51 protein-coding genes (1 of these 51 running past the window's edge) are annotated in these 56273 nt (G+C 61.5%); 16 read left to right on the forward strand and 35 right to left on the reverse strand.

Annotated elements, in window-relative coordinates; translation table 11 throughout:
• The first annotated feature begins 257 nt into the window (after nt 1-257).
• Complete coding sequence (locus ACTD9P_RS09430; RefSeq protein WP_438867514.1) at nt 258-3785, forward strand: hypothetical protein; 3528 nt, start codon at nt 258-260, stop codon at nt 3783-3785.
• Between the two features lie 136 nt (nt 3786-3921).
• Here the strand turns inward: ACTD9P_RS09430 and ACTD9P_RS09435 are convergent, their stop codons facing one another.
• From ACTD9P_RS09435 to ACTD9P_RS09495, 13 genes are all read right to left on the reverse strand, one after another.
• A complete protein-coding gene (locus ACTD9P_RS09435; RefSeq protein ID WP_438867515.1) occupies nt 3922-4968 on the reverse strand; it encodes an EscU/YscU/HrcU family type III secretion system export apparatus switch protein in 1047 nt (348 codons plus the stop codon).
• A 3-nt stretch (nt 4969-4971) separates the two neighbouring features.
• Entirely contained in the window at nt 4972-5784 is an 813-nt protein-coding gene (gene sctT / locus ACTD9P_RS09440; RefSeq protein ID WP_438867516.1) for a type III secretion system export apparatus subunit SctT, read from the reverse strand.
• Between the two features lie 6 nt (nt 5785-5790).
• Nucleotides 5791-6060 (reverse strand): EscS/YscS/HrcS family type III secretion system export apparatus protein, encoded by a 270-nt coding sequence (locus ACTD9P_RS09445; protein WP_016969171.1) that lies wholly within the window; start codon nt 6058-6060, stop codon nt 5791-5793.
• A gap of 10 nt (nt 6061-6070) precedes the next feature.
• Nucleotides 6071-6724, reverse strand: a complete 654-nt coding sequence (sctR, locus tag ACTD9P_RS09450; RefSeq protein ID WP_017137580.1) for a type III secretion system export apparatus subunit SctR — start codon at nt 6722-6724, stop codon at nt 6071-6073.
• Nucleotides 6721-7722: a type III secretion system cytoplasmic ring protein SctQ gene (gene sctQ, locus ACTD9P_RS09455; RefSeq protein WP_438867517.1), complete on the reverse strand. Its 1002-nt coding sequence runs from the start codon at nt 7720-7722 to the stop codon at nt 6721-6723. The genes sctR and sctQ overlap by 4 nt, the downstream gene beginning before the upstream one ends.
• On the reverse strand, nt 7719-8165 hold the full coding sequence (locus ACTD9P_RS09460) for a hypothetical protein (RefSeq protein WP_438867518.1): 447 nt from the start codon (nt 8163-8165) through the stop codon (nt 7719-7721). The genes sctQ and ACTD9P_RS09460 overlap by 4 nt, the downstream gene beginning before the upstream one ends.
• A 175-nt stretch (nt 8166-8340) precedes the next feature.
• Nucleotides 8341-9663: a FliI/YscN family ATPase gene (locus ACTD9P_RS09465; protein WP_438867519.1), complete on the reverse strand. Its 1323-nt coding sequence runs from the start codon at nt 9661-9663 to the stop codon at nt 8341-8343.
• Nucleotides 9660-10244 carry a type III secretion system stator protein SctL gene (sctL, locus tag ACTD9P_RS09470; RefSeq protein WP_438867520.1) on the reverse strand — a complete coding sequence of 195 codons (585 nt, stop codon included), beginning with the start codon at nt 10242-10244 and terminating at the stop codon, nt 9660-9662. The genes ACTD9P_RS09465 and sctL overlap by 4 nt, the downstream gene beginning before the upstream one ends.
• Nucleotides 10241-10855, reverse strand: coding sequence for a type III secretion protein (locus tag ACTD9P_RS09475; RefSeq protein WP_438867521.1), 615 nt, complete (start codon nt 10853-10855; stop codon nt 10241-10243). The genes sctL and ACTD9P_RS09475 overlap by 4 nt, the downstream gene beginning before the upstream one ends.
• Nucleotides 10852-11634 (reverse strand): type III secretion system inner membrane ring lipoprotein SctJ, encoded by a 783-nt coding sequence (sctJ, locus tag ACTD9P_RS09480; RefSeq protein ID WP_138814913.1) that lies wholly within the window; start codon nt 11632-11634, stop codon nt 10852-10854. Before sctJ ends, ACTD9P_RS09475 begins: the two co-directional genes overlap by 4 nt.
• A 4-nt stretch (nt 11635-11638) precedes the next feature.
• Nucleotides 11639-12073: a hypothetical protein gene (locus ACTD9P_RS09485; protein WP_438867522.1), complete on the reverse strand. Its 435-nt coding sequence runs from the start codon at nt 12071-12073 to the stop codon at nt 11639-11641.
• Between the two features lie 9 nt (nt 12074-12082).
• On the reverse strand, nt 12083-12325 hold the full coding sequence (locus ACTD9P_RS09490) for a hypothetical protein (RefSeq protein ID WP_017137572.1): 243 nt from the start codon (nt 12323-12325) through the stop codon (nt 12083-12085).
• Nucleotides 12326-12337: 12 nt separating this feature from the next.
• Nucleotides 12338-12901, reverse strand: a complete 564-nt coding sequence (locus ACTD9P_RS09495) for a type III secretion protein (protein WP_438867523.1) — start codon at nt 12899-12901, stop codon at nt 12338-12340.
• Between the two features lie 48 nt (nt 12902-12949).
• On the opposite strand from ACTD9P_RS09495, the gene ACTD9P_RS09500 reads away from it, so the two are divergent.
• The gene (locus tag ACTD9P_RS09500; protein WP_438867524.1) at nt 12950-13714 is read left to right on the forward strand and encodes a tetratricopeptide repeat protein; all 765 of its coding nucleotides are present in this window, start codon (nt 12950-12952) and stop codon (nt 13712-13714) included.
• 437 nt (nt 13715-14151) lie between these two features.
• Here the strand turns inward: ACTD9P_RS09500 and ACTD9P_RS09505 are convergent, their stop codons facing one another.
• The 7 genes from ACTD9P_RS09505 to ACTD9P_RS09535 form a co-directional block, all read right to left on the reverse strand.
• Nucleotides 14152-14532, reverse strand: coding sequence for a hypothetical protein (locus ACTD9P_RS09505; RefSeq protein WP_200434286.1), 381 nt, complete (start codon nt 14530-14532; stop codon nt 14152-14154).
• 14 nt (nt 14533-14546) lie between these two features.
• Nucleotides 14547-15827 (reverse strand): type II and III secretion system protein family protein, encoded by a 1281-nt coding sequence (locus ACTD9P_RS09510; protein ID WP_438867525.1) that lies wholly within the window; start codon nt 15825-15827, stop codon nt 14547-14549.
• On the reverse strand, nt 15824-17962 hold the full coding sequence (sctV, locus tag ACTD9P_RS09515) for a type III secretion system export apparatus subunit SctV (RefSeq protein WP_438867526.1): 2139 nt from the start codon (nt 17960-17962) through the stop codon (nt 15824-15826). Before sctV ends, ACTD9P_RS09510 begins: the two co-directional genes overlap by 4 nt.
• A complete protein-coding gene (locus ACTD9P_RS09520) occupies nt 17959-18294 on the reverse strand; it encodes a tetratricopeptide repeat protein (RefSeq protein WP_438867527.1) in 336 nt (111 codons plus the stop codon). Before ACTD9P_RS09520 ends, sctV begins: the two co-directional genes overlap by 4 nt.
• Nucleotides 18294-18650, reverse strand: a complete 357-nt coding sequence (locus tag ACTD9P_RS09525; protein ID WP_438867528.1) for a hypothetical protein — start codon at nt 18648-18650, stop codon at nt 18294-18296. Before ACTD9P_RS09525 ends, ACTD9P_RS09520 begins: the two co-directional genes overlap by 1 nt.
• Nucleotides 18651-18822: 172 nt before the next feature.
• Nucleotides 18823-19707 (reverse strand): FHA domain-containing protein, encoded by an 885-nt coding sequence (locus tag ACTD9P_RS09530; RefSeq protein ID WP_438867529.1) that lies wholly within the window; start codon nt 19705-19707, stop codon nt 18823-18825.
• 85 nt (nt 19708-19792) lie between these two features.
• Nucleotides 19793-19954 carry a hypothetical protein gene (locus ACTD9P_RS09535; RefSeq protein ID WP_016969018.1) on the reverse strand — a complete coding sequence of 54 codons (162 nt, stop codon included), beginning with the start codon at nt 19952-19954 and terminating at the stop codon, nt 19793-19795.
• 609 nt (nt 19955-20563) lie between these two features.
• Between ACTD9P_RS09535 and ACTD9P_RS09540 the strand changes: the two genes are divergently transcribed.
• From ACTD9P_RS09540 to sodC, 3 genes are all read left to right on the forward strand, one after another.
• Nucleotides 20564-23779: a type III effector HrpK domain-containing protein gene (locus tag ACTD9P_RS09540; protein ID WP_438867531.1), complete on the forward strand. Its 3216-nt coding sequence runs from the start codon at nt 20564-20566 to the stop codon at nt 23777-23779.
• Between the two features lie 71 nt (nt 23780-23850).
• Nucleotides 23851-24312, forward strand: a complete 462-nt coding sequence (locus ACTD9P_RS09545; protein WP_438867532.1) for a winged helix-turn-helix domain-containing protein — start codon at nt 23851-23853, stop codon at nt 24310-24312.
• A 116-nt stretch (nt 24313-24428) separates the two neighbouring features.
• Complete coding sequence (gene sodC, locus ACTD9P_RS09550) at nt 24429-24950, forward strand: superoxide dismutase [Cu-Zn] SodC (RefSeq protein ID WP_438867533.1); 522 nt, start codon at nt 24429-24431, stop codon at nt 24948-24950.
• Between the two features lie 158 nt (nt 24951-25108).
• Here the strand turns inward: sodC and ACTD9P_RS09555 are convergent, their stop codons facing one another.
• Together ACTD9P_RS09555 and ACTD9P_RS09560 are read right to left on the reverse strand one after the other, a co-directional pair.
• Nucleotides 25109-25969: a Dyp-type peroxidase gene (locus ACTD9P_RS09555; RefSeq protein WP_438867534.1), complete on the reverse strand. Its 861-nt coding sequence runs from the start codon at nt 25967-25969 to the stop codon at nt 25109-25111.
• Nucleotides 25970-25997: 28 nt separating this feature from the next.
• A complete protein-coding gene (locus tag ACTD9P_RS09560; protein WP_438867535.1) occupies nt 25998-26162 on the reverse strand; it encodes an ArsR family transcriptional regulator in 165 nt (54 codons plus the stop codon).
• On the opposite strand from ACTD9P_RS09560, the gene ACTD9P_RS09565 reads away from it, so the two are divergent.
• From ACTD9P_RS09565 to ACTD9P_RS09575, 3 genes are all read left to right on the forward strand, one after another.
• Nucleotides 26157-26390 carry a PucC family protein gene (locus ACTD9P_RS09565; RefSeq protein ID WP_438867536.1) on the forward strand — a complete coding sequence of 78 codons (234 nt, stop codon included), beginning with the start codon at nt 26157-26159 and terminating at the stop codon, nt 26388-26390. The two genes, ACTD9P_RS09560 and ACTD9P_RS09565, sit on opposite strands and share 6 nt — an antisense overlap.
• Nucleotides 26391-26468: 78 nt before the next feature.
• The gene (locus ACTD9P_RS09570; protein ID WP_438867537.1) at nt 26469-28085 is read left to right on the forward strand and encodes an NADP-dependent glyceraldehyde-3-phosphate dehydrogenase; all 1617 of its coding nucleotides are present in this window, start codon (nt 26469-26471) and stop codon (nt 28083-28085) included.
• A 151-nt stretch (nt 28086-28236) separates the two neighbouring features.
• Nucleotides 28237-29298, forward strand: a complete 1062-nt coding sequence (locus tag ACTD9P_RS09575; protein WP_438867538.1) for an FUSC family protein — start codon at nt 28237-28239, stop codon at nt 29296-29298.
• 69 nt (nt 29299-29367) lie between these two features.
• Here the strand turns inward: ACTD9P_RS09575 and ACTD9P_RS09580 are convergent, their stop codons facing one another.
• Nucleotides 29368-33027 carry a hypothetical protein gene (locus tag ACTD9P_RS09580; RefSeq protein ID WP_438867539.1) on the reverse strand — a complete coding sequence of 1220 codons (3660 nt, stop codon included), beginning with the start codon at nt 33025-33027 and terminating at the stop codon, nt 29368-29370.
• A 298-nt stretch (nt 33028-33325) separates the two neighbouring features.
• Entirely contained in the window at nt 33326-34078 is a 753-nt protein-coding gene (locus ACTD9P_RS09585; RefSeq protein WP_438867540.1) for a TetR/AcrR family transcriptional regulator, read from the reverse strand.
• Nucleotides 34079-34437: 359 nt separating this feature from the next.
• On the opposite strand from ACTD9P_RS09585, the gene ACTD9P_RS09590 reads away from it, so the two are divergent.
• Genes ACTD9P_RS09590 through ACTD9P_RS09605 form a run of 4 tightly spaced genes read left to right on the forward strand, consistent with a single transcriptional unit; the run spans nt 34438 to nt 39052 of the window.
• Nucleotides 34438-35145: an ABC transporter ATP-binding protein gene (locus ACTD9P_RS09590; protein WP_438867541.1), complete on the forward strand. Its 708-nt coding sequence runs from the start codon at nt 34438-34440 to the stop codon at nt 35143-35145.
• Nucleotides 35142-36341 carry an ABC transporter permease gene (locus tag ACTD9P_RS09595; protein ID WP_438867542.1) on the forward strand — a complete coding sequence of 400 codons (1200 nt, stop codon included), beginning with the start codon at nt 35142-35144 and terminating at the stop codon, nt 36339-36341. The genes ACTD9P_RS09590 and ACTD9P_RS09595 overlap by 4 nt, the downstream gene beginning before the upstream one ends.
• A complete protein-coding gene (locus ACTD9P_RS09600; protein WP_438867543.1) occupies nt 36334-37815 on the forward strand; it encodes a TolC family protein in 1482 nt (493 codons plus the stop codon). The genes ACTD9P_RS09595 and ACTD9P_RS09600 overlap by 8 nt, the downstream gene beginning before the upstream one ends.
• On the forward strand, nt 37805-39052 hold the full coding sequence (locus ACTD9P_RS09605) for an efflux RND transporter periplasmic adaptor subunit (protein WP_438867544.1): 1248 nt from the start codon (nt 37805-37807) through the stop codon (nt 39050-39052). The genes ACTD9P_RS09600 and ACTD9P_RS09605 overlap by 11 nt, the downstream gene beginning before the upstream one ends.
• A gap of 124 nt (nt 39053-39176) precedes the next feature.
• Here ACTD9P_RS09605 and ACTD9P_RS09610 read toward each other — a convergent pair whose 3' ends face one another.
• The 11 genes from ACTD9P_RS09610 to ACTD9P_RS09660 all read right to left on the reverse strand — a co-directional run bounded on the left by ACTD9P_RS09610 (nt 39177) and on the right by ACTD9P_RS09660 (nt 50130).
• Nucleotides 39177-40568 (reverse strand): FAD/NAD(P)-binding protein, encoded by a 1392-nt coding sequence (locus tag ACTD9P_RS09610; RefSeq protein WP_438867545.1) that lies wholly within the window; start codon nt 40566-40568, stop codon nt 39177-39179.
• Between the two features lie 12 nt (nt 40569-40580).
• The gene (locus ACTD9P_RS09615; RefSeq protein WP_438867546.1) at nt 40581-41348 is read right to left on the reverse strand and encodes an ABC transporter ATP-binding protein; all 768 of its coding nucleotides are present in this window, start codon (nt 41346-41348) and stop codon (nt 40581-40583) included.
• A 3-nt stretch (nt 41349-41351) separates the two neighbouring features.
• Nucleotides 41352-42692, reverse strand: a complete 1341-nt coding sequence (locus ACTD9P_RS09620) for an ABC transporter substrate-binding protein (RefSeq protein ID WP_438867547.1) — start codon at nt 42690-42692, stop codon at nt 41352-41354.
• 22 nt (nt 42693-42714) lie between these two features.
• Nucleotides 42715-43764, reverse strand: a complete 1050-nt coding sequence (locus tag ACTD9P_RS09625; protein ID WP_438867548.1) for a branched-chain amino acid ABC transporter permease — start codon at nt 43762-43764, stop codon at nt 42715-42717.
• 4 nt (nt 43765-43768) lie between these two features.
• A complete protein-coding gene (locus ACTD9P_RS09630) occupies nt 43769-44650 on the reverse strand; it encodes a branched-chain amino acid ABC transporter permease (protein ID WP_200434822.1) in 882 nt (293 codons plus the stop codon).
• A complete protein-coding gene (locus ACTD9P_RS09635) occupies nt 44647-45420 on the reverse strand; it encodes an ABC transporter ATP-binding protein (protein WP_438867550.1) in 774 nt (257 codons plus the stop codon). Before ACTD9P_RS09635 ends, ACTD9P_RS09630 begins: the two co-directional genes overlap by 4 nt.
• Complete coding sequence (locus ACTD9P_RS09640; RefSeq protein ID WP_438867551.1) at nt 45417-46328, reverse strand: acyl-CoA synthetase family protein; 912 nt, start codon at nt 46326-46328, stop codon at nt 45417-45419. The genes ACTD9P_RS09635 and ACTD9P_RS09640 overlap by 4 nt, the downstream gene beginning before the upstream one ends.
• Nucleotides 46329-46461: 133 nt before the next feature.
• Nucleotides 46462-47877 (reverse strand): LLM class flavin-dependent oxidoreductase, encoded by a 1416-nt coding sequence (locus tag ACTD9P_RS09645; RefSeq protein WP_138814886.1) that lies wholly within the window; start codon nt 47875-47877, stop codon nt 46462-46464.
• Complete coding sequence (locus ACTD9P_RS09650) at nt 47877-48203, reverse strand: acyl-CoA dehydrogenase (protein WP_438867552.1); 327 nt, start codon at nt 48201-48203, stop codon at nt 47877-47879. The genes ACTD9P_RS09645 and ACTD9P_RS09650 overlap by 1 nt, the downstream gene beginning before the upstream one ends.
• Before the next feature lie 12 nt (nt 48204-48215).
• Entirely contained in the window at nt 48216-49412 is a 1197-nt protein-coding gene (locus ACTD9P_RS09655; RefSeq protein ID WP_438867553.1) for an SfnB family sulfur acquisition oxidoreductase, read from the reverse strand.
• Between the two features lie 154 nt (nt 49413-49566).
• Complete coding sequence (locus ACTD9P_RS09660; RefSeq protein ID WP_438867555.1) at nt 49567-50130, reverse strand: helix-turn-helix domain-containing protein; 564 nt, start codon at nt 50128-50130, stop codon at nt 49567-49569.
• Nucleotides 50131-50222: 92 nt separating this feature from the next.
• Here ACTD9P_RS09660 and ACTD9P_RS09665 point away from each other — a divergent pair, with 92 nt between their 5' ends.
• From ACTD9P_RS09665 to ACTD9P_RS09680, 4 genes are all read left to right on the forward strand, one after another.
• A complete protein-coding gene (locus tag ACTD9P_RS09665; RefSeq protein ID WP_438867556.1) occupies nt 50223-51152 on the forward strand; it encodes a DMT family transporter in 930 nt (309 codons plus the stop codon).
• Nucleotides 51153-51396: 244 nt separating this feature from the next.
• Nucleotides 51397-54318 (forward strand): monovalent cation/H+ antiporter subunit A, encoded by a 2922-nt coding sequence (locus ACTD9P_RS09670; protein ID WP_438867558.1) that lies wholly within the window; start codon nt 51397-51399, stop codon nt 54316-54318.
• Nucleotides 54318-54662 (forward strand): Na+/H+ antiporter subunit C, encoded by a 345-nt coding sequence (locus tag ACTD9P_RS09675; protein WP_003192163.1) that lies wholly within the window; start codon nt 54318-54320, stop codon nt 54660-54662. The genes ACTD9P_RS09670 and ACTD9P_RS09675 overlap by 1 nt, the downstream gene beginning before the upstream one ends.
• A protein-coding gene (locus tag ACTD9P_RS09680) for a monovalent cation/H+ antiporter subunit D (RefSeq protein ID WP_438867559.1) crosses the window boundary here: on the forward strand, nt 54659-56273 show its 5' portion. The gene runs 68 nt beyond the window's last position; the window shows 1615 of its 1683 coding nt (coding positions 1-1615); the start codon lies at nt 54659-54661; its stop codon lies off the right edge, out of view. The genes ACTD9P_RS09675 and ACTD9P_RS09680 overlap by 4 nt, the downstream gene beginning before the upstream one ends.

Here is a 56273-nt window from a genome sequence, read left to right on the forward strand (position 1 = left end):
GTGTCAGTCAATTCATCTGTTACTGACCCACCGCATTCGCGAGCAAGCCCGCTCCCACAGTTGACCGCATGCGGTTTTGAATATGAGGTCGGCTGCGGATTTGCATGCACTGAAGATGAGCTCCCACCTTTGATCGAGTACGGTTCTATTTCACACCTGTGAAAGCTTGTGCGATCTCATCACATATCACTTTTTCACGCTGCCCCACCGCCTACTATCCAGTCCTGGCGCCCCCCCTTCACATGGACTGAACAATAATGATCAACCGACCCGAGAAACCCGCCGTTCCACGCGTAGCGCAACCCCAGGCACCGGAACATGTCTTCAACGCGCTGCTCAACCAAGCCAGAACCATGGCGGCCGCCGGGTCAGGCGATAAAACCTTCAAGCCCAAAGTGCTCGCCGCTCACCCCGGCGAAAGCTTGAAAACCCCCAGCGAAATCAAACCCGAGGACTACAAGGACGTCACCGCCCTGCCCGCCAAGCTCGACATCGACACCCTCAAGATAATCTCGGAAGACAAAGACACCGGCGTCATCTACTTCGAACAAAACGGCAGCAAACTCAAGATCACCCGCGAAAACGCGGAAAAGGTTCAGGAAGGCTTCGACACCCTCAAAGGCCTGCACTTCGGTCACGCCGTAGCGCCGGTCAACCAAGGTGGCCCAGACGCAGGCACGCCCCTGTACGAGCTGCTGCACACCCTCGCCGAAACCCAAGGCACGCCCGCCGGCAAAGCCATCCGCGAAGCCCTGAGCAACCCCGACCAGCAACTGCTGCGCGAAGACGACCCTGGCGTGCGCCTGGCCAATATCAAATCAGTCGGCGAAGCCCACAACGGCGTGGTCAACGTCAGCCTGGAAAACGGCCAGACCCTGGTGATAGCCGAGGCACTCACGCCGCAAGCCTTCGCCAGCTACACCAGCGCCGGCGTGACCAAACAAGCCCTCAACGATGGCAAATCCAAAGGTTATGAAGAAGTCACCAGCCTGCCCGGCGACCTGGATTTCAGTCAGCTCAAGGTCGTGTCCGAAGACCCGAAATCCGGGGTCATTCTGTTCGAACACCAAGGCAAGAAATACATGATCAGCCAGTCCGAGGCCGCTCTGCCGCAGCCCGGCGCCGATCTCAGTAACCCCAGCCCGAATGCCGGCACCAGTTTCTACAACTTCCTGCATGCCGTGCACGCCAGCGAAGGCTCGCAAGCGTTCGACTACATCAAGAACGCCCAGTCCCTGCCCGGCCAGGAACTGCTACGCAAGGACGAAGCCAGCCTCAAGCTCACCGACATCAGCAAAGTCGACGTGCCCATGGACGGTATCCTGGTGGTCAACCAGGCCGACGGCAAACTACTGGTGGTGTCCAAGGACATCACTCCCGAAGCCTTCGCCGCCTACGCCAGCAAGGGCCAGAGCCTGGCCGGGATCGAAAAAGCCAAGGGCGACGGCTACAGCCTCGCCGGCCCAGACGCCTACCTGGCCTCCACCGAAGACATCATGAGCGTCGGTGGCGTCGGCGATTACGGCCCCGGCCTGATCGCGTTCACCCAGCACAAACCGGGCGGTGCCGAAGAGAAAATCGTGGTGAGTGAAGACACCAACCCGCAGATGTTCGAGCAAATCTCCGGCTACCGCACCGACATCGCGCAGCAGACCACCGATGTCGACAAGCTGCGCGCCGACAACGGCCTGCCGCCGCTCAAGGACGTTTCCGTCGACAGCCTCGCCACTACCGAAAAAGATGAAAGCGGCAACCCGCTGTCGGTGCAGGACCTGTCGATGAAAACCCTGGTGGACAGCTACCGCGCCGGAGTCAAGGACGGCAGCATCGGCAAGGACGACCCACGCGCCAAGTTCCTGCGTGCCGTGGAGGCCAAAAGCATGGCCGACAACGGCATGTCGATTATTCCCGAGCACGGTTTCACCAACCAGGGCACCGCCACCCCGCCGATAGACGTGACTTCCCGGGATGTGCGCGACAACATCCTGGACACCAAGGCCATCGACAAGAGCATCAGCGAGCTGCTCGGCGACTCGACCATTCAGGCCGATATCAAGGCCAACCACGACGCCGCGCTGGGCAAGGTCGACGGTGGCCAGGCCAAGGTCGATGAGGTCCACCAGAAGCTGGTCGACAGCACCTCGTCAGAAAACTTCACCAAGTACATCAAAGCCCTGCAAGACGACGGCAAGACCGAGCTGGCCACCCAGGAAATCCAGACCGCCTACACCGCCCTGGCGGATATGGACCCGGCCAAAGCCGATAACTTCCTGCAAAACCTGCAGATCGACGGCTATACCGATTCCGTTGAAAAGCTGATGGATGACCCGAGCAAAATCAGCGACGACAACACCGCACTCGCCACCACCGACAACACCATGGCCATCCTGTCGATGCTCAAGGGCAGCGCCGACGGCCTGCCACGCCAGGCGCTGGGGGTGTATTCCAAGTTCGTCGACCAGTTGCTCAAGGACAAGGGCGCCGCCGCCGACTTCGGCAAGGCGATGGTCTCGCTGGGCGACACCTGGCAAAAAAACGGCGTGATCAGCTTCAGCGATATCGAGCACGCGGTCAGCAAGGAAATCATGCCGAGCCTCAGCGAAGCCAACCGCAGCTCGTTTGTGAAGAACCTGACCTTCCTCAAGGACAATGGCGTACTGGGCTCGGTCGGTGGCGCCATCGGCATGGGCCGCATCGTCTACCAACTCGCCGGCCAGGGCGGCAAGCTGGCCGACACGCCGATGAAGCGCCTGGGCATCGCCAACGATTTCCTCGGTTTCCTTGGCACCGGCTCGCACTTCGCCACCTTGGGCCTGAAGGTCTATGACAAGTTACGCGGCACCAACGCCTACAAACTCATGGGTTTTGACCGTTCCCTGCCCGACCTGTGGGCCAAGCCCGGCGAGGGTTACCACGCCTTGCCCAAAGACGCCGAGGCGATCCAGAAGAAGTACTTCGACATCGTTGACCAGGCCATGGACGACGGCAAGGACGTGGGCAAGGTGCTCAACAGCGGCGGCTGGAGCGATGAAGGCGCCAAGCACGTGCAGGAAGGCATTGAAAAAGGCATCGCCAGCCGTGGCGGCGTGGCCGGCGCCGGGTTTGGCGCCAAGTTTGCCAGCAGTGCCATCAAGGTCATCGGCATGGCCACCGACGTCGCAGGCGGCGTGATCAGCGTGGTACAGGCGGCCTTCACCTTGCGTGATGGTGTGCGCGAAAAAGACCCGATCAAAATTGCCTCCGGCTCACTGTCCATGGCCGGCGGTGTCAGCAGCCTGGTGGCCGCTGGCGGCGGTGTGCTGACGACGCTCGGCGTGACCGGGCGCATTATTCCTTTCCTGGGGCCGGTAGGTTTCCTGATCTCAGGGGCGCTGTCATTTGTCGGCGCGATTCTGAGCACCATCCAGACCCACAAGCTGCACAAGATCTCGATGCAGAACTGGGACCAGATCCAGGACTTCAAACAGGACGGCCTGCTCAAGCCCAATGGCGATGAAGCCTATGTGTGGCTGCAGACGTACCTGTCCGACTGGGGCCAGCGCGATGCGCCGCAGGACCAGAGTATTTTCGACTTCCGCAAGGGCGAATGGGATGCCCGTGCAACCATTCACGGCGGCGATCACCAGCGTGACCATGCGGACTATATCGGCGACGGCAATAACCGCAGGTCAGAGGACTTCAAGTACTCGCTCAAACCGTCGGAGTGGACCAATGACAACCACGACATCATCTGGCGGGTGGGTGATGGCTATGGCGGTGAGTATCACGATGTAGACAACGGCTGACCCCCTGATGATCGTTCCCACGCTCTGCGTGGGAATGCAGCCCAGGACGCTCCGCGTCCACCCGTGCAATCGTGACGCGGAGCGTCACAGGAGGCGTTCCCACGCAGAGCGTGGGAACGATCAGAACGATCAGCGATCAGATCAGGCGGGCCGCGACCAGCCAATCCGCCACGGCCTGGAATGAAGCATCCGGCACCGGGTCGCCGGGTACGGTTCTGCGCGCAATCTCGGCCGCCAAGGCCCGGTCCGGCGCATGCGGGATGCCTAAATCGTAAGCCTCCTGCAACATCAGCAACGCCTCCTCCGGCGCCGCCCGGCACACAATCACTGGCACCGGCGTTTCACCGCGCACATACCGCACGCCAATCACCCAGCCATCGGTAGTGCCGATCATCATCGACGCTCGGCCCAACCCCAGTTTGGTCGCCAACGCCTGCATTTCATTGCGCTGGCGCCGGCGCTCGCTCTTGATCAGCGGGTCGCCGTCGATGTCCTTGCGTTCGCGTTTGGTTTCGCTGCGGGTCATTTTCATGTCGCGGCCGAACAGCCAGCGCTGCATCAGCACGTCCACCGCGCCCACGGTGATAAAGGCGCACAGCACGGTAAATACCAGCGGTTTGAGCACCAGGAAAAACGTCGATTCCATGCATTCGGCGCCACAGCGCGAAGACTCCATCAGCGCCTGCAGCGCATGCTTGCCGACCACATAGAAGGCAATCGCCAACACATGCACCTTGACCAGGCCTTTGATGAATTCCACCAGGTTGCGCAGCGCAAAGATCTTCTTCATGCCCTCCGCCGGGTTGATGCGTTTGAACTCGGGCTTGATCGGGTCCACCGAAAACACAAAGCCGCGCATGGTGATGACATTGGTCAGGATCACCACACCGGTGGTCACCGCCATCACCGGCAAAGTAATACCGATGATCAACTGCTCGGCATGGTCCAGCACCCGTGGCCACACCGTGGCAAACGGTTCGATATAGATCTGCGCGGTCAGGTCGATCAGCGCCGTCACCTGGGCCATGGCCCGTGGCGCCAGGATCGAGATGCACAGGGTGCAGAACAGAATGACCATGCCCGACACCAGGTCCTGGCTCTTGGCGACCTGGCCTTTCTTGCGCGCGTCGCTGAGCTTTTTGTCCGTGGCCGGCTGGGATTTCTCTTCGCTGGTATCGGCCATGGGCTACTCCATGCCCGCCAGGGTTTTAAGCAGCTCGACGGTGCCACGGAACTCGGCCAGTTGGTCGAGCATCAGCGGGATCAAAAAGCCGATGTAAATCACCATCAGGATCGAGAAAAACAGGTTTTTCACCGGCAACGACAAATCGAAAATATGCAGGTTCGGCGCCATCCGCGACAGGTACGCGAGCATCAAGTCGGTGACCAGCAACGCGATCAGCAACGGCGAGACCATCAGCACGCCAACCCGCATGATCTGGTCGAGGATCGACAGCACCGCCAGCAACGCGGAGCTTGCAAACACTGGGGTAAACGAAGTGACCGGCCATAACTGATAGCTGTGGTAGTAGCCGTCGACCATCAGGATAAAACCGCCGGACATAAAGAACAGCGTGATCAGCATCACCGTGAGCAAGGTTGACATCACGCTCGATTCCCCGGTGGACAGCGGGTCCACCAGTTGCGCCATGGTCGAGCCGCGTTGCAGGTCGACCAACTCCCCCGCCACTTCCGCCGCCCAGAACGGAATGCCGAACAGCAAGCCGATAAGGATCCCGATCAAGAACTCCTTGATCAGCAAGCCGGCGATAAACACGCTGCCGTGTTCGGGCATGTGGGTCAGCGCATCGAACACCGGAAAGAACATCGGGATGGAAATCGCCACGGCCACACAGCCGCGAATCATGCCGGTGAGGCCCAGGCGGTTGAATGCCGGGGTGATCACCACCACGCCCATGGCCCGGCAGGCGGCGAGCGAGGCCGAACTGATTACCGGGTAGGCGACTTCCAGGAACTGCGCGGTCAGGCTGGCATCCATGGGCGGTCAGCGCGTCCACATCGGGAAGTTGTCCAGCACCTGGCCACCCAGTTCCGCGACTTGCCCGGCCAATACCGGGCCGAGAAACACGATGGTCAGCAGTACCGCCACCAGCTTCACCACCTGCGGCAGGGTCTGGTCCTGAATCTGCGTCAGCGCCTGGAACAGCCCCACGCTCAAACCCACGATAATCGCCACACCCAGCGCCGGCGCCGAGAGCATCAGCACGGTCATCAGTGCCTGTTTCATCAATGACAGGAAAACATCCTGGCCCATGGGTCGCGCCTCAGCCGTAACTTAGAATCAAACCGTGCATCAAGCGCGACCAGCCGCTCAAGGACACGAATAAAAAGATCTTCAGCGGAATCGAAATCAGGTTCGGCGAAACCATCGACATGCCCATCGCCATCAGCACGTTGGACACCAACAAGTCCACGACCAGGAACGGGATATAGAGTAAAAAGCCGATCTCGAAGGCCCGCGTCAGCTCCGAACTGACGAACGCCGGAATCAACACCACCAGGTCATCATCGCGCAGGTCGGCCCGCGCCTCCGGCGACCAGATGGTCTCGGTGGCCTGCACAAAAAAGCCGCGCTCGGACTCGTTCGCAAAACGCTTCAAGTGCGCCTGCAACGGCGGGCGCAGTGCATCGCCCAGGTCCTTGAGTTGCTCCACATGTTCGATGTTGAGGTCGCGGCCCTCCACTTGCCGGTACATGTCGCCAATCAACGGCGTGGTCACGTACACCGACAGGATCAGCGCGATGCCGTACAGCACCAGGTTCGGCGGGGTCTGTTGCACCCCGAGGGCATTGCGGATCAGGAACAACACCACCGAGATCTTCATGAAACCGGTGAGTGTCACCACCGCCAACGGGATCAACCCGATCGTCGCAACAACCAGGATGATCTCGATCAGGTTGGGTTGATAACCGGTCATGGGGTGGCAAAACTCAGCAGGCGCACACCCAGGCCGTCACCGATTTTCACCAGTTGGCCCTGGCCGACGCGGCGCCCGTTGACCATCAGATCAACGCTGTCCACGCCAGGTGTATTGAGCTGCAACAAGCTGCCGGCGCCCAATTCACGCAATTGCGCCAGGGTCAGCTCCAGGCTGCCGACCTGGCACACCAGTTTGAGCGGTAGATCATCCAGGGCCGCAGCCGCATCAACGTCAGTCATCGTGTTCTCCATGTGCAAAAGAGGCGCTTGCAAGGCTTCCTGCAAGCGCAAGACTTCACCCTGGTATTGGCAGCGGGCCTGCAAACGGCCCGCCAGCTCCAGCAGCAAACCCGGGCCGGGTTCGAGCATCAGCACATCGCCGGGGCGCAAACTGCGCAGCTCTCCGAGGCTCAAGTGCTGCTGCCCGGCCACCACGGCCAGGGTCTGGCGCAGGTCGGGCAATGGGTCCGGTTCAAGCTGCGCGTGTTGATCCAGCAACTGCGCCAACAGCACGGCGGCGCCTTCGCTCAGGTCCAGTTGCGCGTGCATGGTGGGCTGGTTGCCGAAGGTCAATGCCAGCGCCAGGTGCAGCGCATAAGGCTGTTGGTCTTGCGGCGCTTCGAGCAATTGCAGCGGCTGGGCCAGCAGCGGTTCGAGACGCTCGATCAGGTCCAGTACCGCCAGTTCCAGCAGCAATGCACGCGGCAGCGCCGGCAGCAGCTGCACATCAAACTGCAACGCCAGCGGCACCAACACTTGTTCCAATGCCGCCGCCGACAGCCGCAGGCGCACCGGCGCGCGACCGAGCAACAGCAGCACTTCGCGTGCCGCATCAAGCGGCTGCGGTTCAGCGGCCCAGCTCACGCGCAGGTCTTGCCCGGCGCAACGGCCCTGCCAGGCGTGGCGCCGCCGATGCAGTTGGTTATGCAGCGCCAGCAAGGCCGGGTCGTAGTGCGTCAACCAGGGCGACAGCGGATCGGCAAGGGCTGCGATCATGTGCCGGTGCCTTCGTCGCGCAGTTCACCGACCCGGCGCTCATCACTTTCGCGCCCCTCCAGCAGGCTCTGCCAGGCATCGGATTGGCGCTGGCGGCTCAGGCGTTCCTGGCGGAACAGGTCGCGCTCACGCTCCTGGCTTTGCAGGGTGGTGGACACGTGGGTCACGTCGTTTTCCAGCTGTTGCTGGTCATCCGACAGCCCGCGCAAACGGTCCTGGGCTGCCTGCCAACTGGCCACCGAAAGGCCCTCGGTGAGCGAGGCGTACACCTGACGGGCTTCCTCGGCAATCGCCTCACGGTGCAGGCGCAGTTGCTCCTTGGCATCGGTCAACACGCCATGGGTCTGCTCGCAGCGCTGTTGCTGTGCGGCCAGTTGGCTGGCGGCGCGTTGTTCGCGCAGCACCCGCAAGGTTTGCAGGGTGCGAAGTTGGTCGGTTTTCATTGGGCGTTCTCCTTTCTAATGCCGGCAACCACCGCTTTCAGATCAACGAAGATCCACTGTGGGAGCTGGCTTGCCTGCGATAGCGGTGTATCAATCACAAAAGGGCTGGCTGACCCACCGCCATCGCAGGCAAGCCAGCTCCCACAGGGTTTTGCGTGTATCTCCATTGCGTTGTTCATGCCAACACCTGGCGCATGCGCATCAGGGTCTGTTCCAGATTGCTGGGTTCACCGGCGTTCTGGCGCAAAAAGGCTTCGATGGCGGCGTGGCGTGCAATGGCTTCATCCGCCAGCGGGTCGCTGCCAGCGGAGTATTCGCCCACGCGGATCAGCATTTCGATCTCGCCGTAGCGCGCCATCAGCTCGCGGATGCGCATGGCCAGGCGTTTGTGTTCCTCACCGGCGACCTGCTCCATCAAGCGGCTGCGACTGCGCAGCACGTCCACCGCCGGGAAGTAATTGCGCTGGGCCAATTCGGCGCTCAGGGCGATATGCCCGTCGAGGATCGAACGTGCTTCTTCGGCCACCGGGTCGCTGGCCGCGTCGCCTTCGGTGAGCACGGTGTACAGCGCGGTAATGCTGCCGGTAGGGCCGGGGCCGGCGCGTTCAAGCAGGCGCGGCAACGCCGAGAAGAATGACGGCGGGTAACCGCGTCGGGTCGGCGGCTCGCCCACGGCCAGGCCGATTTCGCGCTGGGCGCGGGCAAAACGCGTGAGGCTGTCCATCAGCAGCAATACATTGCGGCCTTGGTCGCGGTGGTATTCGGCCAGGGTGGTGGCGACAAACGCGGCCCGCACACGCTCGGCTGCCGGGCGATCCGAGGTGGCGACCACCGCCACCGTGCGCGCACGCGCCTGGGCATCGAGTTGCACGTCGAGCAACTCGCGCACCTCCCTGCCCCGCTCGCCGATCAGGCCGATCACAATCACATCGGCTTCGCTGTTGCGGATAATGCTGGCGAGCAGCGACGATTTGCCCACGCCAGGCTCGCCAAAAATGCCCATGCGTTGGCCCTGGGCCAGGGTCAGCAAGCCGTCGATGGAGCGGATGCCCAAGGCCATGGAGCGCACGATTAACTGCCGCGAAAACGGTGCCGGAGGCTCGGCGTGCAACGGATAACTCTGCAAGGCCAAGGTCGGTGGCAGGCCGTCGCCGTCGAGGAAATCGCCCATGGGGCTGATCACCCGCCCCAACTGCGCATCACCGACCGCCACGCCGAGGGTTTCACCGGTGGCGGTGATCTGCGTGCGGGTCGACAACCCTTCCATCGAGCCGATGGGCGACAGAATCGCCTCGTCACCATCAAAACCAATGACCTCGGCACTCAAGCTGCGGCTGCTGCCGGGGTCACGCAATTGGCACAGCTCGCCAATGCTCGCCCCGGCCACGCTGGCGCGCAGCAGCACGCCGCGAATGCTCAGCACAGTGCCGTGCATCGGTCGCGGGCGTGCCTGGGCCAGGCGCTCAGTCAGGCGTGGCAGCAACTGCTCCAGGTTCATGCCACACCTTCTTCGGCAAAAGGCAGCAGGCTGCGGCGCAGGGTTTGCAATTGCGCGTCCAGGCCCAGTTCCACCGAGCCGGCCGGGCTGCTGAGGCGCGCCTGGCCAGCGCTCAGCTGTTCATCGGCGGCCACTGCAAGTGCCACCCCTTCGAGCTTGAGGCGCTGGCGCAATGCGTCGACCTCGGCGGGTGGCACCCACAGGGTCAGCGCCTGGTCCTGGCGAAACGCGCTCAAGGCTTGGCGGGTGCAGCGCACGACACGCTCAGCGTTGTCCAATTCGCCCAGCACTTCACGCACGATGCCCAACGCCAAGTCGGCCAGCGAAGTCTCCAGGCTGCTCAGGTAGTGCTGCACCTGGGATTGGGTCTGCACCAGTAATTGCGCAACCTGCTCGGCGCCAGCTTGCCGGGCGCTTTCAAAGCCTTCGGCGCGGGCGGCTTGCAGCCATTGGTCGCTGTCGGCCCTGATCTGTTCGGCCTGGTTTTTGGCCGCTTGCAGGAAGGCAAAACCCTCGGTCCACAACGCGGCTTCGTCGGCACGCAAGATGCGCGCAGCAGGACGGCTCGGTAGTTCACTCATGGGGCGATGTCCTCGGCCAGCAGGTACGCAGCAGCGGCCTGGACGATTTCCAGGTCACGCGGCACGCGCGCGCTGTAGCCCTGGGGGAAGTCAAAACGCAAACGCAGCCAGCCTTGCCAGTCGGCGTGCTGGGCCTGCAGCCAGGCGGCGACACAACCATGGCCGTCACGGTCGATGGCTTCGATCAACTCGGCCGGTTCACGCAGCAGATCCGCCGCGCCACCGAGTTGGCGCAGGGCCAGGGCGGCAACAAACACCTCGGCGCCGAGGCCTTCACGCAGTTCATTGACCACCTCGCGGCGGATCTCACGGCTCAAGGTTGCGCCGTGCCAGATAGCCCCGCATAACCTCGACAGGCGCGCAAATTGCGCGGGCGACAGCAGCAACACCGGCAGGTCAGCCGCCAACGGCGTAACCAATTGCTCGATCGGCGCCAACTGATAATGCTTGACCAGCAACTGCTCCAGGCGCGGGCGAAAACGCGCCTGGGCCTGCATGGCCTGCAACACCTCATCCGGCAGCTCGGCAGCAAAACACGCGCCCAGGCTCGGCCCGCGCACAAACTGCAAAGGCTCGGCGATCAGCCCCTGCCAGCGTTCGAACAAACTCATTCACCCTCCTTGAGCACATACAGCGCCTGGGACTGGCGCCGCGCCCACTGCTGGCGGGCCAATACACCAAGGGCGCCGAGCGCGATCAGCAATAAAGTGCCGAACATGAAACGCGCCTGAGGCACGTTGTCTTCGAGCATCCACAAGCCCATAAAGCGCGCCAGCCGGGGTTGTGCCGGGTTCTGGCTGATGGCGACAGCCGCCTTGATCGCCGTGACCGACACGCCTTCGTAGCTCAGCCCGGAAATGCCGTTAGCCACCAGGGTCTTGATCTGCGGGATCAGCGTGTTGATGTCGGTGCCTGGGTCATAGCGCACCAGCACCGAGGCCGACGACGGTGAAATCACGCGTTTGAGCAGGTCGTTGTCGGGCAGCACCACGTGCACGCGCGCGGCGACGATGCCGTCGATCTGCGACACCGAGTGCGAGAGTTCCTCGCTCAGCGCATAGATCATCTGCGCGCGCTCCTGCACTGGCGACGACACCAGGCCATTGCCCTTGAACACTTGGCCCATATTGGAAAAGCTCTGTTGCGGCAGGCCGGCGTTGTCGAGCAAGGTCATGGCTTCGGCGAAGCGCTCCTCGTCGACCACCACTTTGAGCTGGCCGTTGTCCTGGGCCTTGCGTTCCGCCGGGATACCACCGCGCAGCAGCACCGCGACCATGGCGTTGGCATCGCGCTCGCTGAGGTTGGTATAGAGGTCTGTGTTGCACGCTTGCAACAGACTGGCCAGCAGGCCGATCAGCAACAGGCGCAGGGCGCGGTTTGGGCTTGGCATGGCGTTATTGACCCTTGAGCAGCGTGTTGGCGGAACCGGAGATCTGCGTTGCACCGCGCACCACCATCTGGGTTTCGATGGAGTAGTCGAACATCTTGCCCAGGGAGTGGACGATTTGGTCGACCTGCTGCTCGCCGACCTTTTTACCCGGCTCAGCCTGGGGCGAAGCACTCGCCGTGCGGATTTCAGCCTGCGCGGGCGGCGGCGCCGAGGGGTTGTTGGTGAGCAAATCCGCGCGCTCGGAAAACGCCCGCGAACGGTCGATAAAGCTGTTCATGCGCTCCATCAAACCTGAGCCGATCTGATGTGGGCTGGCGCCTTCGGGCATGCCCTTGGCGGTGTTGGCCATGTGTTCGAACAGGTTCTGCGAGGCCCCGGCGGGCCCCGCTCCGGCGGACGGCGGCAAGGCCGTGGCGCCGGCGGCGAGACTGATAGTCATAGGGGCTCCCTACTCGTCGTCGTCATCGGACATGGCGTCGTTCAGCAGTTCCTGCATCTTCGGCATGATGATGAACTGGCCGCCGATGGTGACGGCCTGGGTGATCAACGCATCGTTGAATTTGGCGTCGTCGGCGTCCGAGGTGTCCGCCGGCTTGTCGGCGGCCTTGGCGTTATCCACCGCGGCATTGAACTTGGCTTCAGGGCTGGCGCCACCGGGGGCGAGGTTGCTGTCTACGGCCGTTACGGACATGGTGCTGCTCCTTTACTGGGTTGGGGTTTCGGTACTGACTTGCGCGCCGCGAAACACCCGCACACCGCGCTCGCGCGCCACCGGGGCGGCCACGGCCTGGGGTTGCAGGTGATCGACATGCTGTTGCACCAGCGCCAGGTACGGCGGCGGCCCGGACACGAACACTTCATCGCCCTCGGGGCCGTTGCGCATCGACAGCTGCTGGCCGAACACATCGAGGGTGTCGAGGTAAGCCTGCAACTGGTCGAGGTTCAGTGCGCTGGCCTTGAACAGTTTTGTGCCGATCTCATCGTTGGCGTTGAGGTACAGAAGGTTGCCGTCGAAGTACCAGGTCAGGCCGTTGGTGCTGCACAGGGTTTGCAGGAACTCACCGGCGGTGGCCGCACGAATCGTGCTGCGAGCCTTGCCGCGCACCTTGTCCGAGAGCACCACGGGGATGTCGAGGTTGTGGCCGAACTCTTCCAGTGCGCCGCGCACATCCTGGTCGACCAGCACGTAGGCATAGGGTTTGGAAAACCATTCGGGCGCTTCGGCGGCGTGAGCAAAACTGGCGCCGAACAGGCATAGGATGGCCATCAAAAATATGCTTACATGGCCTGCGCCTTCGCCCGACGAGTTGTGACGATGACCAAGAATTTCCTGCTTGCCAGTACCCTGCTGTTGGCTGCCTGCTCCAGCAAACCTGCGACCGATTCCGACAAGTCCCTGCAACTGGCTAACGACCTGAGCAAGCGCGGCGACTACGCCAGCGCGGCTGCGCTGTACGAGCGCGCCACCCAGCAACCCGGCGCCGGCATCGACCTGTGGCTCAAGCTCGGCCAGGCCAGGCTCGACGCCAAGGACGCGCTGGGCGCCGAGCGCGCCTTCCAGCAAGCCCTGGGCCTGGACGCCCGCAACGCCGACGCGCTGCTCGGCCTGGGCACCGCGCAGTTGCAACTGGGCAAGACCCAACGCGCCGTCACGGCGCTGGGCCAGGCCGCCGAGATCAACCACCTGCCGGCCGCCTACACACGCCTGGGCATCGCACAGGTCTTGAACGGCCAGGCCGTCGCCGCACAAACCGCCTTCGCCCAAAGCCTCAGCCTGCAACCCGACAACCTCGACAGCCGCTGCAACCTGGCCCTGGCTTATGCACTGGGTGGGCAATCGCAACAGGCGCTGGACACCATCGCCCCCGTCACCCAATCGCCCCGCGCCTTGCCACGGCATCAGCGCAATGAGCTGCTGGTGATGGTGTTGGCGGGGTATGAACAAAAGATCGCCGGCCTGCCGCTGGATGATATTCCGGCGGCTGAGCGGGCACGGTTGGTGACCGAGGCCAAGCGCATCAAGGCCATCAGTGATCCGGTGGCGCAAGCCAAGGAGCTGGGGTTGGTAGACCCGCGCTGATACGCGACCAACCCGCTTTTGATCTGCTTTTGATGTTGATCTGAGTCGCCCCGTTAACCACGCTGGCCGAACACAGGTATTACGGAGCGGGTAAACCGGCAGGGATGCCGGTTTAGCCGCGCCGGGCCATGGATGGCCCGTCGCGGCGGCCCGCGGAGGAATACCTGTGTTCGGGCACACCGAGCCTAAGCGAGGTGCCGAGTGGTGGGGCGAAGACCTTTTGCTTACTTTTGGGTCTTTCCAAAAGTGAGCCGCTGTAAGAGCGGAACCATAAGTGGCCGTTACTACAACAACGGATATGTACGCCGACTCACCGCTATCGCAGCGGTGCGGCGATCCGACAAGCCAGCTCCCACAGTTAGACCGGGTAGCTTCAGTTGGGTAGTGGTCGACCATGAGGCCGCTTTCGCGAGCAAGCCCGCTCCCACATTGGGGCCTCATTGCTGGCCTCCTGCAGCGCCGGCCTTGGCTTCCTGCTGATCCTTGCGCCGCTGCAACTGCTCACGATCAAACCCTTCGATATACACCTGCGCCGCCCGGCCTACCGGCGCGGCCATCGCTGGCCCGGTAGCGCGGCCCTGAGTCAGATCCTGCTTGCGCTCGACCATCTGCATCAAATTCAAGTTGTTCGCACATCCCAACGGCAAGGTCGGCTTGAAGTCTTCATCCAACCCAATCTCATCCTTGGCCGCTGGCTGCTGGCACTGGCTCGGCAAGCCATCGGCGCGGTACTCGGGCGAGTAATACGTCGGCGCCAAATGGGTCTTGCAGCCCATCAGCGCCAAGGGCAACAGCATCAACACACGCAAAGCAGTCATGGCAGGCCCCCTCATCAATTCATGTAAAAGCCGAACGCCCCACCGCTGCGCGGTCCGCTGGCTGCGGCGGTCGTTGGTAAGGCGTCCAGGGGCGTGGCAAGACCGCGACCGCGCACCGGCTCAACCAGGTACGGCGTAATCAGGATCACCAGTTCGGTTTCATTGCGTTGGAAGCGCTTGGAGCGAAACAGATTGCCGAGGATCGGCAGGTCGCCCAGCAATGGCAGCTTCTCGATGTCCTGGCTGCTCTCACGCTGGAACAGCCCGGCAATGGCGAACGTCTGCCCACTGCCGACTTCCACCCGCGTGTCGGCGCGGCGCACGCTGAAGGACGGCACATGGAAGTTGCCGAAATCCACCGTACCGCCGCTGACCACGCTGCTGACTTCCGGGCGCACTTGCAGGGCGATGCGCCCGTTAGGCAGCAAGGTCGGGTTGAACAGCAGCGACACGCCGAAGGATTTGTATTCGATGCCCACCAGGTCACGGTTGACCGGCACCGGAATCGCCACTTCGCCACCGGCGAGAAAGCTCGCGGTCTGGCCGGTCATGGCGGTGATGTTCGGCTCGGCCAGAATCTGCAAGATGCCATTGGCCTGGAGCGCATCGAGCATGCCGTCGATATTCACATTGCCGGAGCCGGTGCCCGCTGTCGCCAAGCCACCGGCCGTCGCCGCCGCCAATGGGCCACCCGTGATCAGGCCGAAGGAAAACGTGCCGTTATTGAACATCGCGTTCCAGTTCACGCCGTAGTGCAGCAGCTCGGAACGCGACACTTCGGCAAAGCGCACCCGCAGGTTCACCTGGGCGGCACCGGCATATTCGGTGGTGTTGATCGCGCTCTGGAAGCCTTGGCCCTGAGGGTTGAGCAGCGCATTGAGGTCGGTGGCCTCGGCCACCGAACCGAGCGTGCCCTTGGCGATCAGGCGGTTGCCTGCGCCGCTGATCTGCGCGCCATTGCCGGGGTGCAGCGTCTGCATCGGCGTGGTCACTGCCTGGCTGTCACTGCTGACCGAAAGCGTCAGGCTGGCCAGTTGTTTGCCGTCGTTGCCCAGGGCGATCAGGCTGGTGTTGCCCGGCGCCTTGCCGAAGATATAGATCGTGCCGGGCGACACCACTTGCAGGTCGGCCACATTCGGTTCGGCCACCAGCACCGAATCCACCGGCGCAACGAAATGCAGAATGCGCCCTTCACCGGACGCCAGGTTGATCGAGCCGCCAACGCCTCGGCCAATTTCCTGAGCCTGACTGGCACACGCGATCAAAGCGAGCAACAACACACAAAAACGCATCATGAGGCAGACGCCAGGGGAGTGACGGAAGCCGCAGCAGGCGCGCGGCGATTGGAAATATCGGTGAGGCTGATGGTCACCAGCGCTTGCAGGTTGTACTCGGTGGCCAACTCGCGGAACGACAGCACCGCCAGCTCCAACTCGCCGCGCAGCACCAGCCGGCGCAAACTGCGGCGCAGTTCCGGGTGCACCAGCAACACGGCGCTGTTGGCCTCACGGGTGTTCTCGCAGGCCTGACGCAGTTGCGCGAGCAAGGCGCGGCTGACTTCTTCGGGGATCAACTCACGCTGCGGCTCCTGGCGACGCAAGGACGCACGCAGCTGGTCTTCCAGGCCCGGCGCCAATACCAGTGCGCCGATCACCCGGTTACGGTCGGCGTATTGATGACTGATCTGGCGCGCCAGCGCGGCACGCAAATGCTCAGCCAGGCGCCCGGCGTCGGTTTCACGCGCGCCCCACTCCACCATGGCTTCGAGCAAGGCGCGCTGGTTGCGAATCGACACGCCTTCGCCGACCAATAAGCGCAGGGTTTCGGCCACGCGTTGCAGCGGCACCAGGCGCAGGGCCTCTTTGACCAGCTCGCCGTAAGTGGCTTCGGTGCGTTCGAGCAACAGGCGGGTTTCCTGGATGCCGAGAAAGTCCGCGGCATAGCGGCGCAGGCTGCGTTCGAGCACACCGCGCAGCACTTCGTCAGGCAGCAAAAAGCCGATGCCGGCATTGCGCAACGCGTCTTCGTGCTGACGTTCGATCCAGTGCGCAGTGCGGCCATTGAGCGGCGAATCGGCTTGCACGGTGGCGATATCGAGCAACTGCACATGCACCGGGTCGTCCTGCAACAACAGGCAGTTGATCGGCAGTTCGCCCTCACTCACCGGCACGCCTTCCAGCGACACGCGAAAACTGCCCGGCGTGGCCTTGGCTTCCATGTAGATGCCTGGCACCGGCACGTCCACGCCAAGCTCGGTGCGAATGTCGTGACACAGCGCCTCGACACGCTGGCGCAGCAGCTGGCGCGGTGCACTTTGGGATACGCCGCTGCCAAGGGTCAGCAGCACACGGCTGTCGGGTAACAGGTTGTCATCCAGTTCAGCCTGAACCTCGACCACCGCCGGAGCTTCCTCGACCAGCGCTTCGAGTTCAGCCTGGGGTTGACGGGTGTGGCGGCGATACATCAGCAAGGCTGCACCGCCAAAGGCCACGGACAAGCCAATGAATACCCAGGTCGGGAAGCCCGGCAACAGGCTCACGCCGAGCATGATCAACGCCGTCAGGCCCAGTGCGCGGTAGCTGGCGCCCAGTTGCTTGATGATCTCGCTGCCCAGGTCGCCGGCCTCGCCGTCGCTGTTGACGCGCGTCACGACGGTGCCCGCCGCCACCGAAATCAGCAGCGCCGGGATCTGCGCGATCAGGCCGTCACCCACGGTCAGCAGCGAATAGGTGTGCACCGCCACGCCGAACGGCATGTCGCGTTCGAGCATGCCGATCAGCATGCCGCCCAGCAGGTTGACCGCGAGGATCACCAGCCCTGCGATGGCGTCGCCTTTGACAAACTTCATCGCGCCGTCCATTGCGCCGAACATCTGGCTTTCGCGCTCCAGGCGCGAGCGCCGACGGCGGGCTTCGGCCTGGTCGATATCGCCATTGCGCAGGTCGTTGTCGATGCTCATCTGCTTGCCGGGCATGGCGTCCAGGGTGAAACGCGCCGCCACCTCCGCGACGCGCTCGGCGCCCTTGGTGATCACCACAAACTGCGCCACGGTGATGATCAGGAACACCACCATGCCGACTACCACTTGCCCGGCGATCACGAAGTCACCGAACGCCTTGACGATATGCCCTGCGTCACCGTGCAGCAAAATCAGGCGCGTGGTGGTAATCGACAGCGACAAACGAAACAAGGTGCTGAGCAGAATCAGCGGCGGCAGCGCAGAGAACTCCACGGAGTGGCCGATGTAGAAGGCCACGATCAGGATCAGGATGCTCAGGGCAATATTGAGGCCGATCAGCATGTCCACCAGGTAGGTGGGCAGCGGGATGATCATCATCACAATCGCCATCAGCATGAACGCGACGATGATCACGTCGGTGCGCTGCGCGGCCATGCGCGCCACGTTGTTCAGGCGATTGAGCAGGCTCATGGGTTGGCCCTGCGTGCGGCTAAGTAGCGTTTGAAGCACTGGCGCGCTTCGTCCTTGTGCTCGCCGTACCACAACGCACGCGCGCGCAGCAGCAACAGGCTGGCGGACTCGCCTTCCAGCGCCACCAGGCGGTCGAGGGCACCGAGTGCCCGCGTGACATCGCCACTGTCGGTGAACGCCAAGACCAGCGCGCGCAACAGTACGCGGTCGTGGGGCGCGACGCTGACAGCAATCAGCAACATCACCAGGGCGCGCTGGGACTGGCCATTGCGCCGGTACAGCTCGCCTATGCCCTTGAGCAATTGCACGGCGTCCTCGTTGTCGCGGGCCATCAGTCATGCACCTCAGAGCGCTGCTGTTCGAGGTTGCGGCGCATCTCGATCTCTTCGCTGATCAGGTCATGGGCCAGCGCCTTGATCGCGGGCTCGGCGTCCAGGCTCGGCAGAATGTGCTCCATCACATGCTCCAACAGCTCCAGGGAACGGGCGCTGCCGAACAGCAGGGAGTCCACCCCGGCGGCGCTGGTGAGGGCTTCGAGGTCGCTGCGCAGCGAGCGGCGGGTCTGGGTCTTGCGGGTCTTGAGCACCGCCTCGAAGGCAGTGGCCTGGCGTGAATTAACCGGGCGAATGGCTTCGATGGGCGCGCTGCGCACATCACTGGGAATTAACGGGCGGGGTTCGACTTTCATGCCGGGGCCTGTTGATCGTTCCCACGCTCTGCGTGGGCATGCATCCTGTGACGCTCTGCGTCACCTTGCGCAGGGGTCAAGCATTGCGCTGATTTCAGGACGCGGAGCGTCCGGGGCGGCATTACCACGCAGAGCGTGGGAACGATCATGTGTATACGTCCCATAGACCGACTCATAAGGTGAAGGTAAAGCGCTCATCGCCACGGGCGAGGATCACTTGGTTGTTCTCGATGCGTTCCAGCACCCAGTTGTCCGCCAGCGCCGCGCCGGGGTACAGGCGCTTGCCGCTGTCATTGATCACATAGGGGTGGGTGCCGAACCATACGGCCTGGAAGCGCACGCGTGGGCGCGCGGCATCGGCACGCACGGCAACGCGGGGGTTGAGCACGATCTGCTGGCCGTAACGCTGGTCGAAGGCTTGTTGCAGGGCCAGCCATTGAGGCTTTTGTGACTGCTCGAAACTGCCCTCGGCGCTGAGCTGGCCGTTGCTGTTGGTGACGCTCACCGCATCCAGATGGGCGGCTCGCAACTGTTGCTCCAGCCAGGTCTTGGCCTGTTCGCGGGACGGCTGTTTAATCGCTGGCACAGCAACCACTGCCGCCGCCTGCGCCGACGGCGGGTCAATGCGAAAGGCCAGCGCCCCTGCACAGATAAACAACAGCCCAAGCGCGACAATCCAAGGGGTTAATGTGCGCGGGGCTTGGGAGAGTTGTTCAGCCTCTTCAGGCAGCGCCAGGCTCACACCGGCGGCGCCGATGCGCAGTTGCACAGGCAGTCGCGCGCGATGGCCACTGCCCTGGGGAATTCGCATGGTGGCGTTAACCAGCACTTCACCACCCAAGGCTTCGACCGCCACGTGGCCGCCCTCAAAACGCAGGCGCAGGTGCAGGCCGGCGATACCGGGGTCACTGAGCACAAGGTCGGCCGCGAGGTCCGCGCCGATGGTGTAGACAGGCTGATCGAGCACCAGGGAACTGCCCTGGTGCAAACCGGCGGTCACAGTGAGGGTCGGTGCGCCAGACGCGGCCACCGGCCCCAAAGAAATCAAGGCTGTCATGTGTGGGTTTGCCCCCTTGAAAATGTGCAACGGGGTCAAGAATCAGAAGGTAAACGGGCAGCGCCGGCGCCGCCCGTTTGGCAAATCAGTTCTGCGGACGCTGTTTGGTGGCGTCGAGCTCAGCTTTTTTCGCGGTGCTGATTTCGGTGATCTTGGCCGACTTCTCGATAGCCATGTTGAAGGTCGCTTCCATCTTCGCGATAGCGTCGTCGGCGCCGCCGGCTTTTACTGGTGGGACATCAGCCATGTTCATCTCCTTGCATCGATAGGGAAGTTATTCAGTTGCGCAACAGCAAGCTGAAAGTATGCAAACCCGGTAAATGCCCAAAACGTCAGACAGTGAGCTTTCGAACCGTCGTTGGTTTGCATGGGGGCCATACTACTCACGATCAAAACGCCTTCGCTGTGAAAGCTTGTGAAACGTTTCGGCTACAGGGTGTGAAATGTTTGGCTCAACCTGGCATTGAGAAAAACTCATGCGTGTACGCCCGTGGAACTTTTAGCGAAATATTCAAACAGGGCCAAAGCCTTTATTTCCCTGGCTTTGCGCGCGCAGCCTGAAAAGCTATTGAACAAAATTTGACGAATTCATACTGACTAAACGCGTGGCCCATCACGGCTTCGGCGTATTTTTTGTATCGACTTCACATTTTTCGCTAATAGCCTTTTGCCCAACTTGGGAGATATTTCCATTTGTAACAAAAGCGACTTACTCATCGCGTTTTATAGCTCGGCGCGAGCGGCCTTAATGCTCGTGGGCAACTAATTTCCTGCGCCCGATTAGTACAGTTGCACTAATAGCCGAATGTTCAGTGTGCAGGTCCTGATATATGAAACAACTTCCAGGTGAGCATGTATGCCAGCGATCCCAAGTAGTCGTGAGCCTGCCGAAACACCGGGCACAGACGGCTCGCAGAAGAAATTCGAAACCGCGTTGTACACCGCCGTCAACCAGCCGACGTTCGACCCGTCGAAGATCCGTGGCCCATCGATCCCACTGCCCTATCAAAACGTGCAGGCGCCGGTGAATAACAGCATCACCTACACACCGCTGGGCAGCGACAAGCCGGTGACCCTTAAGCAGATCGATAACCCGCGCCTCTACGAAACACTGGTCAACCAGTACAACGCGCAGCAGAACGATGCGAGTTTCGAAAAGAACCTCGGCGACAGTAAAGCGGCCGGCTACACCCAGGCCGATGCGAGCACCGTGGCGCCGGGGCTGGGCAACTACAAGGCCATTGGCAGCCCGACTGAACTGGGCCCTGGCTTGATCCGCTACGAGACCGCCTCGGGTGACAAGGTGGTGGTCAGCCAGAAAGACACGCCGCAGCTGTTCGATCAGGTCAGTGGCGACTTCACCAAGCTGTCGGCGATCAATGCCAGCAGCGCCGAAGGCTATCGCCTGGCCGGTGCCAACGAGAGCATCGACCCAGCCACTGATATCGGCCCGCCCGAGGAAGTCGGGCCAGGGTTGATCCGCTACCAGACCGCGTCCGGCGACAAAGTGATCGTGTCCCAGGACATCACCCCTGCCCTGTACGACCAGGTGGCCAAGCTTTACGCCGGCACCACCGGTGCGGCAGGCGCCTCGGACACCTCGTGGATCGACAACTCGTCGTTCGGCGTGTCCGGCGCCAAGGACTGGAACAGCATCACCGGCAATACCAGCGCAACACCGACCAAAGAACAACTCGACCTGAACCGCCCGCGCGCCGCCGCGCAATTGCTCTCGCAGAACTGGGACGCCTGGGGCTTGCACGGCGCGCCGATCGACTTTGCCAACCCGCCGACCAGCTTGCCGCCCGAGGCCCAGGCCGTGCTCAAGTACGTGGCCAGCAGCCCGAACCTGATGGCTGCGCTGGACAGCGGTGGTCGCGGCAAAGCCGACAATGTGATCACCCATTCCGACGTTGACCATTTCATCAGCAACACCAACAGCGACATAGGCGCGGCGGCGAAGTCCTATGCCAGCTTCATGGGCAGCCACCCAGGCGACCTGGCCCAGGCCAACGCCAAGTCCGCCGCCATCGTGATGGCCAACGAAAGCCTGGTCGCCAGTTCCGGCACCGCCATGCGCCCAGGTGACAACCAGCGCAGCAACGACGGCATGATCCGCCCCGATAACCTGCAAGCCCTGGGCAGTGATTCGGCCTTGAGCAACGAGCTGACCGGCGCTGCCGCGATGTGGTCGCGCCCCGGCATGTTCCGCGCCCTGGAAACCGGCGGTGACAACCCCGCCACCGGCAAATCCGACAACATCGGCACCCGCGATAACATCGGCGCCTGGCTGGAGAAACAGGCGCCGAAAACCGACAGTGACACCCTGACCTTCCTCGACGGCGCCGCCACCCGTGATGCCGTCGCCGGTGTGGACACCTCCAAGCTCACCGCCGATATCCTCGCCAACCCGCAGAACTACACCGGGGAACAAAAAGCCGCGGTGATGGTGCAACTGACCGATGCACAAACGCGCCTGCTGGTCAGCGACTATGTGGGCAATGAAGGCTTGATGGACAAGTACACCTCGCCCAACTGGGGCCTGAACCCCAACGAAGACAAGATCAAGGCGCAGTTGCAAAGCGGCATCGAAACGTTGTCGGCGGACCCGGACGTACAGAACTTCCTGCAGAACAATCGCGGCCCTGCACTCAGCGATATCGTCAGCAGCGACCCGAGCATGAAGGTCGCGATGCAGAACTACGTTGAAGGCGGCATCGAGTCGGGCAAAAACCTTAACGACAACCTCAATGCCAAGGACCAGAACGGCAAGCAGATCGACATGGGCATGGGCCTGCAAAACGCCGCCAACGATGCGACCATCGCCAACCTGGCGCTGGGCGGCAACGGCCATGTGGACCTGACTAAAGTCGCCGCCAATGCAGGCCAGAGCGACGCGATCCTCAGCTACTACAAGAACCAACTGGTGACCGGCAAAGCCTTCACCGATGCGGTGGCCGGCGGCCTGGACCCGACCGTGGCGGCCAGCAGTTTCGCCGCCAGCACCGCGTCGGCCCAGGCCTTTCTCGGTGACAAGGCCACGGCGGATGATGCGGCGACCTTGCAGGTCAACTTCAACGAAAACCTTGGCGATGCGTTGCTCGGCGGTGCCACCACCGACACGCTGAACGTTACGCTTGGCGATGGCAACGGCAACTTCGACGAAGCCAAAGTCACGGCGGCCATCAACGACGCGCAGCAAAAAGACCCCGAGATGTTCACCACCTCCGACGGCGGCAAGATCGACCCGGCGCAGGTGGTGTCGATGCTGCGGTCGGTGTGGGATATCGGCCGCCAGGGCAACAAGATTGCCGACGCCTTGCCCAAGGCCATCGAAGGCATGAAGTTCGGTGATGTCAGCCCGGCGTTCAAGCAGGGCCTGCTGCATATCGGCAGCGCCGTGTTGATGAGCGGCGTGCTGATGGCGCGTTCGGCCAGCGGCAGCACCACCCCGGTGGCGGATGCCAACCGCGTGTCGGCGGGCCTGCAATTTGCCGGGTTGCTGCTCGAAGGCGGGACCAAATATGCCAAGGAAGCCGGCTATGGCGTGACCTGGGTCAACCGCCCGGACGGCGGCACCATTGGCGATTTCCCCGGCAAAGTGCCGGTAGGCAAAGGCCCGCTGTCGCCGCAACAGATCGCCAATATCGGCGCAGCGGGCAAGATCATCGGTTCGGCCGGCGGCATTATCGGCGGTGTGATCGGGATTATCGGCGGCGTCGACTCGTTGAAAAAAGGCGACTACCTCAGCGGCAGTTTCTCGGTGGCCACCGGTGTGCTCGGCACGGGTGCGGCTGTCGCCGGTCTGGTGGAAGCCGGCGCCGGTTTGTACGGGGCCACCGAAATCGGTGCGGTGGCCGGCACCATCAGCGGCATCCTTGGCGGTGCCACGGCGATTCTCGGCGGTATCGGCAGCGCGTTCCTGCCGTTCGCCCTGGCCGATGCCCATGGCAAGGCGCAAGACGCGTTCTACGGGCAACTGGCGCCTGTGCTGCAGCAATACGGCCTCACCGGTGGACCGACGATGGATGGCGATTATCCGTCTGATCCGATCCCGGCGATCAACACCTGACCCTCCCCGGCAGCCCGGTGCGAAAAGGAGCCGTGCCGGGCTGTGATTTTCACGCACAAAGGTTAACTGACATGACGTACTCGACTCGCAGCCACCTCACCGATGATGCCTCTTTGGGGATTCACTTCGGCCCGTTCCACCTGCTGCCCCAACGTCATCTGCTGCTCAAGCACGGGCAACCCGTGAACCTCGGCAGCCGCGCCCTGGCCCTGCTGATCGCCCTCGCCTCCCGGCCGGGTGAACTGCTGCATAAACACCAACTGCTCGACATCGCCTGGCCCAAGCTAGTGGTGGAGGAATGCAACCTGCGCACACAGATCAAGACCCTGCGCCGCGCCCTGGGCGACGATGACTGGTTCTACATCGCCACCGCAGCAGGCCAAGGTTATCGGTTCGTCGCCCCCACCTGGTTCGACCGCGAGCCGGTGCCTGTGGTAAAGCCGCCGGTGGTAGTCGGCGTATATGGCTGCCGTCACTGCGGCGGTGCCGCCATGCTGCCCCGATTTACTCAGGCAGGCCTGCAAAACAGCTGACACCCTGGGGTTATTCCGTTGGAAAAATATGTTTTTTCCAACGGAATTATTCGCCCGCCCCAATCGTTGTCATTCCCGAGACTGCCCAACACCCATAACCCTCAGGAATTACCCGTATGAATCGCTCCCTAATCCTCAGCCTGCTCGGCCTCCTCGCCGTTGGTTCCGCCCAGGCGGCTTCGCTGCAAGTCCCGGTCAACCTGGTGAGTGCCGATGGCGCACCGCAACCGGTGGGCACGGTGACCATCAGCGAGTCGGCCTACGGGCTGATTTTTACCCCGGACCTGAAGTCGCTGCCGATGGGCGTGCATGGCTTTCATATCCATGAAAATGGCAGCTGTGAGGCGGGCGTGAAAGATGGTGTGAAAGTCGCGGCACTTGCCGCCGGCGGGCACTTCGACCCGGAAAAAACCGGCAAGCACCTGGGGCCATACGCCGACGGCCATTTGGGTGACCTGCCGGCGTTGTATGTGAACATGGACGGCACGTCCAACAACCCGGTGCTGGCGCCACGCTTGAAAACCATCGCGCAGATCAAGGGCCGTGCGCTGATGATCCATGCCGGTGGCGACAACCATTCGGACATGCCCAAGCCGTTGGGTGGTGGCGGTGAGCGGCTGGTGTGTGGCGTGATCTAAGCACCCACACACATCAAAATGTGGGAGCCGCTTTTGTGGCGAGGGAGCTTGCTCCCGCTGGGGTGCGAAGCGCCCCCCAGATAGCTGCGACTGCTGCGCAGTCGAACGGGAGCAAGCTGCCTCGCCACAGAACCCTGCAACGTTTCAGATCTGGGGGATCAGACGAGTGCGCTCAGGTCCAAATGCCCATCCTTGACCGGCGGGCACCAGTAATACCCACCGGTCAACGGCGTGCTGATCCGATACAACCCATCCACAATCCCGTCTTCCAACCCGCTCATGCGCCGCAGTTGCGCTTCAAACGCATCAAAGGAATGCCCAAACGCCAGGAACATCAACCCCGCCTGGCCATTCTCGGCCCACGGCATCGAGCGGCGCACCACAAAGGCCTCCGGGGTAAAACTTTCCTGGGCTGTGCGTTTGGTGTGCGCGGATTCGGGGGCGTCGTCCAGCTCTTCGTTATCGCCATGGCGGCGGCCAATGATGTGGTCACGCTCCTGGGCGGGCAACGCGGCAAAACCGTCGAGGTCGTGCTGCCACTGCTGGATCGCGGCAAAGCTGGCGCCGCTGTCGGTCAGGGCGGCTTCGACGGCGGCGTCGGCGTGGGGGTTTTCGGTACCATCTTCGTAATCGGTCAGGTCGAAGCCGGTCTTGTAGCGGAAACCTTCGGTCATCTGCACCAGGGCAAATGCCGGGGCCAGGGCTTTTTCCACGGCGCGGCTGCGCAGCAGCAGTTCACCGCGATCCACACCGTGCAACCACACCCACAACGCCTGCTGAGTAGACGGGTTATGCGCGTCTGGGCCCGTGACGGCGGGGAATGCGCGCAGCCCGTCAATGTGCGCGCCGAGCGAAGTTACCAGCGGCTCGCCAAAACCAACCACTGCGTTCGCGTCCGCCCACTGCACCAGCGCGTCCAATGCGGCGGGTACGGCGGCCAGTACATCAACGGCAAAAAACAGATGGCGTGCCTGCAACGGCACCGGTGCGGCAAGAATGCCCGGCTGGTAGTGACTCATGTGAACTCCTTCTGAAAAGCCGCGCAGTTTAACCGGCCAGCGCGCGCTTTTGCTCAAGGTTTTCCAGATCACGCGGTTCCAGGCCCAATTGCGCCTTGAACTGCGCCCAGCCCTTGGGCGTGACCCGCACCGCACGCGAATCCTTGGCGCGGCGTAACCAGCCGGCTTCACACAAGGCACTGAGCAAGTGCACGCCCAGCGGGCCGGCCACGTGATGGGCGGCACCACGCCCGACTACGCCTTGATCGTGGTGCCCATGCCGCTGATTGGCCTGGCTGCCGGGTTGATCACCCCCGCCGCCACGGCCGCGTTGATGAATGCGGTGCCACCGGGACAGGCCGGAATCGCCGCCGGCACCCTCAATACGGCGCGACAAATCGGCGCAGCCTTGGGCGTGGCGCTTGCCGGATGCCTGCTGTAACGCGTCTGGCGCTTGCCACACAGCCCTTGGATGGGTGACTCTCTAGTCATGTTTTGCAACTATTCCAGGGGTAGTGACATGACCACCAGTAACCTGCTCGCCCAGCTGTTTCCCACCGCCGCCAGCGACATTCCCGAGCAATTCCGCCTGGCCGCGCCCATCGAACAGCGTGATTATCTGGTCGACGGCCAGTTGCAGGTGTGGAACGGCCCGCTGGCCAAGGTGCAAAGCCCGGTGCAACTGGGCGATGAGCGCGTGCACATCGGCAGCACGCCGTTGCTGGATGCCGAGACCGCCCTCACCGCTCTGGACGCCGCCGTGCGCGCCTACGACCGCGGCCAGGGTGAGTGGCCGACGATGCGCGTGGCTGAACGCATCCAGCATGTGGAAGCCTTTTTGCGGCGCATGCGCGAACAGCGCGACGCGGTGGTCAAGCTGCTGATGTGGGAGATCGGCAAGAACCTCAAGGACTCGCAGAAAGAATTCGACCGCACCTGCGACTACATCACCGACACCATCAATGCCCTCAAGGAACTCGACCGCCGTTCCAGCCGCTTCGAGCTGGAACAGGACACCCTCGGCCAGATCCGCCGCGTGCCACTGGGTGTGGCGTTGTGTATGGGCCCTTACAACTACCCGCTTAACGAGACCTTTACCACACTGATTCCCGCACTGATCATGGGCAACACCGTGGTGTTCAAACCGGCCAAGCTCGGCGTGCTGCTGATTCGCCCATTGCTGGAAGCATTCCGCGACAGCTTCCCGGCCGGCGTGATCAACGTGATCTATGGCAGCGGCCGCGAAACCGTCAGCGCGCTGATGGCCAGCGGCAAGATCGATATTTTTGCGTTTATCGGCACCAACAAGGCCGCCAGCGACCTGAAAAAACTGCACCCCAAGCCGCACCGCTTGCGTGCAGCCCTGGGCCTGGACGCAAAAAACCCCGGCATCGTGTTGCCCGAGGTCGACCTCGACAATGCCGTGAGCGAAGCGCTCACCGGCTCCCTGTCGTTCAACGGCCAGCGCTGCACCGCGCTGAAGATCCTGTTTGTGCATGAAGATGTAGTCGACAGCTTCATCCAGAAATTCAACAGCAAGCTGGCGACGCTCAAACCCGGCATGCCGTGGGAAGACGGCGTATCGCTGACGCCATTGCCGGAAGTCGGCAAGGTCGACTACCTCAACGCGCTGGTGGCCGATGCCGCGCAGCACGGCGCCAAAGTGGTGAACCCCAATGGCGGCGAAAGTCGCGGGTCGTTCTTCTACCCGGCCGTTCTGTACCCGGTGAACCCGCAGATGCGCGTTTATAACGAGGAACAGTTCGGCCCCGTTGTGCCGATCGTGCCGTACCGTGACTTGGAAACGGTGATCGACTACGTGCTGGACTCGGACTTCGGCCAGCAGTTGAGTATTTTCGGCACCAATGCCGTGGAAGTCGGGCGGCTGGTGGACACCTTTGCCAACCAGGTTGGGCGTATCAATATCAATGCCCAGTGCCAGCGCGGGCCGGACACCTTCCCGTTCAATGGGCGCAAGAACTCGGCCGAGGGCACGCTGTCGGTGCATGACGCGTTGCGCGTGTTCTCGATCCGCACGTTGGTGGCGACCAAGTTCCAGGAGAGCAACAAGGCGCTGGTCAGCGATATTTTGCGCAACCGTGATTCGAGTTTCCTGACCACGGATTACATTTTCTGAAGTTAACTCGGTTCAAAATGTGGGAGCGGGCTTGCTCGCGAATGCGGTGGGTCAGCTATAGATGTGTCGACTGACTATGCGCATTCGCGAGCAAGCCCGCTCCCACAATTAGATTGAGTACACCCTGCATAATGAGGCCACTTTAATACCGATGAACCTGCCCTTCTTCGCCCGGCGCCTGTTGCGCCCGTTGCTCGACCCCTACCGCCGCTATCGCCATGCCAAGCTGATCCACGCCGTGCGCGTGTCCATCGGCCTGCTGGCGACCATCCTGCTCACCACCGGCATCAACCTGCCCCACGGTGAGTGGGCCTCGGTGACCATGCTGATCGTGATCGGCGGCTTGCAGCACCACGGCAATATCGGCAAAAAAGCCGTGGAGCGCGCCTACGGCACTTTGATCGGCGCCAGCGTCGGCCTGCTGTTGGTGGTGCAACAGGCCTATTTCGGCCTGCCGTTGCTGACCTACCTGCTGATGTCGGTGGTGTGCGGATTCTTTTCCTACCACGCCATCGGCAAGGGCGGCTACATCGCACTGCTCTCAGCGATCACCGTGTTTATCGTCGCCGGCCACGGTGACAACCCGATCTCGGATGGTTTGTGGCGCACCGTCGATATCCTTATCGGCATTGTGCTGGCGCTGGCGTTTTCCTTTGCCCTGCCGCTGTACGCGGTGTATTCGTGGCGCTACAACCTGGCCAGCGCCTTGCGCGATTGTGCGGCGATTTACAGCCGCATCATCAGTGGCCAGTCGGTGACTGACGACGAGCACTTCAAACTGCTCAACCGCCTGAACGCGGCCATGCTGCAACTGCGCTCGCTGATGCCGTCGGTGTCCAAGGAGGTGCGCATCTCCATGACCGAGCTGGACGCGATCCAGCGGCATTTGCGCATGTGCATCAGCACGCTGGAGATTCTCGGTAATACGCGGCCTGATCCTCGGGATGAGCAGGCAATGGCGCGGATGCAGGTGATGTTGAAGGCCGAGCATCGGCAGATTCGGGTGCAATTGGTGGGGATGGCGCGGGCGTTGAAGTCCGGGTTTACCGAGCGCTTGGAGCGGCCCGCGGTGGTCGCGGCGGATGAAGCTAGGTTGGATGCACCGGTGCAGAATGCGTTGGATGGGTATCGGTTGTTGACGTTGCAGTTGGCGGGGAATGTGGAGGCGATGCGCCGGCGGTTGGCGGAACGTTCGTCCCGATGGAATATTTAAACCTCGAAAAAAAGGGCGAATCCATGAGTTTAATAGATTCGCCCTCGTTTCCAACACCACGCTTACGTATCAGTAATACATATAAACATTATCAACGAAAGAGTCTCCTCCGCCGTCCCATATATTAATAACTCCAATTCGACGGCCTGAAGGCGCGGTATAGTCGACCCAGGCCGTTCCGGCTGCACCGTACGCCGGCGTAGCAAACTGAGCCATCAGATTCCCGTCCCTGTCGTAAAAGCCTACTTGACTCTGTATCCGCGAAGAATCCGCGATCCCAAAGATCACACGCACAGCATCAACCGTAAGCGTCAGAGAGACTATAGCCCGTGGAGCCAGATATACGTTCAGGCCCGTTGAGCTGGGCGCCCAATAATTGCCGCCGTTTATGAGACTCACACCGTGGCTTCTTGAGGTCACCCTCAACCCTGGAAACTTCAAGGTCGTTTGAAGTGGGATAGCCTGTATCGGCCCACTCTCAAAGGTTTCCAGTGCCCGACGCAACAGCAGTATTGTAAATGTGGAAACGGGAAATACCACCGCTCGGGTTTTATCGGCAGTGCCATCATACGAAACCATAACCCTTATTTCGCCACGACGGCCGCTGGGCCATATATTTTCTAACAGCGTGCGCGACACTGTCAGTGGCCCTAAACCTTTCTCAGCTTGCGCTTGGTTAATTTCATAATTTTCCAGCACGGGGAACACACTTCCATTACCGATAAGGTCAACCGAAACGATCTGCCCAGCTTTACTCAAAATCCATTTAGGCACTGAGATAAGGGCATCCGTCGTAAAGGTATTCAAGTCCAAGGCCCCACCTTCAGGCACATTGTTTATTGTCGGCCTCGGCAAATGGTTAGACGAAATCGTATCGACCTGTATCGTTTGAACTTTCGACAGTGTTGTCACGCCTTTACGGTTAAGCGCGAACTGCAGCAGCACCCGACTATTAACCATGTCAGCGACTATTTCATCCGTCAGGTTAATCATCACGGAGCCACTCGAATGGCCGGCAGAGGATAATTCATAAATCTTGCTATTCTGACAGTTCACAAACAGTGTAATGCTGTCGGTTGCCACCAAACCAGGCACCTTAATTATCACCCCCGGCTTACTTTGAACCGTTATCGGATTGGCCTTCGTCTCCTGTTCGGTGGTCAAAGCGGCATTCAGTACGGGGTACGGCAGGACAGGCGGTAATTGCTCGATAATGTATTGAGCCACACCAAACTTCTGCGCGGTCCACAGAAGCGGGATGCCTGGAAAACTCAACCAAAACTCAATCGTCAGGATTGAACCGTCCTTGAGCAGTGGCAACTTATCCGTCGGAAACAGCGCAGAAATACCCTTTAAGTCGCTTTCAATCACTTCGTTGGCGGTAAAGAGCGGTTCATTATATTCCTCCTCATCCGCATATACGCCACTTGCAGTGGCCCAGTATTTTTGTCCAACTCGCATAAAGTCGAATGCAGCCACATCAAAACGAAGTGGTCCTGCCACTTGATGCACCGGCAACACTGAGCTGTTTTCATACCCGCGTATACGCGGCGTTGGGGGTAACCTTAAAGGCCGCAACTTAAATACTAGCGGTGGGAAATTGAATGTTAACCCATAGTGCCTGATAGAACAGGTAACCACAATTTCGTTGGGCTCCGGCCGTATACCATCGATGATTACACCGACCGGAACGTTGGCGGTAAAGGTGTTGGTCTTCGGATCAAGCTTTACCGTTGTTTTAAATGTGCTGACCCGGTATTGGCCTTGCCATTTGAATTCCGCCTCCATCCCTTTGATGAAGGTTCCCTTCGCGCGCAGGGTCGCACCATTGATAAATTCTCTTGGATAAGCGAACCCATCAGTTGATGTAATCTCCAGTATGTTGAAAGATTCTAGAACAATTGGCGGTCCGACAGTAACGTCATAACTTTCAGAGCGCTCGATTTTTTTTGGAGAGCCTGGTGTCACTCGGGTATAACTGAACCGCATTACGCGGTTGATATTGAGTCGGAGAACCTGCAGATCCACAGGGATTTCCAGTTCTGCGAGCTTTTCCCCTGCCAACGCTTTAGTGACCTTAATCACCCCACCGGTCGAACTCCTCGGGTCCTTTCCTTCCGCCGTCCAATGAATTTCTTGACCCACGACCGAATCAAATACTCGAATTTTCGCTATCGTTTCGTCGCCCAACACTGCGTCTGGGTCAATATTCCCATCTACCGCATCGGCAAGATACATCTTGGGCAATACGGGTACCCGATTACCAATTTCAAACGGTGTCACCTTTGATTGTCGAGCAACAATATCCTGGTCACGCTGGCTGGTATAAAATGCGCGAGCGGGCCCTTTGCCATCAAACACCTTTACCGCTTCTGCGGAAAACGTGCGCGAACCACCCTGAACGCCAGCAGCTTGTGTAGAACTGACGACAATGCCGCCGCCCTCGGCATTGATAAGTTGCAACATCTTAATTTCTGTTGCGTCCTCATCAAAGGGGAAATAAAAGGGGATTTTCATTTCAACGGCCATCCCAGAAGAGATGAGGCCTGCTTGAATGGGGCTGAGCGTCGGGGCATCCATCAATGTTGGCTCGCCCACTACGGTGAGTGTCTTGCTACCAGACATGTACTTGAATACGCCGGCATTTGTTTTCACCTCAAACCAAACTCGAACTCTGCCACCGGACAAATCGTTAATAAGTTCCTTCGGAAGATTTGTCTCTTCCAGCTGCTGATTTGTATCGAGTATGGTCGGCAAACTAATTATTTTTACACTGTCGCCCAACGCAACTTCTAATTTTATCTCTACTTTATGAGGCGGCTGAGGTGCTTTCTTTTCAGCCTTCAATATCACTCTTACCCGTAGCAAGGCTTCTTGCGTTACTGCGTCCAAATCGATTTGATCAAGTGGTACCTTATCCAACAATACACTCGGCGCTGCTGCCAACTTAGGATCCGTTTCAGAGATAACGTTAACCGCTCGTGAGTACTGATACTTCCCGCCCGGCTTATTTCCAACCACATCTCTCACAGTAAAATCAAATAAAAGCTTTGTACTCTTGGGGAGTTTCGCAATCGTCTGGGAATCAACAAAAATTTTGATCGGCTTTAGACTCTTGGCCTCTTCGGGGCTCACCGTATGTTTTACAACAACACCTGCTGCTAACCTAATATCGCATTGATCGTTGAAGCGCATATACAAATAGGGATTAATCACACAGTAGAAGCCCGCCTCAGCAACATCCGTGTCGATAATATCGCCATCAGCAAGGCCTTCAACCCACATAAATAAGCCGCTATGCCACGGCTCCGCTGGCCGTTCGTCTTCCCCACCTGGCAATGTCCTTTTTAACAGTATTTTTTTCGTATCGGATTTGCTGCTCTGCCCGGAACCTAAACGTTCTACTCGAACATAATATTTAATATCACCGTCTTGATACTTGTCTGCTGTAATGAAGAAATATTCAAAAGGCTCATTGTTTTCTACAATTCCTCTAGCTACCTGTATGCCCGGCTCACCGAAATAAAGATACTTTGAGTCCCCTATGGTCTGTTCAGGCCAGTCATTTACAACCACCATCCATTGGGGAAGCAATGCGTCAGCACCCAGCCCCTCTGGGGACTCTTCGGGGTAAGGGGCTCTGACTTTATCCGTAAGATCAACAGGACGAAACGCAGAAAAGGGGGCATCAAGCCGATCATCATCAGGAAGCGGAAGTACGGTAGACATAGCCATCACCTTGCCGTGTGGGGGCCGCGCAGGAACAGCGCGACGAGCAAGGTAAATAAGGCGCTTGGGCAATGGCTGATTCTACTGTCAGAACTGACAGTGGCGATGAACGGTAGGCGTGCAGGAAAAATCTGAAAGATACCGAAGCCAAAGAAAATCTCTGGACCCCAGCCTTTTTCTCACATTTTTTTCACGATTTATTCACATCCGCAGACGTAGGGTAAAGCCTCATCCGTTACAAACGCTGCACATCAAAACCCGCCGCCCCAGCGGGTTTTTTTTGTCTTGGATTTAGGGTTTAACGCGCGGCTTTGATGGCAGGCGTTGCGGCTTGTTCGCGAATGGCGCGCTGGGTGTCCAACACCTTGGCCAAGGCGGTTTCGGCTTCGGGGCTTTGCTGCGGCACTCGAATCGCGGCCGAGACCAGGGTGATCAGCTTAGCCATCACCTCGGCATCGGTGGCCGGGCGGCCCAGGCTCATGGAGTTCATCAGCAGGCGCAGCTCAGTGCCGGCCATGACCCCGGAAATCGCCTTGAGGGCGAATTGCAGGCGCACGCCCAGCTCATTGCGTGGCAGATCCGGCAGGGCCAGGGCGAAGGCTTCGAAGAAGCGCTGGAACACCGGCTGGTAATGCACCTTGAGGTATTCCTGGATAAACGGCGAGGTGTCGCTGTAGACCCGGCCCAGGAAACGAATAAAGGACCGCCCTTCCCCGCTGGCCGGGTCACTGCGCTCCAGGCCCATGGCCGGGGCGAACAGCACGCCGAGCAGGGTGTCGCAGTCGAGCGGGCCATCGGCCTCGGCTTCGCAGCGCGCGAGCAATTCAAGGCGCTGCTCGTTGAGCGGCTCCAGGCGTTGCATCAGCAGGGTTTTCATCAGGGAATCCTTGTCCCCGAAGTGGTAGTTCACGGCGGCCAGGTTCACCTGGGCGCGCTCGGTAATCTGCCGGAGCAACACGGCGTCATAGCCGTATTTGATGAAGAGAGCCTCTGTCGCATCCAGCAGTCGAGTCTTGGTAACGTTTGGAGCGCTGAGTTTCTTCGCGACCATGAAAGGTTCCACGTGGGAAATATTGTTTTAAAAAATAATTTGATTTTTTATACCGGGGCGGCCCGGCGAAAGCAAGTAGTGACACTGCGCCATGCTATGAAAAGCCTGTATAAACGGGCCTGTCGAGCGTAACCGAAGGGATTTTCTGGCGTCGCCGCCTTGCGACCGGCAAATCGTTACAAGGGGTGAAACCGCTCTACATCCATGGCTGGCGAAGCGCGATGAACGCGGTTACTATTCAAACAATATTTTAAAAACAAGAAATAAAACCAGTCCGTGGCGCGTATCAGGCAGTTCCCGAACTTGTTACAAGGCTTTGCCGGGAGCGTGGCGATAGCGCCGAGACTGCAGGCGTAGTCATGATGACAGAGACCCCCGCGCACCCAGGCTTGATCTCCCTGCAAGGCATCGGCAAAAGCTATCAGCTCGCCGGGCAACACCTGTCGATTCTCAATGACGTGTGCCTGTCCATCGCCCGCGGCGACAGTTGCGGCATTCTCGGTGCCTCAGGCTCCGGCAAAAGTACCCTGCTCAATATCCTTGGCCTGCTGGACCTGCCAGACGGCGGCCAGTACCACTTTGCCGGCCACGATATCTTCAGCGCCACGCCCGATGAGCTGGCAGCGATCCGCAACCAGCAGATCGGCTTTGTGTTCCAGAGTTTCAACCTGCTGCCGCGCCTCAGTGCCCTGGATAACGTCGCCCTGCCCCTCAGTTACCGTGGCGTGTCGCGTCATGAGTCTGTGGAACAGGCGCTGCACATGCTTGAACAAGTGGGGCTGGCCGAGCGCGCCCACCACCGCCCGGCCGACCTGTCCGGCGGCCAGCGCCAACGCGTGGCGATTGCCCGTGCGCTGGTCGGCAAGCCATCGGTGATCCTCGCCGACGAACCCACCGGCAACCTCGACAGCACCACGGCCCAGGAGATCATGGACCTGCTCCTGGCCCTGAACCGCGAGCAGCAGGTGACGCTGATTATCGTCACCCACGATGCACACATCGCCGAGCGCCTGGAGCGCAAGATCCTCGTACGCAATGGCGTGGTGCATGAGGCTGGGCGCCTATGAGCCAGCGCGTCGAACAGAGCCTGAGCCAACTGCTGCATGAATCTTTTGTGAGCCTGCGCACCCTGGGCAAACGTTCGATCCTGGCGTTGCTGGGCATCGTGATCGGCAGCTCGTCGGTGGTGGCCCTGATCAATATCGGCCATAACGCGGCGGTGGACGCGGCGATGATTTTCAAGGACATGGGCACCGACACCCTGATTGCCCAGTTCCCGCCCAAAGGCAATAGCAATACGCCGATGCGTGCCAGCCTTGATCTGGACGCGGTGCGCCAGGCGGTGCCGGGCATTGCCCATATCGGCGCGCTCAGCCTGTTCAGCGGGCCGCTGGTGTTCCAGGGCCGCACCGCCAACGCCAACTTTGTCGGCAGCACCGCGGATATCAAGGACGCCATGCGCCTGGCCCTGCGTGAGGGGCGATTTCTGTCCGCCTTCGACGCCAACGAAACCTACGGCGTGATCGGCGATCAGGTCGCCCAGGCGTTGGGCACGCCGGGCAACCCGCTGAAGCTGGGCGATCGCGTGCGTATCAACGATTACCTGTTTCTGGTGGTGGGTATTCTGCACAACCAACCCCGCGCAATGCTGATGCCGGTGCAGGCCAACGAATCGCTGTTTATCCCCGCCGAAGGCATGCGGCGCATCTACCCGACGCCGCAGATCGGCAATGTGATCATCCGCGCCGCGCCCGGCCAGGACATGGAGCGCATTGCCCGTGAGGCCGCCATTGCCCTGAAAAGCCAGCTTACCGACCACGATGTCGACATTCAGGTGCCCCAGCAAATGATCGATGGCATGACCCGGCAGAGCCGCACATTTGCCTACTTGCTGCTGGCGTTGGGCGCGATTTCCCTGGTCGGCGGCGGTGTCGGCGTGATGAACGTGATGCTGATGAACGTCTCGGAACGCCGCCGCGAAATCGGCATCCGCATGGCCCTGGGCGCACGCCAGCGTGACATCCGCAACCTGTTCCTGCTCGAAGCGGTCACCCTGACGGCGGTCGGTGCGCTGTGTGGTGCGGTGCTGGGCATGACCGCCGCCTGGCTCTACGCCTGGCTGTCGGGCTGGGAATTTGCCCTGGCCGCCGCCGCGCTGCCACTGGGGGTGGGCAGCACCTTGCTGGTGGGCTTGTTCTTTGGCATCTACCCGGCGGTTTCGGCCTCGCGGCTGCAGCCGGTGGAGGCCTTGCGCGATGAATAAATGGCTGTGGTTACTCGCCCTGGCAAGCCTGCCGGCCATGGCCACCGACGTGGTGATCAACCCATCGGCGCCGAGCACCACCCGCAGTGGTTATGACCGCAGTGTGTCGCTCAATAACCAGGTCACGACGATGACCCTCGGTGATGCGGTGTACCTGGGCCTGCGCAAAAACCCGGCGATCCGCAGTGCGTACCTGCAACGCGTGGCGCAAAAGTTCGACCTGCGGGTGGCCGAAGACACCTTCAACCCCAAGCTTTCTCTCAACAGTTATTACCGTCAAAGTCGCGGCTCGGCCGACAACGCGCGCAATGCCAACCTGGCGCCCAGAGCGACTTTGCTCAGTGAATACGGCACCCAGTTGAGCATGGCCTGGACCCAGCAACTGAACAACGCCGATCGCGCCGGCCGCTACCGCAGCGACGGCCTCGACCTCACGCTGATTCAACCGCTGATGCGCGGTGGCGGTTGGGACGCCACCACCGCGCCGCTGCGCCTGTCGCGCTTGTCGGAGCAGGCCAACCGCCTGAACCTCAAGGCCACCGTGGCGCAGACCATCAGCCAGATCATCGCCACCTACCGTGAACTGCTGCGCGCCCAGGAGCAGTTGAGCATCGTCCAGGACGCGCTCAAACGCTCCAACACCTTGCTGGAGGTGAACAAGGCGCTGATCAGCGCAGGGCGCATGGCCGAGTTTGAAATCGTGCAGACCGAAGCCGATATCGCCACCCAGCAACTGGGCGTGGAAGAGGCCCAAAACCAACTCGACACCAGCCGCCTGGCCCTGCTGCGCTTGCTGGCGCTGGACCTGTCCACGCCGATCCGCGCCACCGAAGCCCTGGAAGCCAAGCCGATGGCCATCGACAAACGCCAGGCCTTCAACCTGGCGCAGAACCAGCAGCCGGAGTACCTCGCCGCCCTGCTTGGCAGCCAACAGGCCGACCTCAACCTGGTGATCGCCAAGGACTCCGGGCGCTGGCAGGTGGACCTGGTGGCGGGCGCCAACCAGCTACGCGATGCTTACAGCAACAATGACAGCGGCAACAGCAATAACCGCACATGGAACAGTTACGCCGGGGTGCAGGTGCAGATTCCCATCGGCGACATCAGCACGCGCCAGGCCGAGGTGCGCGCGCGGGTGAATGTGGAAGACCAGGAGATCCGCATCACCGATGCGCGCCAGGAACTGGAACGCAGTGTCAACGACGTGGTGCGCGACCTGGGCACGCGTTGGCGCCAATATGAAATCTCTCAGCGCGCCGTCGAGCTGTCGCGGCGCAAGATCGAAATCGAGCGGGAAAAACTCAGCGCCGGGCGCTCCACCAACTTCCAGGTGTTGAGTTACGAGACTGACCTGCGCAACGCCGAAAACGCCCGGCTCAATGCACTGATCGCTTATCTGAACGCCCAGACCCAGCTCGATTTGACCCTGGGCATGACGCTGGAAAGTTGGGAAATCGCCCTCAATGACTACTAATAAAAAATACCTGCTGGGTGCCGTGATCGTCGTGCTGTTGGCAGGCGCCGGCATTGCCCTGCGCAGCCCGGCTACCGATCAGCCGGCCGCAACCGAGCAATGGCTGGCAGTCAAGCCCGACCCGTTGGTGCACCAGATAGGCCTGGTGGGCAAGATCGAACCCGACACCACCATCACCCTCACCGCGCCGTTCGACGGCAATGTGCTGGTTAACCTGGTTGAACAAGGCCAACGCGTCGAGGCCGGCCAGGTACTGTTGCGCATGGATCCCTCCACCCTCGAAGTGCAACTGCGCGATGCCCTCTCGGCCCAGCTCAAGGCTCGACGCACCGTGCAAGAGATGCAGGATTGGGACAGCAGCCCCGCAGTAAGCCGCGCACGCCGCAGCCTGCGCACCGCAGAAATGACCGCCGGCAACACCCAGCGCAAACTCACCGAGAGTGAAAACCTGTTCAAGCGCGGCATCATCCCGCGCAACGAGCTGGACGATCTCAAGCAGCAGACCCAACAGCAGCAACTGGACCTCGCCTCAGCCCGCAGCGAGCTGCAGCAGGCGCAGGATCAAGGCAAAGGCGAATACCGACAAATCGCCGAGATGGAGCTGACCAACGCCACGGTGAAATACGATGCCCTGCATAAGCTGCTAGAGGGCAAGGAGGTCAAGGCGCCCTTCTCCGGTATCGTGGTGCCGGCGCCAGGCAGCAATAACTCATCGCCAGGTGCAGCCAATAACAACGCGCCGGTGCAGGCCGGCAGCAAGGTCAGCCAGGGGCAAGTGCTATTCGGGCTGGCCAATATCGAACGGCTGAAAATCGTTGCCAAGGTGTCGGAGCTGGACATTAACCAACTGCACCAGGGCCAGGCGGTGGAGGTGATGGGCGATGGCTTTGACGGCGAGCGCTTGACCGGCTCCGTCAGCGTGGTCAGCGGCCTGGCGATTGCCAGCGACAGCCAGGGCAGTGCGCAGTTTCCGGTCACCTTGTCGATCCCCACGCTCACTGCGCAGCAATTGCAGCGGGTGCGGTTGGGCATGAGTGCGCGGTTGACCATCGTCACCTACAACAATGCGCAGGCGATTGTGGTGCCGAGCCAGGCGATCCAGGCGGACATGAGCGTGGAATATCGCGCCGCGATGGATAAGCCGGTTGAGCGAGTGAAAGTCACCACAGGGCAGTCAACCGCCGAAGGTGTCGAGGTGTTTGGGCTCAAGCCGGGGTTTGTAAAAATCGGCATATGATCGTTCCCACGCTGATCGTTCCCACGCTCTGCGTGGGAATGCATCCGGTGACGCTCTGCGTCACGACGTCAAGGGCGGACGCAGAGCGTCAATGGCGGTATTCCCACGCAGAGCGTGGGAACAATCATTGGGTGAGTTTGGCGGCCAGGGCTTTGGCCTGGAGCGCCACATCGGTAACTGCCGTGCTCTCCCACCACATCCCCCGTAACGGCGGGCCCATGGCAAACAGTCGTTGGCTGACCTGCCCCTGGGCATCCAACACAGCCCCCGACACATCCGCCGCAATCCCCAACGCCAACGGCCCAGGCTTGATCAAACCACGCTTGAGCAACTGCTGCGGCAGCGGTTTGGCCACTCGCCGCCAGTCGTACTCAATACCGCTGGAGTTAATCAACGCAGCGCCCGACACCTGAGTGACAGCCTGTTCGCCGCGCCGTCGCAGCTTGATCGTCACACCGCTGCCCGACGCCACCAGCCCCTTGAACGACGCAGCCTGAACCCGCAACCGCCCTTGTGCATGCAACCGCGCCACCAACTGCGCGCTCAATGGCGGCGAACGGTGGTGATGGCTCTCCCACCACGGCCGTACATGGCGCACGAACTGGCGTTTTTCGCGCTCGCTGGCCTGGCTCCACAAACGGCCGACATGCGCACGTACCGTGTCTAACGGTGCCTGCCAATCAATGCCCTGTTCCAACGCCAGTTGGCATTGGCGACGCACTTCGCGCAGCAACTGCCGAGGGCTGCGCAGGCGATGATCTTCAGCCAGGAAATCCACCCAGCTCGGCGGTTGCCGGCGCACGTGGGGCAGCAGGCCATGGCGCGAAAATATCTCGATGGGCCCGCGATGGCCGGCATGTTCCAGGGACACCACGGCATCCACCATGGTCAGCCCTGAACCGATGATCAGCACCGTCGACTGCGGGTCGATCTGGCGCATGGCCTGGACGTCCCACGGGTCCACTGCCGCTGCATTCAAGCCACTGGATTCTGTCTGCGGCGTGCGTGCTGCCGGGAACATACCGGTGGCCAATACGGCCTGAGCACCGCGCACTTGTTGGCCGTTATCCAGCGTCAACAACGTTGAGTCGGCATCCAATTGGAGGTCGACCACCTCGGCACGAATATGCTCGACCGAGGAATCCGAAATAGCCTTGGCCTCAGCCAAACGCTGTTGCGCATACACACCAAAAATCCCGCGTGGCGGGAACAATTCGCTGATGGGTACAGGTTGCTGGTCCGACTCCGGCCAGCCACCGGCGCCGATGTAGTCGGTGAGCCATTGGGTCAGGTCATCGGCGTTGTCCGGGTCGACACTCATGCGCGCCGCATTGCCGTTCAGGGTGTGACCCAGTTCGACGGCACTGTAGGCCTCGCCACGGCCAAGTTCCTTGCGCGGCTCAATCACCAGGATCTGCCGCTTGCCAGGCTGACGCAGCAGTTGCACCGCCAGCATCGTGCCGCTCAAGCCGCCGCCGATGATCAGCACATCAGCGTTGCGGATGGATTCAGTCATGCACATTCGCCCTTACTGTTTGCCCAGATAAATATCATGCAAATCGCCGCGCGCCAGCAGTTCAGCCGCGCTGCCGCTCAAGACCACGCGCCCAGTATCCAGCACATAGCCGTGGGAGGCATAGTTGAGCGCGACATTGATGTTCTGCTCGGCGATCAGGAAGCTCACCTGCTGCTCGCGGTTAAGCTGGGCGATGATCGCGAAAATCTCTTGCACGATCATCGGCGCCAGGCCCATGGAGGGTTCGTCGAGTAACACCAACGTCGGCCGGGTCATCAACGCGCGGCCAATGGCGACCATCTGCTGCTCGCCGCCCGAGGTGAGCCCGGCGCGGGTGTGGCGCTTGGTCTTGAGGCGTGGGAACCAGGCGTAGATGCGTTCCAGGTCACGCTCCAGGTCTTGGCGGCTCAGGCGCCGCACAAATCCGCCGCTGCGCAGGTTGTCTTCCACGCTCAGTTGGCCGAACACATGGCGGCCTTCCAGCACATGGACCATGCCCTGGCGCACCCGTTGGCTGGGGTCGATACCCGCCAGGTCGCGGCCGGCATACTCGATCACGCCGCGGCTGACCTCGGCGCGTTCGGCGCGTACCAGCCCCGAAATGGCCTTGAGCGTGGTGCTTTTGCCGGCGCCGTTGGCCCCCAGCAACGCCACGATGGCGCCCTTGGGCACGTGGAGCGAGACCCCGGCCACCGCCAGTATGGCGCCGTCGTAGATCACTTCGATGTCATTGACGTTTAACAGCGACGGGCTGGCAGGTTCAGCGGCGGGCTGGCGCATGGCTTATTCATCCCCCGTGCAGGTACGCGGCGTCAGGCCTTTTTCCTTGGCGAACGCAGCGGACTTTTCATCGATCAGCGGGCGCAGCAGCGCACGGTCAGCGGCGATCCAGTCGCTGATCAGCGTCCAGTTGGCGCCGTCCCACTGCTGCACGCGCGCCGAGCCGCCGCCTTCATGGTCGCGGCACGACAGCTTGAGGTTCTGCATCAGGCCAAAGTAACCCATGGCTTTGAGGCGCGTGTCATCGATATTCAGATGCTCCAGGCCCCAACGGCCTTCTTCGCCATTAAGCGGGCGCTTGCCGAACTTGGCCTGGGCAGTGCGAATCGCCTCCACCGCCACAGCGGCGTTCACCAGGCCCGAGTTGTAGTAGACACTGCCGAAGTTTTTCAGGTCCTTGAGGTCGCTGTGGCCCTTGTCGAGGATGGACTGTTTGAGGCGTTTATGGATCTCGAAATCAGCGCCTGCCGGGTAGGGCGTGAGCGCCAGGTAGCCTTTGGCCGCAGCGCCTGCGGGCAGCACGTCTTCGCTGGAACTGGCCCAGATATCGCCGATGATGTGGTCAACCGGGAAGCCAAAGCGCGCCGCGGTTTTTACCGCCACCGGCGTGGACACACCCCAGGTGCGCAGGAACACCCAATCCGGGTTGGCCTGGCGCACCTGACGCCATTGTGCCGACTGTTCGTTGCCGGGGTCGGCCACGGGGATCTGGATGTTTTCAAAGCCGTACTTCTCGGCCAGCAACTTCAGCGGGCCGAGGGTTTCGCGACCGTAGGCCGAGTCGTGATAGACCGTGGCGATCTTCTTGCCCTTGAGTTTGTCGAAGCCGCCTTCGCGCTGAGCAATGTAATTCACCAGCGTGGACGCTTCGCTGTAGAAGGTCAGCATCACCGGGAAGTTGTACGGGAACACGGTGCCGTCGGTGGCTTCGGTGCGGCCATAACCGAGGGTAATCAACGGGATCTTGTCGACTTCCGCGCGCTCGCTCAGCGCATAGGCCGCCGGCGCACCGTTAGGCTGGTACACCGCGACCGGCGCGCCATCCAGGCCATTCTTGAAGCGCTCGTAGCACTCGATGCCCTTCTCCGCCGTCCACTCGGTCTCGCATTCCTGCCACACCAGTTTGACGCCGTTGATTCCGCCTTCGACCTCGTTGATGTAACGCAGGTAGTCGATCATCCCGGCCCACACCTGCACGCCGCTGGAGGCATAGGCGCCGACACGGTAGGTGGCCAGCGGGATAAATTGCTGGTCGGGCGCGGCGATTGCCTGGGGCACAGCACCGGCCAGGGCTGCCAGCGCGAAGGCGGCGCCGAGCAGGGAACGTTTCAAGGTTTCACGCATGTTGGATTCTCTTGAGGGAATGTTAGAAGCGCAGCGGCCATTGCCGCAGACGGTCACGCAGGTTCTGTAAAAGGCGAATCAAGCCTTCGGGTTCCCTGATCAGGAACACGATGATCAACACGCCAAAGATGATTTTTTGCAGGTTCTGCAACTGCCCCGCATCCACCGAGCCACCGAACAGCGCCTGCCCGGCATGGCTGAGGAAAATCGGCAATAAGCTGATGAATGCCGCGCCGACAAAGTTGCCGGCAATGCTGCCCATGCCGCCGATAATGATGATGAACAGGATCTGGAACGAGCGGTTGATATCAAAACTGCTGGCGCTGGCCGTGCCCAGATAGGCGAAGGCCCACAACGCACCGGCAATCCCCAGGTAGAACGAACTGACCGCAAACGCCAGGCGCTTGTAGCGCACCACCGGGATGCCGACCACGGCGGCGGCGGTGTCCATGTCGCGGATCGCCATCCAGTTACGCCCCACCTGGCTGCGCACCAGGTTGATGGCGGTCCAGGTCAAGAGCAGCACCGTGACCAACGTCAGCCAGTAACGGCCCAGCGGCGTATTGAGGTCATGACCGAACAGCGAAAGCTTCGGCGCGGAAATGGTCCCGGAGGAACCGTAGTTGTAGAACCAGGGGAATTTGACGAACAGCCACTCCAAAAAGAACTGCGCCGCCAGGGTGGTGACCATCAAGTAGAAGCCTTTGATCCGCGAGCTGGGCAAACCAAATAACAGCCCCACCAGCGCGCTGATAACCCCACCGCCGAGCAACGCCACCGGCAGGCCCAGCTCGGGCAGACGCAGCAGAAAACCGTAGGTGGCAAACGCGCCAACGGCCATGAAACCCGCCGCACCCACTGAGGTTTGCCCGGTATAGCCGGTGAGCAGGTTCAGGCCTAAACCAGCCAGCGACAGCACCAGAAACGGGACCAGGATCGCATTGAGCCAATAGTCATTGCCCCACAGCGGCACCCCGATAAAGGCCACTGCCAATAAGCCGATCAGGCCCCAGGGCAAGCGCCGCTGGACCAGCAGCCACGGCGCGGTTTCTTGAACAACGGGTATCGACATGGTTTCAGACTCTCTCGATGGCGCGCTCGCCGAACAGGCCGGCGGGACGGATATACAGGAAGGCCAGGGCCAATACATAAGCGAACCACGGCGTGATGCCGCCACCGATCAGGGGGCCGATGTACACCTCAGCAAGGTTCTCCGCCGCGCCGACAATCAGCCCGCCGACAATCGCGCCGCCAATCGAGGTAAAGCCGCCGATGATCAACACCGGCAAGGCCTTGAGCACCACCAGCGAGAGTGAAAACTGTACGCCCTGGCGTGCGCCCCACAGCAACCCCGCCACCAGCCCGACAATGCCGGCCACGGCCCAGACGATCTGCCAGATACGGTTGAGGTTAATGCCGATGGACAACGCCGCCGTGGTGTCATCCGCCACGGCGCGCAACGACACGCCGATGCGGGTCTTGTTGAACAGCAGCGCCAGCACGCTCACCAGCACTACGGCCGCCGCCGCAGCGATCAGGTCGAACTGGCTGAGCATCAGCGGCCCGACAAACAGCGGCACGTCGTCGATGCCCAAGTCCAGCGCACGCACCTGCGAGCCCATCAGCCCTTGGGCCAGGCCTTCGATGATGAACGACAGACCCAAGGTGGCCATGAACAGGGTGATCTGCGAGCGGTTCACCAGCGGGCGCAGTACCAGCCGTTCGATGAGCAAGGCGCCGATAATCATGACGATCACCGTCAGCAGCAACGCCAAGGCAAACGGCACGCCCTGGTCATGCAGGCTGACAAAGGTCAGCGCGGCAAACAGCAGCATCGAGCCCTGGGCAAAATTGAACACGCCGCTGGCCTTGTAGATCAGCACGAAACCGATAGCGACCAGCGAATACAGGGTGCCGGCGAGCAGGCCGCCGAGCAGGGTTTCAAAGAAGAAGGTCATGAGTGCGCGACTCCCAGGTACGCCGCGATCACCTCGGGGTCGGCCTGCACCTGCGCAGGTGTGCCGTCGCCGACTTTGCGCCCGTAGTCGAGCACCACCACGTGGTGGGACAGGCCCATCACCACGCCGATGTCGTGTTCTATCAACACCACGGTGGTGCCGAGGTCGCGGTTGACGTCGGCGACGAAGCGCGCCATTTCCTGTTTTTCCTCGGCGTTCATGCCGGCCATGGGTTCGTCCAGCAGCAACAGGCTGGGGCCGGCGATCAGTGCTCGGCCCAGCTCCACGCGCTTTTGCAAGCCGTAGGAGAGGTTGCCCACCAGCACATCGCGGTGCGCTTGCAGTTCGAGAAACTCGAGGATGCCTTGGCCACGCAGGCGAAAGGCTTCGGCCTCACGGCGGGCGCGGGGCAAGCCGAGGGCCTGTTCGATAAAGCTGGCACGCATATGCCGCGACAGGCCCGTGAGGAGGTTGTCGAGCACGCTCATTTTCTTGAACAGTGCGTTGTTCTGAAAAGTCCGCCCAATACCTCGACGCGCCGCGCCCAATGGGTCGATGCGGTGGAAGTGTTGTTGCTCAAACACAATCTCACCGGCATCGAAGCGGTACACGCCGTTAAGCACGTTGAGCAGTGAACTTTTACCGGCGCCGTTGGGGCCGATCAGCGCGCAGATTTCACCGCGCTGCACTTCAAAGGACAAGGCATTGATGGCCTTGACGCCTTTGAATGACAGCGAGATATCGCGCACCTGGAGAATGGTCTGGCTCATGCGATGTCCCGTTTGAATTCAGCCAGCCAGACTGGATCGCTGCTGGTTTTTTGCGTGCTGGATGGCTGCCAGATGTAGGTCAGCCGTTGAAAGCCCAGCAGCCTGCGAACGCGATTTTTCAACAGGCGTCGCAGGCCACTTTGCGGGTGAGCGATGGCCCAGTCACACAAGCGGCGACGCCAGGTGCCATGGGGTGCCAGGCGGCTTTCGATCTCGTCGGCCAGGTGTTGTAAACGCTGAGGTGACAGCAACAGGCCGCTCGGCGCGACTTCACCGCGATCGCGCCGGGCCGAGGCTTGGCTCTCCGGAAACGCCAGGCCGTGACCGCTGTTCAACCATTGCTCCAGCACCACCGCAAGGCCGCCTTGCCAGTGGGTGCCCTCCTCGCTCCACAACGCCGTTTCACCGATCGGTTGCCACCAGCGCTGCAGATGCTGCGCCGGGTCCAACGGGCCGAGCAATTGGGTGAAATCCAACAAATTCGCCGACTGCCAATGCCGCACTTGCTGACGGCCCTGGGCATACGAATGGCTGGGATGGATGCGCCATAGCTGCTGGTACAGGGCCTCTGGCTCCAGGTCATCGGCCAGGGTCAACACCTGCCCGCCAACGGACTGTGCGGCCAGCGCTAACAACAGCAGGTTGGGCTCGAAAGCACCGCTTAAGGCCAAGCGTGACTGCGCGCTGAAACCCTGCTGGCGCAAGCCGTCGGCCAGGCGCTCGACGTCGCGCAACACGTCGATCCAGCGCCAGGCATACCACTGCCCCTGGCGCTTGTGGCGCAGGGCGATGTGCAGCGGGGTGAGCTGCGCCCAGTGCTGCAATTGTTCCAGGGCTTTGGGCAGGTTGCCGAGCAGTTCGGCGGGCCATTCCAGCGCCAGCGGACGTTTGAGTTCGTGCACGCTCATAGGGGTAATGCTCCTATTCAAGTAATGTGCGTGCGGTGGTCCGCTGGCCAGGTCAGATCAAACAATGAAGATCAAAATGTGGGAGCGGGCTTGCTCGCGAAAGCGGTGGTTCACTCACCATCAATGGTGAATATCAGTCCGCATTCGCGAGCAAGCCCGCTCCCACATTGGCTCGATGTACACCTGATAAATTTCGGTAGCCCGCACCCGGATGGTTCGGCGCCAGTCGCGCACCGTCGCCGAACAGCTTTTCGCGCAAGGTGCCCTGGGCGTACTCGGTCTTGTACACGCCGCGCTTTTGCAGTTCCGGCACTAGCAGGTCCACGGCGTCGATGAAGGTTTCATGGGTCAGCGCATAGGCCAGGTTGAAGCCGTCCACGTCGGTCTCCTCGACCCATTCCTGCAACAGGTCCGCCACGGTTTGCGGGCTGCCGACAAACAACGGGCCAAAGCCGCCAATGCCGACCCAGTCGGCCAGTTCATTCGGCGTCCAGACCTTGTTAGGGTCCGCCGTGGAGAAGGCTTCCACTGCCGACTGAATCGCGTTGGTGTGTACGTGTTTGAGCGGTTCATCGGGCTTGAACTGGCTGAAGTCGATGCCGGTCCAGCCGGAGATCAGCGCCATTGCGCCCTCGTAGCTGACGTAGGACTTGTATTCGTCAAACTTGGCTTTGGCCTTGGCATCGGTCTCGCCGACGATCACTGTCTGCAAGTTGAAGATCAGGATTTTCTTCGGATCTCGCCCGGCCTCAGCGGCACGACGGCGGATGTCGGCAACGGTTTTTTTCAGCAGCACCTTGGAGGGTGCGGCCACGAACACGCACTCGGCCTGTTCGGCAGCGAACTGCTTGCCACGGCTGGAGGCCCCGGCCTGGTACAGCACCGGCGTGCGCTGCGGCGACGGCTCGCACAGGTGAATGCCAGGCACCTGGAAGTGCTTGCCGACATGGCGAATTTCGTGGATTTTGCTCGGGTCACTGAAAATGCGCCGCTCGCGATCACGCAACACGGCGCCCTCCTCCCAACTGCCTTCCCAGAGTTTGTAGCAAACCTCCAGGTATTCTTCGGCGTAGTCGTAGCGCGCATCGTGTTCGGTCTGGGCTTTCTGGCCGAGGTTCTTGGCGCCGCTTTCCAGGTAGGACGTGACAATGTTCCAGCCGACCCGGCCCTTGGTCAGGTGGTCGAGGGTCGAAAGCCTGCGGGCGAACGGATATGGATGTTCAAATGACAAAGAAGCGGTCAGGCCGAACCCCAGGTGTTCGGTGACCAACGCCATCGGCGCAATCAGCGACAGCGGGTCGTTGACCGGCACCTGTGCGGCCTGGCGAATCGCCGCATCGCCGTTGCCGTTGTACACGTCATAGATGCCCAGCACGTCGGCGATAAACAGGCCGTCAAACTTGCCGCGCTCAAGAATTTTGGCCAGGTCCGTCCAGTACTCCAGATCCTTGTACTGCCACGAGCGGTCACGCGGGTGCGCCCACAGGCCGGGAGATTGGTGGCCGACGCAGTTCATGTCGAAGGCATTCAAGCGGATTTCACGGGACATCAAAGCACTCCGTTGAGGTGGTAGTTGCCGACGATCTGGTACTTGCGCCGCAGTGGGTCATCGAGGCTCGACGCCAGTGCGGTGCGTTGGCCGGTGAGTTCAAATTCGACATTGCTGGCAGCGATCAGGGCTTCGGCGGCGGCAATTTGCGCTTCGGTCAACGCCACCGGGCTTGGGTGGGTTTCGGCGCGTTCAAACAAGGCAGCAGCCACGTCGACGCGGATCTGCAAATCGCCGAAGCGGCTGATCACGTAAGGGTCATTGCTGGTTTGCACAAAGCGCCGGGTGCTTTCCAGCAGTTGGCGCGCTTGATTCAGGGCGGTCATGAATAAATCTCCTCAGTTCCAGGCGTGGCGCGCAGGCTTTACGCCGTTGAGCACGAAGTTGCCGATCAGGTGGTATTTCCAGCGGGCCGGGTCGTGCAGGGTGTGGGTGCGCGCGTTGCGCCAGAAGCGGTCGAGGTTGTGTTTGCCGGTCACCGAGCGGGTGCCGGCCAGTTCGAAGAGTTTGCTGCTGGCGAGCAAGGCGGTTTCGGCCGACAGCACTTTGGCCTGGGCGACCACCAGCGAGGCGTTGGCGACTGTGTCTTCGTTGGGCTCGGCCAGGGCCAGGTCGACAGCCTTGCCGGCCCTGGCAAGGATCGCTTCGGTGCCGTGCACGCGCCATTGCAGATCGCCAATGGCCGCGATGGTGAACGGGTCTTGCCAGCCGTGATCCTGCTGGCTGTCGATCCATGGGCGCGCCTGGCGGGCATAGATTTTCGCCTGTTCGAGTGCGCCCAGGGCGATGCCGGTATCGACGGCGGCCTGGATAATCTGCGAGATCGGGCCGTTGGCGGTGGGCTGGTCGAAAGCCTGATGGGCCGGGATCACCGCGCTGCGCGGCACCCTGACGCCGTCGAGGGTCACGCCACCACTGGCGGTGGTGCGCTGGCCGAAGCCATCCCAGCTATCAATCACGCTGAGGCCCGGCGCATCGCGATCGACGAAAGCAATAAACGCCTGGCCGTTCTCGTTGTTGCCGACCGTGGGCACGAGGTGGGCGAACAACGCGCCGGTGCAGTAGAACTTCTCGCCGTTGATATGGGCGGTATCGCCATCAAAGCGAATCTGAGTGTCGAAGGTGCCGGCGTTTTTGCTCTTGGCTTCAGAAAAGGCATTACCGAAACGATAGCCGTCCAGGACCTTGCTGAAATAGTGACGCTTTTGTTCCTCGCTGGCGGTTTGCAGCAGGATGTCCACCACGCCCAAATGGTTTTGCGGGATTTGCCCCAGCGACGGGTCGGCGGCGGAGATCAACTTGATCACCTCGGCCACCGTTACATAAGACACCTCGGCGCCGCCGTAGGCCTTGGGAATGGTGATGCCCCACAAGCCGCTGGCAGAAAACTCATCAAGCTCGGCCACTGGCAGGCGCCGCTCGCGGTCGCGCACGCTGGCGTCGACGGCAAAGCGCGCGGCCAAGCGCGTGGCTACTTCAATGGCTTCGGCATCCGAGCGGATGATATGGGCAGGTTGTTGAGGGTGGGCTGACATGGGCCGACTCCAGGCTCCGATGGGATACCGGAGCGATTGCAGGAGTCGTGCCTGAATTTAATCGTCAACAAAATCAGGTTCTTACTGGTTTTAAGCAGCTGTTGAGCACATTTCAAACCAGCAAAGTGTGCATCCACTGTTGCCGAGGCAACAGTTAGATCACCACGTTGCGCACAAACCGCACGGCCACCTTGCCGTCATTGCGATAGCCATGCACGTTGCGGCTGGCGAACATGTAGAACTCACCGGCTGCCACGTGTTTTTCTTCCGCGCCCACCAGCAAGGTCAGGCAGCCCTCGAACACGAACAGCTGCACGCTCCAGCCATCCGGGTCGGGATCGGGGCTGTAGCGATCACCCGGTTCCAGGTGCATCTCCCACAACTCGACTTCACGCCGCGCCGTGGCCTTGGCCAATAGCACCGCTTTACTGCCTGGGATATCACCGGCCCACGCCAGCTCGTTGATGCGGCTGTGATCACCGGCATCCGGGGCCTGGATAAGGTCGCTGAAGGCCACATCCAAGGCTTCGGCGACGCGGTCCAACGTGGACAGGCTGACATTTTTCTCGCCCGCCTCAATGGCCACCAGCATGCGCCGGCTCACCCCGGACGTTTCCGAAAGCGCAGTCTGGCTCAAATCCGCAGCATGGCGCAGGCGACGGACGTTCTGGCTGACGTGTTGCAGGACCGAAGCCCGTTGTGGATTTTCTTTGTGCACTATATTGCTCAATGGGTGGGTGTGCGCAGTATACTGCCCAGCGTGCGGCGCATTGTGCGGTCCGTGCCTTTCCCTTGCAAGACCGAGCCGCCATGACCGCCCCGAACGCCTCCCCACGCTTCAACCGTTTCAGCAAAGCCGAATGCATCCTGGTGGTAATCACCATGATCTGGGGCGGCACGTTTTTGCTGGTGCAACACGCCCTGACCGTCAGCGGGCCGATGTTTTTCGTGGGCCTGCGGTTTGCAGCGGCGGCGATTGTGGTGGGGTTCTTTTCGTTGCGCACGTTGCGTGCCCTGACCTTGTTTGAACTGAAGGCCGGCGTCTTCATCGGCGCTTCGATCATGCTCGGTTACGGCATGCAGACGATCGGTTTGCAGACGATCCCAAGCAGCCAGTCGGCGTTCATCACAGCGCTGTATGTACCTTGCGTACCGCTGTTGCAGTGGCTGGTGCTGGGGCGTCGCCCAGGCCTGATGCCGAGCATTGGCATCATGCTGGCGTTTACCGGGTTGATGCTGCTCACAGGCCCGACGGGGGCCTCCCTCAACTTCAGCCCCGGTGAGATTGCCACGCTGATCTGCGCAATCGCGGTGGCGGCCGAAATTATCCTCATTGGGGCCTATGCCGGGCAGGTGGATGTACGCCGGGTGACGGTGGTGCAACTGGCCACGGCGTCGTTGTTGTCATTCCTGATGGTGGTGCCGATGGGTGAAGCCTTGCCGGGGTTCTCGTGGTTGCTGTTGTTCAGTGCAGTGGGCCTGGGTTTGACCAGCGCGGTGATCCAGGTGGCGATGAACTGGGCGCAGCAGAGTGTTTCGCCCACCCGTGCCACGTTGATCTATGCCGGGGAACCGGTATGGGCCGGGGTGATCGGGCGGATTGCCGGGGAGCGCTTCCCGCCGATTGCGATGCTGGGCGCGGCGTTGATTGTGGCGGCGGTGATTGTGAGTGAGATGAAGACCAAGGGGCAGAAGGCCATCGAATTGACCGATGAGCGAGAACAGGAACAGCAGGGATAAAGCCGGGCCCGGTCAAAAAGTGGGAGCGGGCTTGCTCGCGAAAGCGTCGGGTCAGCCACCATCAATGTTGAATGTCAGTCCGTCTTCGCGAGCAAGCCCGCTCCCACATTGGACCCAGATGTCTGTAAACAATGCCAAATGAGGGTTTTCGGCCTACCTTGTAGGATCCTGCCACATCTTGCCGTTTGGTGATCGAGAAAGCGGCACGTATGATGCATCCCAAACTCCCGCAGATTAGAAGCCTATGTCCCTGATAGTTCTACTGCTTCTGCCTTTTATCGGCAGCTGTCTGGCGGCCTTGCTGCCGCATAACGCACGTAACACCGAATCCCTGTTGGCCGGCCTTGTGGCCCTGGTCGGCACCCTTCAAGTCGCCCTGCTCTACCCTCAGATCGCCCACGGTGGCGTGATCCGCGAAGAATTCATGTGGTTGCCCAGTCTCGGGCTCAACTTCGTGCTGCGCATGGACGGGTTTGCCTGGCTGTTCTCGATGCTGGTGCTGGGCATCGGCACGCTGGTGGCGCTGTATGCGCGCTATTACATGTCGCCGGATGACCCGGTGCCGCGCTTCTTTGCGTTTTTCCTGGCCTTTATGGGCGCCATGCTCGGGCTGGTGATCTCCGGCAACCTGATCCAGATCGTATTCTTCTGGGAACTGACCAGCCTGTTTTCGTTCCTGCTGATCGGCTATTGGCACCACCGCGCCGATGCCCGGCGCGGCGCCTATATGGCGCTGATGGTCACCGGCGCCGGCGGCTTGTGCCTGCTGGCGGGTGTGATGCTGCTGGGGCATATCGTCGGCAGCTATGACCTGGACCTGGTGCTGGCGGCGGGCGATCAGATTCGCGCGCATTCGCTGTACCCGGTGATGCTCGCGCTGGTGCTGATCGGCGCCTTGAGCAAGAGCGCGCAGTTCCCCTTCCACTTCTGGCTGCCCCACGCCATGGCGGCACCCACGCCGGTATCGGCCTACCTGCACTCGGCGACGATGGTGAAGGCCGGCGTGTTCCTGCTGGCCCGCCTGTGGCCGTCGCTGTCCGGCAGCGAAGAATGGTTCTGGATCGTCGGCGGTGCCGGCGCACTCACCCTTCTCCTCGGCGCTTACTGCGCCATGTTTCAGAATGATCTCAAGGGCCTGCTGGCCTACTCCACCATCAGCCACCTAGGGCTGATCACCCTGCTGCTGGGCCTCAACAGCCCGTTGGCCGCCGTTGCTGCGGTGTTCCATATCCTCAACCACGCCACTTTCAAGGCCTCGCTGTTCATGGCGGCGGGCATCATCGACCACGAAAGCGGCACGCGGGATATCCGCAAGCTCAGTGGCCTGGTGCGGCTGATCCCGTTTACCGCGACCCTGGCGATGGTGGCCAGTGCGTCCATGGCCGGCGTGCCATTGCTCAATGGTTTCCTGTCCAAAGAGATGTTCTTCGCCGAAACCGTGTTTATCTCGGCGACAAAGTGGGTAGAAATCGCCCTGCCGGTGATCGCGACCATCGCCGGTACGTTCAGCGTGGCCTATGCCCTGCGCTTTACCGTCGATGTGTTCTTCGGCCCGCCCGCGACCGACCTGCCCCACACGCCCCACGAGCCACCGCGCTGGATGCGCGCGCCGGTCGAGCTGCTGGTGTTTACTTGCCTGCTGGTGGGCATCTTCCCGGCCCAGGTGGTCGGTTCGATCCTCGCCGCCGCCGCACTGCCGGTGGTGGGCGGTGTGCTGCCCGAATACAGCCTGGCCATCTGGCACGGCTGGAATGCGCCAATGATCATGAGCCTGGTGGCCATGTCCGGCGGTATCGTGCTGTACCTGCTGCTGCGCAAACAGCTCAAGCGTGGCCGTTTCAAATACCCGCCGATCATCAGTTACTTCAACGGCAAGCGCATGTTCGAGCGCAGCCTGGTGGTGATGATGCGCGGCGTGCGCCGTATCGAAAAACGCATCAGCACCAAGCGCCTGCAAACCCAATTGTTCCTGCTGGTGCTGGCGGCGGTGATTGCCGGGTTGATCCCGATGCTCAACAGCGGCCTCAGTTGGGGCGACCGGCCGAAGATCCCCGGTTCCATCGTGTTCGTGACCCTGTGGGTGCTGGCCATCGCCTGTGCGCTGGGCGCCGCCTGGCAAGCCAAGTACCACCGGCTGGCAGCCCTGACCATGGTCAGTGTGTGCGGCATGGTCACCTGCGTGACCTTCGTGTGGTTCTCGGCACCGGACCTGGCCCTGACCCAGTTGGTCGTCGAAGTGGTCACCACCGTGCTGATTTTGCTGGGCCTGCGCTGGTTGCCACGGCGGATCGAAGAAGTCTCGCCATTGCCGAGCTCGTTGCGCAAGGCGCGCATCCGTCGCCTGCGCGACTTCCTGTTGTCCACCGTGGTGGGTGGTGGCATGGCGCTGCTCTCCTACGCAATGCTGACCCGCCAGACACCCAACGATATCTCCTCGTTTTACCTGAGCCGCGCCCTGCCCGAAGGCGGCGGCAGCAATGTGGTGAACGTGATGCTGGTGGACTTCCGGGGCTTTGATACCTTGGGTGAAATCACCGTGCTCGGCGCCGTGGCGCTGACCGTCTACGCCCTGCTGCGCCGCTTCCGCCCGTCCAAAGAGAGCATGGAGTTGCCGCCACAACAGCGCCAACTGGCGCCGGACGTGGCCACCGATTTGGTCAACCCGCGCCAGGCCAGCGATACCGCCTTGGGCTTTATGATGGTACCGGCGGTGCTGGTACGCTTGCTGTTGCCGATTGCGCTGGTGGTGTCGTTCTACCTGTTCATGCGCGGCCACAACCAGCCGGGCGGCGGTTTCGTCGCGGGGTTGGTGATGTCGGTGGCGTTTATCCTGCAATACATGGTCGCCGGCACCCAGTGGGTCGAGGCGCAGATGAGCCTGCGGCCCATGCGCTGGATGGGCTTCGGCCTGCTTTCGGCCACCTTGACCGGGCTCGGCGCGCTGTTTGCTGGCTACCCGTTCCTCACCACCCACACCTGGCACTTCAGCCTGCCGCTGCTGGGCGACATCCACATTGCCAGCGCGTTGTTCTTCGACGTTGGCGTGTACGCCATGGTCGTCGGCTCCACGCTGTTGATGCTCACCGCCCTCGGTCACCAGTCGGTGCGAGCGCATAAACCGAGCAACCAGCCCAAGGCCGTTGCCGTAACCGAAGGAGCCGCCTGATGGAAGAAGTCATCGCAATTGCCATTGGAGTGCTGGCGGCCTCCGGCGTCTGGCTGATCCTGCGCCCACGGACGTTCCAGGTCGTCATGGGCCTGTGCTTGCTGTCGTATGGGGTCAACCTGTTCATCTTCAGCATGGGCAGCCTGTTTATCGGCAAAGAGCCGATCATCAAGGACGGCGTGCCGCAAGACCTGCTCAACTACACCGATCCGCTGCCCCAGGCCCTGGTACTCACGGCCATCGTGATCAGCTTCGCCATGACCGCGTTGTTTCTGGTGGTGCTGCTGGCCTCCCGTGGGCTGACCGGCACTGACCATGTGGACGGTCGGGAGCCAAAGGAATGACGTGGATGAATCAAATGATCGTCGCGCCGATCCTGCTGCCGTTGCTGACCGCCGCGCTGATGCTGATGCTCGGCGAAAAACGCCGCCCGTTGAAAGCCAGGATCAACCTGTTCTCCAGCATCATCGGCCTGGGTGTCGCCATCCTGCTGCTGTACTGGACGCAACAAGGCGGCCCCGGCTCGATTGGCGTGTACCTGCCGGGCAACTGGCAGGTGCCCTTCGGCATTGTGCTGGTGGTGGACCAATTGTCGGCGATGATGCTGGTGCTCACCGGCATTATCGGTGTGAGCGCGCTATTGTTCGCCATGGCCCGCTGGGACCGCGCCGGCACCAGTTTCCACGCGCTGTTCCAGATCCAGCTGATGGGTTTGTACGGGGCATTCCTGACGGCGGACCTGTTCAACCTGTTTGTGTTCTTCGAGGTGCTGCTGGCGGCGTCCTACGGCTTGATGCTGCACGGCTCCGGCCGCGCGCGGGTGTCGTCGGGGCTGCATTACATTGCGATCAACCTGTTGGCGTCGTCGCTGTTCCTGATTGGCGCGGCGATGATCTACGGGGTCACCGGCACGCTGAACTTTGCTGATCTGGCGCTGAAAATACCGCTGGTACCGGAAGCCGATCGCGGCCTGTTGCATGCTGGCGCGGCGATTCTGGCCACTGCATTCCTGGCCAAGGCCGGCATGTGGCCACTGAACTTCTGGCTGGCACCCGCCTACTCCTCGGCCAGCGCTCCGGTGGCGGCGATGTTTGCGATCATGACCAAGGTCGGCGTGTACACCGTGCTGCGTCTGTGGACCTTGCTGTTCTCCGGGCAAGCCGGCGCTTCGGCGCTGTTTGGCGGCGACTGGCTGGTGTACGGCGGCATGGCGACTATCATCTGCGCGGCGCTGGCGATGTTGGCGGCGCAACGCCTGGAGCGGATGGCCAGCCTGAGCATTCTGGTGTCGGCGGGGATCCTGCTGTCGTCGGTGGGCTTTGCCCAGCCAAGCCTGACCGCCGGGGCATTGTTCTATCTGGTCAGCTCGACCCTCGCGCTGAGCGCGCTGTTCCTGCTGGCCGAGTTGATCGAGCGTTCGCGCTCGGCCAATGATCTGCCGCTGGATGAAGAAATCGACGCGCTGCCCAAGGCCATGGAGTCGTTGCACCCACGCCCGGGCGTCAACCTGGACGACGAGCAGAAAGCCGTGGTCGGCCAGGTGATCCCCTGGACCATGGCCTTCCTGGGCTTGAGCTTTATCGCCTGCGCACTGCTGATTATCGGCATGCCACCGTTGTCCGGGTTTATCGGCAAACTCAGCCTGTTAAGCGCGCTGGTCAACCCAATGGGCCTGGGTAACGCGGTGGATGAGCCGATCCGCCCGGCGGCCTGGGGTTTGGTGGCGCTGTTGATCTTGTCGGGCCTGGCTTCGCTGATCGCCTTCGCCCGCCTGGGCATCCAGCGCTTCTGGACACCAGAGGAGCGCCCATCGCCGCTGCTGCGCCGCTACGAGTGTGTGCCGATCTTCTTTCTGCTCGGCCTGAGCATTCTCCTGACCTTCAAGGCCGAACCGTTGATGCGCTACACGCAGGCCACCGCCGACAGCCTGAATAACCCTGAGCATTACGTGATGG

Origin of the sequence: Pseudomonas onubensis (assembly GCF_965653655.1) — a bacterium.
Classification (GTDB): Bacteria; Pseudomonadota; Gammaproteobacteria; order Pseudomonadales; family Pseudomonadaceae; genus Aquipseudomonas.

Bases quoted from the DNA above. Each gene is read 5' to 3' on its own strand.
- ACTD9P_RS09430 (WP_438867514.1), top strand. From the start codon at position 258: ATGATCAACCGACCCGAGAAACCCGCCGTTCCACGCGTAGCGCAACCC.
- ACTD9P_RS09435 (WP_438867515.1), bottom strand. From the start codon at position 4,968: ATGGCCGATACCAGCGAAGAGAAATCCCAGCCGGCCACGGACAAAAAG.
- sctT (WP_438867516.1), bottom strand. From the start codon at position 5,784: ATGGATGCCAGCCTGACCGCGCAGTTCCTGGAAGTCGCCTACCCGGTA.
- ACTD9P_RS09445 (WP_016969171.1), bottom strand. From the start codon at position 6,060: ATGGGCCAGGATGTTTTCCTGTCATTGATGAAACAGGCACTGATGACC.
- sctR (WP_017137580.1), bottom strand. From the start codon at position 6,724: ATGACCGGTTATCAACCCAACCTGATCGAGATCATCCTGGTTGTTGCG.
- sctQ (WP_438867517.1), bottom strand. From the start codon at position 7,722: ATGATCGCAGCCCTTGCCGATCCGCTGTCGCCCTGGTTGACGCACTAC.
- ACTD9P_RS09460 (WP_438867518.1), bottom strand. From the start codon at position 8,165: ATGAAAACCGACCAACTTCGCACCCTGCAAACCTTGCGGGTGCTGCGC.
- ACTD9P_RS09465 (WP_438867519.1), bottom strand. From the start codon at position 9,663: ATGAACCTGGAGCAGTTGCTGCCACGCCTGACTGAGCGCCTGGCCCAG.
- sctL (WP_438867520.1), bottom strand. From the start codon at position 10,244: ATGAGTGAACTACCGAGCCGTCCTGCTGCGCGCATCTTGCGTGCCGAC.
- ACTD9P_RS09475 (WP_438867521.1), bottom strand. From the start codon at position 10,855: ATGAGTTTGTTCGAACGCTGGCAGGGGCTGATCGCCGAGCCTTTGCAG.
- sctJ (WP_138814913.1), bottom strand. From the start codon at position 11,634: ATGCCAAGCCCAAACCGCGCCCTGCGCCTGTTGCTGATCGGCCTGCTG.
- ACTD9P_RS09485 (WP_438867522.1), bottom strand. From the start codon at position 12,073: ATGACTATCAGTCTCGCCGCCGGCGCCACGGCCTTGCCGCCGTCCGCC.
- ACTD9P_RS09490 (WP_017137572.1), bottom strand. From the start codon at position 12,325: ATGTCCGTAACGGCCGTAGACAGCAACCTCGCCCCCGGTGGCGCCAGC.
- ACTD9P_RS09495 (WP_438867523.1), bottom strand. From the start codon at position 12,901: ATGGCCATCCTATGCCTGTTCGGCGCCAGTTTTGCTCACGCCGCCGAA.
- ACTD9P_RS09500 (WP_438867524.1), top strand. From the start codon at position 12,950: ATGACCAAGAATTTCCTGCTTGCCAGTACCCTGCTGTTGGCTGCCTGC.
- ACTD9P_RS09505 (WP_200434286.1), bottom strand. From the start codon at position 14,532: ATGACTGCTTTGCGTGTGTTGATGCTGTTGCCCTTGGCGCTGATGGGC.
- ACTD9P_RS09510 (WP_438867525.1), bottom strand. From the start codon at position 15,827: ATGATGCGTTTTTGTGTGTTGTTGCTCGCTTTGATCGCGTGTGCCAGT.
- sctV (WP_438867526.1), bottom strand. From the start codon at position 17,962: ATGAGCCTGCTCAATCGCCTGAACAACGTGGCGCGCATGGCCGCGCAG.
- ACTD9P_RS09520 (WP_438867527.1), bottom strand. From the start codon at position 18,294: ATGGCCCGCGACAACGAGGACGCCGTGCAATTGCTCAAGGGCATAGGC.
- ACTD9P_RS09525 (WP_438867528.1), bottom strand. From the start codon at position 18,650: ATGAAAGTCGAACCCCGCCCGTTAATTCCCAGTGATGTGCGCAGCGCG.
- ACTD9P_RS09530 (WP_438867529.1), bottom strand. From the start codon at position 19,707: ATGACAGCCTTGATTTCTTTGGGGCCGGTGGCCGCGTCTGGCGCACCG.
- ACTD9P_RS09535 (WP_016969018.1), bottom strand. From the start codon at position 19,954: ATGGCTGATGTCCCACCAGTAAAAGCCGGCGGCGCCGACGACGCTATC.
- ACTD9P_RS09540 (WP_438867531.1), top strand. From the start codon at position 20,564: ATGCCAGCGATCCCAAGTAGTCGTGAGCCTGCCGAAACACCGGGCACA.
- ACTD9P_RS09545 (WP_438867532.1), top strand. From the start codon at position 23,851: ATGACGTACTCGACTCGCAGCCACCTCACCGATGATGCCTCTTTGGGG.
- sodC (WP_438867533.1), top strand. From the start codon at position 24,429: ATGAATCGCTCCCTAATCCTCAGCCTGCTCGGCCTCCTCGCCGTTGGT.
- ACTD9P_RS09555 (WP_438867534.1), bottom strand. From the start codon at position 25,969: ATGAGTCACTACCAGCCGGGCATTCTTGCCGCACCGGTGCCGTTGCAG.
- ACTD9P_RS09570 (WP_438867537.1), top strand. From the start codon at position 26,469: ATGACCACCAGTAACCTGCTCGCCCAGCTGTTTCCCACCGCCGCCAGC.
- ACTD9P_RS09575 (WP_438867538.1), top strand. From the start codon at position 28,237: ATGAACCTGCCCTTCTTCGCCCGGCGCCTGTTGCGCCCGTTGCTCGAC.
- ACTD9P_RS09580 (WP_438867539.1), bottom strand. From the start codon at position 33,027: ATGTCTACCGTACTTCCGCTTCCTGATGATGATCGGCTTGATGCCCCC.
- ACTD9P_RS09585 (WP_438867540.1), bottom strand. From the start codon at position 34,078: ATGGTCGCGAAGAAACTCAGCGCTCCAAACGTTACCAAGACTCGACTG.
- ACTD9P_RS09590 (WP_438867541.1), top strand. From the start codon at position 34,438: ATGATGACAGAGACCCCCGCGCACCCAGGCTTGATCTCCCTGCAAGGC.
- ACTD9P_RS09595 (WP_438867542.1), top strand. From the start codon at position 35,142: ATGAGCCAGCGCGTCGAACAGAGCCTGAGCCAACTGCTGCATGAATCT.
- ACTD9P_RS09600 (WP_438867543.1), top strand. From the start codon at position 36,334: ATGAATAAATGGCTGTGGTTACTCGCCCTGGCAAGCCTGCCGGCCATG.
- ACTD9P_RS09605 (WP_438867544.1), top strand. From the start codon at position 37,805: ATGACTACTAATAAAAAATACCTGCTGGGTGCCGTGATCGTCGTGCTG.
- ACTD9P_RS09610 (WP_438867545.1), bottom strand. From the start codon at position 40,568: ATGACTGAATCCATCCGCAACGCTGATGTGCTGATCATCGGCGGCGGC.
- ACTD9P_RS09615 (WP_438867546.1), bottom strand. From the start codon at position 41,348: ATGCGCCAGCCCGCCGCTGAACCTGCCAGCCCGTCGCTGTTAAACGTC.
- ACTD9P_RS09620 (WP_438867547.1), bottom strand. From the start codon at position 42,692: ATGCGTGAAACCTTGAAACGTTCCCTGCTCGGCGCCGCCTTCGCGCTG.
- ACTD9P_RS09625 (WP_438867548.1), bottom strand. From the start codon at position 43,764: ATGTCGATACCCGTTGTTCAAGAAACCGCGCCGTGGCTGCTGGTCCAG.
- ACTD9P_RS09630 (WP_200434822.1), bottom strand. From the start codon at position 44,650: ATGACCTTCTTCTTTGAAACCCTGCTCGGCGGCCTGCTCGCCGGCACC.
- ACTD9P_RS09635 (WP_438867550.1), bottom strand. From the start codon at position 45,420: ATGAGCCAGACCATTCTCCAGGTGCGCGATATCTCGCTGTCATTCAAA.
- ACTD9P_RS09640 (WP_438867551.1), bottom strand. From the start codon at position 46,328: ATGAGCGTGCACGAACTCAAACGTCCGCTGGCGCTGGAATGGCCCGCC.
- ACTD9P_RS09645 (WP_138814886.1), bottom strand. From the start codon at position 47,877: ATGTCCCGTGAAATCCGCTTGAATGCCTTCGACATGAACTGCGTCGGC.
- ACTD9P_RS09650 (WP_438867552.1), bottom strand. From the start codon at position 48,203: ATGACCGCCCTGAATCAAGCGCGCCAACTGCTGGAAAGCACCCGGCGC.
- ACTD9P_RS09655 (WP_438867553.1), bottom strand. From the start codon at position 49,412: ATGTCAGCCCACCCTCAACAACCTGCCCATATCATCCGCTCGGATGCC.
- ACTD9P_RS09665 (WP_438867556.1), top strand. From the start codon at position 50,223: ATGACCGCCCCGAACGCCTCCCCACGCTTCAACCGTTTCAGCAAAGCC.
- ACTD9P_RS09670 (WP_438867558.1), top strand. From the start codon at position 51,397: ATGTCCCTGATAGTTCTACTGCTTCTGCCTTTTATCGGCAGCTGTCTG.
- ACTD9P_RS09675 (WP_003192163.1), top strand. From the start codon at position 54,318: ATGGAAGAAGTCATCGCAATTGCCATTGGAGTGCTGGCGGCCTCCGGC.